This window comes from Thalassolituus hydrocarboniclasticus (assembly GCF_025345565.1).
In the GTDB taxonomy this organism is placed as follows: Bacteria; Pseudomonadota; Gammaproteobacteria; order Pseudomonadales; family Oceanobacteraceae; genus Venatoribacter; species Venatoribacter hydrocarboniclasticus.
Genome location: NZ_CP054475.1, coordinates 3,748,055 through 3,805,725, shown reverse-complemented (window position 1 = coordinate 3,805,725; position 57,671 = coordinate 3,748,055). Strand labels below are relative to the sequence as shown.

The window sequence follows — 57,671 nt, the reverse complement described above, 5'->3', positions numbered from 1 at the left end:
GGGCGACAATTTCTTTTTGCAGCGCCTGCTGGTTTTCGTCCATATGGTTCAGGCGGCTTAATGCGCCGTGTACCAGTCCGGGAATTTGCGGGGCTTTTTCAATCCAGCCCGGCAGCTGGCGTTTTAATTCTTTAAATGCGGCTTTGGGGCCAAAACGCTCGCGCATCCAGCGTTCTAAATAGGGTTTGGCGGTGCTCCATAAATCCAGCTGTGGATACAGCTGACGGCCCAGGCCTTCAATATTGAGCAGGGTTTTCTGCAGTAAAACCAGCTGCGGCTGCACTTCCATATTAAAGCGGCGCGCGGTGCTGAATAACTGAATCAGTACCTGACCAAAAGAAATCTCAGCCAGTGGTTTATCAAAAATCGGTTCGCACACGCTGCGGATGGCGGCAGAAAATTCATGCACTTTGGTGGTGGCCGGAACCCAGCCGGAGTCGATATGCAGCTGCGCTACCTGATGATAATCCTGATTAAAAAATGCCAGCAGGTTCATCGCCAGATAATTCTGATCTTCTTCGGTCAGGCTGCCGACAATGCCGCAGTCGATGGCAATGTATTGTGGTGCCTGCGGGTTATTACGCGAGACGAAAATATTGCCCGGGTGCATGTCAGCATGAAAGAAGCTGTCGCGGAATACCTGGGTGAAAAAGATTTCCACACCACGTTCGGCCAGCAGTTTCATATTGGTGTTCTGTGCCTGCAGAGCGTCGATATCCGCTACCGGAATACCGTAAATACGTTCGCTGACCATGACTTTGCTGCGCGTGTATTCCCAGAATACTTCCGGCATATACAGCAGTTCGGAGTTGGCAAAGTTACGTTTCAGCTGGGTGGCATTGGAGGCTTCGATCTGTAAATTCAGTTCGCCATAAATGGTGTGGCGATAATCGTCGACCACTTCCAGCGGCTTTAAGCGGCGGCCGTCTTCGGAATATTTCACCAGCAGGCGGGCCATGGTTTCCAGCAGCTGCAGGTCGCGCTCGATGGTGTGCTCGATACCCGGACGTACCACCTTAACCACCACTTCCCGACCGGCTTCACCATTGGCATCGAACAGACGCGCGGCGTGTACCTGAGCAATAGAAGCGGAAGCCAGTGGCTCGGCGGAAAACTCGGCAAATAATGCGCTGATTTTCTGCCCCAGCTGGTCTTCGATTAACGCCATGGCTTTATCGCTGGCGAAGGGCGGAACGTCGTCCTGCAGACGTTTTAATTCTTTAACAATATCGTCGGGAATCAGATCCGGGCGTGTGGATAAAATCTGGCCGAATTTAATAAAAATCGGGCCTAAGGCTTCCAGCGCCAGACGCAGACGTTCGCCACGGTTAAGGCGCGACGGCACCGGATTTAACCGCCACGGCGCGAGCCACAGGGCAATGCGCAACGACAGCGGCAGCTGCTCGGTTGGCACCAGACTGTCGAGCCGGTAGCGGGTGAAGACAAACAGAATTTTCCACAGGCGCCAGAGGTTTGCCACGTCGATATTATTCCTTGGGCAGAGAAGGGTTGTTCGTAGAATCGTTCTGCTGCATACGCGCTGCTAAACGCAGGGTGCGTGCTTCTAAACGATCGGTCGCCAGACGCAGCTGGTCAACCTCGTCGGCAAACTGTGCCGCCAGCGGTTCCGGTGTCAGCAGTTGCGCTTCATCTTCGAGATATTCTTTAACGGCATTGCGGTAAGCCGGTGCGCTGCTTTTGCCCCAGTTCAGTAAGCCGCGCAGACCTTTGCCCAACTGATGGGCGAGCAGGCCGCCGGTCAGTGGTGTGATCAGGGCTTCCCAGTCGATATCGAGGTTTTGCGCAACGCGGGTCAGCGATAAGGCAAACTCGCTGTCGCCGTCCATATCAATGGCACTGCTGATCAGGGCGTGGGCTTTATCACTGGCGCGGGCGAGGGCAAAGAAATCGGCGGCAGAACCGCTGAGCGTTGCATCGGCACTTTTTAGACCATCGGCGCTACTAAGACCATCAGCGCTACTCAGGCTACCGTTATTGCCAGTGGCGGGCACAAGGCTGAGCACAATGCCGTTATCGACGATGCGGATCAGCACCGGGTTTATGGCGTCGATGCGCACACACAGCAAGCGGCCCTGCTGGCGACGCAGCGAGTTTAATGCCGCCGGGTCGTAACGCAGCACATGATTAATGGCTGCTTCAAAGGGCACGCAGGCAGCCTGCAGTAACTCGGCCGGCAGCTTATTCAGCATCAGGGTTTGATTCCGCGGTGCAGAGCCACCACGCCACTGGTCATGTTGTGGAAGCTGCAACGTACCAGGCCGGCGTTTTCCATCATGCTTTTCAGGGTTTCCTGATCGGGGTGCATGCGGATGGATTCAGCCAGGTACTTGTAGCTTTCGGAATCGTTGGTCACCAGCTTGCCCATAAACGGCAGGGCGGTGAAGGAATACAGGTCGTAGGCTTTGCTCATCAGCGGGTTGGTCGGCTTGGAGAATTCCAGCACCAGCAGACGGCCGCCCGGCTTCAGCACGCGGGTCATGGAACGCAGTGCGGCGTCTTTATCGGTAACGTTACGCAGACCGAAGGCGATGGTGATGACATCGAAGCTGTTGTCTGCGAACGGCAGACATTCGGCATTGGCCTGAACGTATTCGATATTGCCAACGTAGCCCTGATCGGTCAGACGGTCGCGGCCGACGTTGAGCATAGAAGAGTTGATATCGGCCAGCACCACTTTGCCCTGCGGGCCAACGATCTTGGCAAATTTCTTGGTCAGGTCGCCGGTTCCGCCAGCCAGATCGAGCACCTGATCGCCCGGGCGTACGCCCGACATATCAATAGTGATGCGTTTCCACAGGCGGTGTACGCCGAACGACATCAGGTCGTTCATCAGGTCGTACTTGGCAGCCACGGAGTGAAATACATCGGCAACCATGGCCTGTTTCTGCTCGGTAGCGACGGTTTTGTAGCCAAAATGCGTGGTTTTTTCCTCGGACATGCGAATCTTCTCCCGCTGACGACCTGTAGATGGGCGGCCATTTTAACGGTGCAAGTCGTGAAAGTCTTGCGCTGTGTCGGCTTTTGGCCGCCGCCGGGGGCTGTGCCTGAGTTAAACTTAAAGAGTTAACCCGGAGATACCCGTGACAGAAAATAAGCGCTTTACAGCAATATGCCAGAGGGTCGTGCTGGTGCTCAGCTGGCTGATGATAGCGGCCAGCAGTCTGGCGGCAGATGGTCGGCCACAATTACGCATAGCGGTGCCGGATGATGGCTACCCGCCCTATGTCGTCCGGCAGGATGATCAGCTGCATGGCATCCTTATTGACCCAATGCACAAGGCCGCACAGCGTGCCGGTATTGAGCTGGAGTTTGTGTATATGCCAGAGCTGCGCTCTCTGCATATGCTTGAGTCCGGGCAGATTGATGGCCGTATGGAATCCCCTTACTGGACCGAGCAACCGGAGAACTATCTGTGGACTGATCTGGTGGTGTGGCTGGAAGATGTGCTGGTATACCGCAATGACCAGCCGTTTGATCTGGAGCAGGAAGATGGCCTGCTGGGCGGCGAAATTATCACTCATCTGGGTTATGCCTATCCGGCCCTGCAACCGGCTTTTGCTAACGGCAGCCTGATCCGGCTGGATAAACCCACCGAGCAGGACATGCTCAATACTCTGCTGATCAGCCAGGCCGAAACGGCACGGGCGCTGATTATCGGGCGTGATGTGGCACAGTGGTATGTGGCAAAACAGCCACAATTACAGGCCTTGCCACTGACCTTCTCCAAACGCGTATATGGTTGTGCGCCGATGGGTTTTCAGTTTGCCCGTAACGAGCGGGTTAAAGCGCTGTTGCAGCGGCTGAATAAAGAATTCCCACCGGGTTCGCGTAAGCGTTGCCAGCCTATTGCTCCTGTCACCCTCGCGCCTGCAGCCGGGCACTGATTCTTTATCCTGAAGACAGCCTGTCGTATTTTCACCTGTGCAAACCCTGTGTAGCAGTGCAAGCTTGCGGCTTTGATAATGACAATAACAACGCATGAATGATTCATGCAGCGAGGTATCTATGTTTATTCTGTTAAATAAAGTGGTCACGGTACTGTTCTGGATTCTGGCGATTATGGCCGGTGTGCAGGGCTGGGATGGCCTGCTCGGCTGGCTGCCAACCATCGCTGTGGTCGTTGCCGGTATTCACGTACTGGAAGTGGCGTATTTCTGGATGGCACTGAAGCACAAGAGCAGCAACCCGGTTGCCGATGCGGTGCAGGTATTTATTTTTGGTATTTTCCATATGCGCCGTTTTATTCAGACAGAAGCTGCCTGATTAAACGCCGGATTTAACGGCCTTCTGGCCGCCATAAAAAAGCCTGAACACCTGTGTGGCGTTCAGGCTTTTTTTATGGAACCGCTCCGTTCGCTTGCTGCACTGCACGCGGCATGTCGCTGGGTTATGGCAGTATGTCTGCACTCAATCCGCTTTCTTCTGCCGCTATTAATTCATCGCTGAAAAACTGCTGAATGCGTGCGGCAATCATCGGGTCGCGGAGTATTTTCCGGTGCCCTAATGCAGGCGGCAGGAATACTTCGGCAGCGGTCAGATGTTTTCGGATGGCATGCACCGAAGTGCTGGGAATTTCAATATCGTCCTGGGCATGAATTAATAATGTTGCCGGATTACTCTGGCTGAGCAGATGGCCGCTATGGAGTTCGCAGGCCGGACGTCCGACTTCTTCTTCAATGCAGCGGATAAAATATGCCGTGCTGGACGAGGGCAGTCCCATAAAGCGGGCAAAGCCTTCCAATACATCCAGCAGGCTGGCGGGTGAAGACATCAGTACGCAGCGTTCCATCTTTACGCCCTGAGCAGCGGCAATAGCCAGCGCCGCGCCGCCCATTGAATGACCCAGTGCGCCATAAAAAGGGCCGAAAGCAATATCCGCTTCGACGATGGCATTGGCAAATTCCACAGGATTACTCTTATCCCCGCCTGATTGTCCATGGCGTGGCGCATCAATCGCGAATACATCAAATCCCTGTGCCACCAGAGCATTGGCAATAACCGCCATGTGCGTCGCCCGGCTTTCCCAACCGTGCATTAATAAAATGCGTGGGCCGCTGTTCGCCCAGCGCAGAGCACTGAGGTGCCCGGCAAAGCTCAGGCGCTGGGCCTGTTTTTCCGTGGCCAGCTCCCAGTCTTTCAGCGGCAGTAATCTGGGGGTTAAAAACATCCGGGCATGGCGGCGGGCAACGGTTGCCGGCAGCAGGCGGCCGAGGACAGAATTCTGCATACGCAGCAGTGTAATAGGGTTCATGATTTACTCCTTAAAATGCACTCTGCCAGCCAATTAAAAAACGACTGGACGATGAGAACTGACCGAACGGCCCGGTGAGGTCGCCAAAAAAATAATCGGCACCGCTCCACAAAGACCAGCGATCGTTCAGCTGATAACTGACTTTGCTGCGCAGCTGACCGTCGTTGTAATCGCGGTTAAGCAGGGCAAAAAAACTCAGCTCCAGCGTGTCGTTGAGTAAGTTTTTTTTCAGCAGCAGCGTATGGCGGGTGCTGATTTCGCGGCGGATAATTTGCGGCCGGTAAGCCAGAATGCGGCTCTGGTAAAACTGGTAACTGACAAACACATCTGCCGGGGCCTGGTAATCCAGTGCGGTTACCGTCGCCAGTTCCGGGCTTTGGCTAATGCCGTTATTTTGCAGATCGTCGCGCAGAAAAAATGTCCGGCTGGTATGTCCGGCTTCCAGACGCAACACCACACTGCTGAATGCTGTGCTGGCGCTCAGGCCGAGCAGGTGGCTGCGGCGGTACACGGCTTCCACATCGACCTGAAGATTACTGCCGCCCGTATTTAATGTGCGGTAAATAACGGGAATGTCGTGGTAAAAATTAAAATAGCTGGCGCTGATATCCCAACCGGCCAGAAAGGCACTCCAGCGTAAGCCATACTCCCAGTCACTGCCCTCCGGCCTGCGGGTTGGCAGGCGGTTAACCGTTATGCCAGCGATCGGCTTCGGCGCCAGTTCGGGGCTGGTAATGGCAAACGCCGTACCCGGTTCTGCCAGCTCACTGAAGGTTAAGTCGGGAATAATTAACCACTGCAAAGACTGCTCATTGGGCAGAGGAATATGCGCATTAAACATCCAGGTGGCGATGCGTGAATCCTCGGCATCGGGCAGGTTAAATTCGCGCATATCCTGCGGGTTAATAATATCCAGCACCCGCAGGCCGTCGGCCTGACCCCAGACAACCTGTTGTTTACCACTGCGCAGAGACACGCCGTAGAAATACTGGTCAGCATAGGCTTCGGCAATATCAAAGCGCACGTTATCCCATTGTGTCAGTGGCCCGCTGCTATGCAGGCTGCCCGCCGGATAATTATCTGTCCGGCTGGTTGGCTGCTCTGCGTACAGGGTGTCAGAAAAATCAGCACGCAGACGTGGCTGCAGATTAAACGACGTATCGGCCGTGCGGTATTGCCATTCACTTTGCAGCTGAACTTCTGCCTTGCTCAGTGCGGCCGGAGCATCACTCCAGGCCAGTTCTGAACTTAGCTCTGAACTGAATTCGCTGTGCGCCGCACTGCTCAGCAATATCAGGGTGAAAGCACCGGCGCTTAGCCGATATTGCTGTAGGAGTTGCTGTCGGAGTTGTTGCCGGAGTTGTTGCCGGAGTTGTTGCCGGATATTCATCTACAACCCCCGGCGCAGAGTATTCTGGGTAAACAGGTGGTCGGCCACATCCTGCTGGTAATCGACGGCAGAAAAAATAAACAGCGAGCGGTGGCCGCTGATATGGTTTTCGGCCAGCAGCTGATGCCGGGTCCAGATGCCATCAACCATACGGATATCCGTTACCTGCACGGTTTTCAGCGGCACCTGTTTAATATCCAGATAGTCGCTTTTAACCACGATCCAGTTTTGCGGATCAATATAAAAGGTTACCTCGCCATACCCCAGTTCCCGGGCAATAGCCGCCGTTTTTGGGGTGCCTTTGACCACCAGTTTTCCGTCATCGTCTGGCAGGCGTTGCAGCTGATAGTCGGCAATACTGATATGACCGTTCTGCTTAATATCTTCATAGGTAAAATCGGTACCCATAAAATAATCGCCCCGGTCGGATGCAGAAATCCGGCGCACCTTGCGCAGTGCCGGCAGGTACAGCCACTGATCATCTTCCTGATCGGCGGCGGCATAATCGAAGGTCAGAAAACCGGTGTCTTTAACATTGGCCGGTGATTTATAAAAAAATACGGTCTTTTTATCGTCACCAAAATACTTGCGGTAAGACATGGTTTCGCGGCGCCGTTCTTTGCCACGACTGTCGGTCAGCAACATGCTCAGCTGGCTGCTGACATGCTGGCCGTCATCCACCGCATTTACCCGCTGTGCGATATTGTCGGCCGTGAGTGTTGCCAGTAATTCCGTATTAACAGCTTCTTCTGCCTGCAGCGGCTGGCTGTTCGCTGCTCCGTACAAGAGTGCCCCGTACAAGGCTGCCGTGCCCAGACCAGTGGTGAATAACAGTGTCAGTACCGTACTGCCAGCCACGTGTTTTTCTGCCGCTATCGCACTGGCTTCGGCCGCCTTTTTGTCACCGAAAATAAAGGTCGGCTGCAGTAATGCAATCAGTGCCGGTAACAGCGTCATGGCAGCGATAAAACTCATACTCACCGATAACACGACAATGGTGCCGAAGTGCGTCAGCGGTACAACCTGCGAGCTGATCAGTACGCCAAAACCAAAGGCAATCGCCAGATAATTAAATAACAGTGCCCGGCCTGTAGAACGGAATAATTCGGTAAATAATCCGCTGCCTTTTAATCCGTCGGCCACCAGAGTTTTCAGGCGTTCGAGGGTATGAATAGCAAAGTCGATCCCCAGACCAATGGCTACCGAAGCAAACATGGAGGTGCCGATGCCCAGATCAATCCCCAGCAATGCCATTGCCGCATAAACCGTAAGAATGGAACAGATTACCGGCAGGGTTGCGAACAGACCGGCCGCCCAGGAACGGAATAATAACGCCGAGACCAGAAAGACACAGAGCAGCGAAATCACCACACTGTAAAAATGGCTGACGCCCAGATCTTTAATCCAGTGGTAATTAACATTAACGCGACCACTGAGGCTGGCAGTAACCGGCTCATCCATAACGGCATTGTTAAAGTGCTGATCGATATATTGCTGCAGGGCTTCAACCACTGGTTTGGTGGCAATAAAATCGGCACTGTCGAGATTCAGACGGATATTGGCCAAACGGTAGTCATAATCAATTTCTTCAGAAAAATCGGCAGGATCAGAGCTGGCCGAATAGAGCAGAAAATACTGCGCAATCAGGTCGGCATCCTGTGGCAGACGGTAGGCATCGTTCTGGCCTTCGTTCAGGGATTTATTCATCTGCTTTAAATAATCCACCACCGATGATGAACCATTTACATGTGGCAGGGTTTCAGCGTAGGCCTGCAGGGCTTCCATGGCATTCAGCACCTGCGGTGAAAAAATCCCTTCGTTACGGCTGCTGGTAATGACAATGTCCAGCGTATTGGTGCCTTCCAGATGCTGATTAATGACTTCGTCAGCCTGATAAATCGCTTCGCTGGAATGAAAGGTATTAATGCGGTTTTCGTTTACCTGAATCTGGGTGGCCAGCAGGGCGCCGCTGATGCTGAGAAAAGCAAATAATGACAGTGTGGCGCGCGGATGGCGTACACAGCTTCCACCGACAAATGTCATCAGGCGGGCAAAAGTATCCTGCTGGCTGTTTTGCTCAAGGCGAATCCAGCGCTGGCTGACTCTGGGTTTCAGTAAGGTGATGCAGGCCGGTAAAACAAACAGCGAATAAAACCAGGCAACCAGCACGCCGAAGGCGGTGAATAAGCCAAAATATTCAAAGGGTGGCATATAAGATGACGCGTACAGGCCAAGAAATCCGGCAATAGTGGTCAGCGACGTCAGCGTTACCGGGCGCGCCATAACGGCAACGGCTTCACGGATGCAGGCCTGCAGCGACCAGTCCGGGTGTCGTGCCTGCATTTCGTAATAGTGGCTGAAAATATGAATCGAATCGGCGACCGCCATACCAATTAAAATAACCGGCATAGCATTGGTGATAACAAAAAAAGGCACACCGCAGTAAGCCATAAAACCGAGGGTCATCAGTACCGAGGCGGCAATCACCAGATTACCCAGCAAAGCCGGTAATAAACGACGAAAAGCCACCATCAGCATAATGGTAATAATTAATCCGGCGAGCGGATTCAGGCGGCTGGCATCGTGATCGATATAGTGGCCGAGATAGCCCAGCACAGCGCCTTCACCGGCCACATGCAGTTCGACATCTGCCGGCACTTGGGTTTGCCGCAGCAACTGATTGATGGCGTCGTAAGCGGCTTCGGCCTGGTTGTCGTCGTACAGCTCCAGCACGATCATACTCATCGCGCCGTCGTCAGCAACCAGCATGCCGTGATACAGCGGAAAGTCTTCTATTGCCTGGCGTACAGCCGCACCATTGCCTGTTGAGCGTAAATCGTAGAACGGCGCAACATTCATCCCGTCAGCCGAGGCAGTGATATTATTTTCGCTGGCCAGACTGATGGTACGTGCCGTATTAATCATCGGCAGGGCATTTAACTGATCTGTCAGCTGCCCGATCAGATCGAGAGTCTGTTTGCGGTAAATGCCTTCTGCCGAGCGGTCGTATATGGCAACGATCAGCGGATCGCTTAAACCAAAAATTTCCCGCACCTTGTTTTTATACACCAGCGCCGGATTGTCGGCTTCGAGAAAAGCATCGGCGCGGGTGTCTTTGTGCAGCTTTCCCAGACCGGTAATCAGTAATGCCATTAACAGCAAACCGGCGAACAGGGTCATTTTCGGGTAATTAACCCCCGCCTGGATGCCGGCTTGTATGGTGCTGTGCAGCCAGTGCTTTTGCCTGTTGGTATTCATACTTTGCCCTCAAATAAATGCATATGCATCTATATGTAAATGTATATGCATGTAAATGGCAAATTTTTTTTAGCTGCGCAGGGCAAGAATAGCGTCGGCAACCTGCAGCAACTGCGCAGAAAGCTCTTCTCCAAGGTGTTGGGAAATACCGCTCTGTGCCTGCTTCCAGCGAACTTTTGCCTTATTAAACAAGGCCTTACCTTCGTCGGTCAGGGACACCAGAGTCACCCGGCCATCATCGGGGCTGGGGTTGGTTTGCACATAGCCGCTGCGGATCAGCGGTTTCAGATTGCGTGTCAGAGTGGTTTGCTGCAGCACCAGAACTTCCTGCAGTTCTTTCTGCGATGGGCTTTTCAGCATCGACAGCACACGCAGAACAGAGAACTGCGCAATGGTAATACCCAGATCGCGCAGGCTGTTGTCGTAGTAGCTGGTCAGAACCCGGTCGGCCTGGCGCAGCTTGAGGTTAAAGCAGGGAGTAATATTCATAAGAGTATCCGGCTGCAGAACAATGCAATCATAGCTCAGGCGACGGCGGGCTGTCAGCGCTGTTTGGATGCAAACACTTTCCGTCATGAAATAGTTGCATCCGTGCGCTTTGTCATAACGCGAAGCGCAGGCAGTGAATACCGAATCCGGATCGTTTGATTCTGCTTTTTGCAGATATAAAAAACGCAGCCAATGGCTGCGTTTTTTATTTCAGCGTGCGCTTATTACACGGCTTGTACGGTTGCTGTTGCTTCTTCAGCTTCCGGATATAAATCCGCTTCAGCCTGTTCCAGCATGGCGAATTCTTCTTCGGCGGTTTTGGCCACCAGATGGTTTTTGCTGTAACCAAAATAATAGGCCGCACCAATCACAAAGAGGATCAGCGTGTAGAAGAAGGCGCGTGGGTCGAAGGCATACACACCGGTTAATGCAATCAGCGACAACAGCAGGGCGATACCGGAAGTAAATACACCACCCGGTGTTTTATACGGACGCACCAGCTCAGGCTGTTTAACGCGCAGCATAATATGGCTCAGTGCCATCAGAGCGTAAGACACGGTTGCACCAACCACGGCCATGGCCAGCATCAGGTCGCCTTCACCGCTCAGGGACGCAGCAAAACCTAGTACGCCAGGAACGATCAGGGCACGCGCCGGGACTTTACGTTCTGTGGTTACCGACAGGCTTTGTGGCAAATAGCCGGCACGCGACAGGGCAAATACCAGACGGCTGTAACCGTAAATAATGGAGAAGAATGATGCAATTAAACCGACCAGACCCAGTACGTTAACCACGGTTGCCAGTTGGGTGTTACCGGTTGCATTCAGGGCATCAACCAGAGGTACGGCACTTGCGCCCATCGCCTGCGCACCAGCCGCGCCCGGAATTAACAGCACAACCAGCAGGGCGGTAAACAGCAGGAAAACCATCGCACCGATAATGCCTTTAGGTACATCTTTGGCCGGGTCTTTGGATTCTTCGGCGGCCAGTGGTACACCTTCTACCGCCAGGAATAACCACATAGCAAAAGGCAGTGCAGCCCAAACACCGTACCAGCCCAGCGGCAGCATGGCAGAAGTGCCTTCGCTGGCAGCAATATCAAGCAGGTTGGCGCTGTCAAAATTACCGATTAAAGCAACAGCGGTGGCAATAATGGCCAGCACGGCCAGACCGGAAATCACCATCATTACTTTTAATGCTTCGCCAACACCGGCCAAGTGAATACCGATAAAAACTAAATAAAAGGCGGCATACACCCAGGGGCCGTTAAAGCCGAGTAAAGCTTCAACCGCCGAACCGATAAAGATCACAATCGCCGCCGGCGCCAGGGCGTATTCAATTAATACCGCAAGGCCGGTTAAATAACCGCCGGCCGGGCCCATTGCCTGACGGGCAAAACTGTAACCGCCACCGGCGGCCGGAATAGCCGCCGACATTTCAGCCAGTGACAGCACCAGGGTAAAATACATCACCGCCATTAACAGTGCGGCGATGGCAAAACCACCCCAGCCTGCCTGAGCGATACCAAAGTTCCAGCCGGCAAAATCACCGGAAATTACATAAGAAACACCGAGGCCGGCGAGAAGAATCCAGCCGGCGGTGCCTTTTTTCAGTTGCCGTTTGGCAAGGTAGTCCTGATGGGATGTGGACATGGTATTACCTCATACGTTGAATAAATGGTGTTTTTTCAAACAGAAAAAATACAATCAGCCGAGCAGAAAGTTTTTCGTCTCTGCCGCGGGGGAAGAGGCGGGTTTTATTGTTGTATGCTCATCCGGAAAATCGGGCTGATGATCAATGGTCGCCGCTTGTGCGGTACTTTCTGACAGGCTGTCTGCGGGGCCGGTCAGCGAGCCGCTGCGGTCTTTAAGTTGTACGCCGGATAGCTGCAGCCGGCGTGATTCGCGCAGTAAATAACCGGCCTTATGGGCCGCTTCGCTGAAGTTCAGACCTTCTGGCCGAACGTTGGAAATACAATTGCGGCGGGCATCGGTCAGGCCGCGCACCGGTGCCCAGGTGAGATATAAACCGAGGCTGTCGGGAGAACTTAACCCCGGCCGTTCGCCAATTAATACCAGTACGGTTTTAGCATTTAATAATTCGCCGACATCATCACCGATTGCGACCCGACCCTGTTCTACCAGGGTGATGGGGGCAAATTTCCACGCTTGCTTATCGTCCTGCAGCTCTTCGCATAAGGCCTGAATAAAAGGCACGGCGTTATGGGCAATAGCGGTGGCGGATAAACCGTCGGCAATGACCAGCGCCAGATCAAAAGGTTGTTCCGGCGTTTGCTGTTCCTGCTGCAGTAATACCCGTGATGCTTCATCCAGACGGCGGCCTAAATCGGGGCGCTGTAAGTAGGTCATGCGGTCAACGGCTTCGCTGTGCAGCTTTAACGGTGGCTCGTCGCTTAACAGCGGATACTGTTCGGCCAGGGTTTCCAGCTGCTGTGTCAGTTCAGAAAAATCGAGTGGCGTATGTACCGCATCACGCGCCTGAGCGTGGGCTAACTGAAATTCCAGCATTTCTTTGGTTGGCAGACTGATGCCGCTGCGTCCGAGGCCAATGCGCGCTGCGGTAAACTGGCGCAGGCGACGCCATGGGTTATCAACAACGCCGTTCCAGTCATCGTTATGGATATCTGGCTGATCAACCATTGGACACCTCCGATGCTGAATTACCGGCCGGTAATGTTTTTAATGACGCTGCAAACGCCGGTGGTAATGCATCGTTTAAGCAGGCACCGGCGGCGTTGCTCATAATCTGCATTTTTTCCAGCCAGGCTTCGAATTCCGGTGATGGCCCAAGGCCCAGAACACGGCGTGCGTATAACGCGTCGTGGAATGAGGTGGTCTGATAATTGAGCATAATGTCGTCGGAGCCGGGAATGCCCATCACAAACGAACAACCGGCTGCGCCCAGTAAGGTCAGCAGGTTATCCATATCGTTCTGATCGGCTTCGGCGTGGTTGGTGTAGCAAACGTCACAGCCCATTGGCAGGCCGAGTAATTTGGCGCAGAAATGATCTTCCAGACCGGCGCGGATAATTTCTTTACCGTCGAATAAATATTCCGGGCCAATAAAACCCACCACGGTATTCACTAGCAGCGGATTAAATTTGCGCGCTACGGCATAGGCGCGGGTCTCACAGGTTTGCTGATCCAGCCCGTGGTGAGCATTGGCTGATAATGCGCTGCCCTGACCGGTTTCAAAATACATCACGTTATTGCCCACGGTACCGCGCTGTAATGACAGTGCGGCCTGCTCGGCTTCGGCCAGTGTGGCTAAATTAAAACCAAAGCTGGAGTTGGTGGCCTCGGTGCCGCCAATCGACTGAAATACCAGATCGACCGGTGCGCCCTGTTCGATGCATTCCAGCGTATTGGTGACATGGGTCAGCACACAGGACTGGGTTGGAATTTCGTATTTTCTGATGACCTCGTCCATTAATTTCATCAGCCGGGTGGCCTGAGCAACGTTATCGGTGGCAGGGTTAATACCAATCACCGCATCGCCGCTGCCATACAGCAGGCCATCGAGAATACTGGCGGCAATACCATTCATATCGTCGGTCGGATGGTTCGGCTGCAGACGCGTCGCCAGGCGTTTGGGTAAACCAATGGTGCTGCGGAAAGCGGTAATAACACGGCATTTTTGCGCGACCAGAATTAAATCCTGATTGCGCATAATTTTACTCACCGCTGCCGCCATTTCCGGCGTGATACCGTTGCGGATACTGGCCAGCATGTCGCTGCTGGCCAGATCGGAAAGCAGCCAGTTACGGAAATCACCCACGGTAAAATGACTGATGGGTGCAAATGCCAGCGCATCGTGTTCGTCGATAATTAAACGGGTGACTTCATCCTGTTCGTAAGGAATTAATACCTCGTTAAGAAAATTCTTCAGTGGCACCTCGGCCAGCGCCATCTGTGCTACGGCACGTTCTTCGGCGGAACGGGCAATCACCCCGGCCAGACGGTCGCCGGAGCGGGCAGGGGTTGCTCTGGCCATCAGGTCGGCCAGATTACGGAATTCGTAGGTCTTGCTACCCAGAGAGTAGCGATACGCTTTATGCATAGCGGTTTCCTGAAACAATGACGTGTTGCGGCCGGCAATAAGATGGGCGCGACCGGAACAGATATTGCTGTCGCAGATACAGCTGACAGCCTCATCCTTTATCAACAGCTCAGCGAATAGCGTTCCGGCGGCCTATCGAATTTTGGCAAATGTGGTTTTTGTTATTTAAATCAGCGGATTAATGATGGTAAAAACAGCGAAATCAGAGACCCTGAGCACAGGATATTTGTGAAACACTCAGCTTTATTGCCTGCCGTTGCAGATGGCGCGCACACTAATGCAGCGGTTGCAGAAAAATCCGCCCCCGATTGGTGCATAACCGAAGCAACCGATGCGGACGAGCACGCCCACAACCTGCGTGACTGGCAACAGGAATACGATCAGCTCAGCGACGGCGCTTTTTATGGCCGCATCGACGAACTGGCGCTGGAGCATTTGCAGGTATTCCGTGAACACACCAGTCAGGCGCTGCGCCAGCAGTGCAATGTCTGGCCGGATTCTGTCTGGCTGGGATTTGCCGCCGGCGAACAGGACTGCCGTATTAACGGCCAGGAAGTGGCCAGCAACGAATTAATGTGCCGGCCGGGAAACACCGGTTTTGAATTAGTGACACCGCAAAGCTTCGATATTTACGGCATCGTGGTCAGCCAGCAGGCGCTGACACAGTGTGCTGAGGCGCAGGGCATTAACCTTGATGCGCGTTTATGGCAATCACCACGGCGCGGCTGGCAGGAACAAAAACTCAACGCCCTGCGTTATGTGTTACAGCGCTTACTGGCACCCAAACACAGCGGTCTTGCCGGGCCGTTACAGCAGGACATGCTGTTAATGGCCGTACTCGAAGTGCTGCAACAACCAGATAACAACAGCAATACGCTGCCGGCCTATGCACGGCGTAAAGCGGTGGTTGACCGGGTAAAAGATTTTCTCGCCGCCAACCCCAATGCACCGGTTACCATGACCGAACTGTGCGAATTAACCCATGTAAGCCGCCGCACCCTGCAATACAGTTTTGAAAGTATTCTGGGCATCAGCCCGTTACGTTATTTACGCGTATCACGCTTAAATTCTGTACGTCGTGCACTGTCACAACCCGATGCCATTCTCGATGTTGAACAGGACGACGTAACCGTGCAGCGCATTGCCAGCCACTGGGGCTTCTGGCATGCCGGCCAGTTTGCCCATGATTACAAACAACTGTTTGGTGAAAACCCGTCGGAGACATTAAAGCGCGGGTTTATGGGGAGGGGATAGGTTTAATCAGGAGGCCGACTCTTGAATCGCGCGTAAAAAAATTCTGCACTAGTTTTTCAAAATAAGAAGGTTGGTACGAAGCAGAACTTCGCTATTTCTTGCTGGAAAACGAGTTTTATAGCTTTGTTGACGGGATCATGCTGTACGGCATTCAGTTTTAGGGTAAGCAAAAATGAGCGAATTCTGATAGCGGATAAAATTCGTCCGCATAGCGGTGTTTGATTTTATATTCGGCATTGCGTTTGAGTTTTTGCGTCCGAATGTATGCGCCTGAATGTGTGAGTCTGGGCCCGCCGTAGCGGGGTAAGTCCCGGACGTTTTGCCGAACAGATGGGTAAAGCCTGATGGCAAAACCCTGTCAGGCATGATGGTTGCGCCGGAACTCCGTTGGCGTACAACCACTGAAGCGGCGAAAGGCTGTGTTAAAGGTCGATTTTGAATTAAAACCCACATCAAAACAGATGCGTGATACCGGCGTATCGCTGTCGCGCAGCGCCTGCTGTGCGGCCTCAATCCGGTAGCGGTTGAGCCAGTCGTAAAAATTACTGCCGGAGCACTGGTTAATCGCCGCCGATGCCTGATGGCTGGTCATGCCACGCATGGCGGCCAGCTTGCCCAGTGACAGTTCATTATCGCGGAAGGCGCCATTGGCCAGCGCCTGCTGCAGCTCGGCGAAGAGTTCCTGCTGGGCGTTGTTGGCGGTAGCTGCGCTGGTATCGGCTGGTGTGACGTTGCTGCTGTCCGGGTCTGCGCTGCCCGGGGCTGAGTTGTCTGGTTTGGGTGACGTTGCCAGCGGCTGGCGCGGCGGATGGCTTTGCGGCAGCTGAACGTGGCTGAGCATCAGATACAGCAGGTAAGCACTGGTCGGGGCGAGGGCAAAGGCCACCGACAGGTTCCAGCCAAAGCCAGTGCTGAGCAGAATACGGCCCAGCAGTGAGAGGGCAATAATCAGCTGTACGGTCTGCAGTTTATTAATCCAGCTGCCGAGTCTGGCTTTACGTCCCTGGTAGCCCAGGGTGCGCTGCCGCCACCAGTACAGCAGGCTGAGACCGGCGATAATGGCGAGGTAGTCGTTGCCGTAGGGCGCCAGTGGTTGCCACAGGCTTTCGTCGATCCGTACTTTCAGCATCCAGTCGATGCGTTCGGCGGCGGGCAGGCTCCAGTATGAAATATCCATTAAGGCGACGATAAAGGCCGGAGATAAATGCAGCAGCATCTGCCTGCGCGGGTGAAAAATATTGTCGCCCTGCAGTGCGCGCTGATAGCCATACAGTGTGAGTGGCAGCAGAACAACCAGCGGGTCGACCAGCTTCAGAAAGAACGGCCAGCGCAGAAACATATCGGTGGCGTGATAGAGAAATTCCAGCGATTGCAGCATCACCAGCGTTGCCAGCCCCAAAAGCCAGGCGATGGTCAGGCGGGTATGGGCATGATTGACCATCCAGCTCAGGGTAGCCAGCAGCAGTACGCTGCTGAGGCACAGTCCGATCAGCGCTGCTGCACCTGCTTCGTAGTTCATCAATACCTCTCAGAGAGATCAACTAAAGTTCGGATAGATCGAACCGTACGTCTAAGTTGTTGTTTTTAATGTTATTTTTCTTCGGTGTCGGATCTATCGATACGGACGATCCTGGTGCCGTTCCGGCGTCTAATACTATTTCCTGTCACATAATCATAACAAGTGAGGAAGCCCAGATGTATTTAGGCACCGTCCTGAAGAAGCCCGGCCTGTACGCGCTGAGCGCGTTAAGCTGCGCCTTATTAACAGGCTGCAATGACGACAAGAGCAATGCAAGCCATTCCTACGATGCACAGATTACTTACACCGCCCATGGTGTGCCGCATATTGAAGCCAAAGACTATCCCAGTCTGGGTTACGGTATCGGTTATGCGCAGGCCAGAGAAAACCTCTGCACCCTGTCCGAGCAGCTGCTGAAACTGAAATCACAGAAATCCGAATACTTTGGTGCCGGTAGCGGCAACGCGAATCTGTTGTCGGATCTGGGCTACAAGGCCATGGATTATCCGGCTGAAGCCGCCCAGCTGTACAGTGGTTTGTCAGCAACGACCAAAGGGCTGCTGCAGGGCTATGCCGCCGGTTTTAACCGCTCGCTGAGTGAGCGTGCCGGTCCGCAGGAATATCCGTCGCCGTGTCGCGGTGCTGACTGGGTAACCAGCATTACAGCGCAGGATTTGCTGGCCTATCAGCTGGATCTGGCCGGGCTGGCGAGCGCGCGTAACTTCCTCGCCGCGATGGCTGCGGCACAGCCGCCTGTGGCGACCGTTGCTGCAGTCGACAGCGCACAACTGGATGCCGGCCATGTTTTTACCTCTGAAGGCATCGGCAGCAATGGCTGGGCGCTGGGCAGCGATCGTGTTGATGGTGCCAGCTCTGCACTGTTAGGAAACCCTCACTTCCCGTGGGATGGCGAGCTGCGTTTCTACCAGCAGCATCTGACCATTCCCGGTGAGCTGGATGTGAACGGCGTGGGCATGGTGGGTCTGCCAGCGGTAGTGATCGGCTATAACCAGAATCTGGGCTGGACGCACACCGTGTCGCAGTCGAAGCGTTTTACCCTGTATCAGCTGCAGCTCGATCCGGCTGATCCGCTGCGCTACAAGTTTGATGGTGAATACCGCGAGCTCAGCAGCAAAACCGTTACGGTAAAAGTGAAGCAGGGTGACGGCTCGCTGGTGGATGTACCGCACACGCTGTACTTCAGCCACTTCGGGCCGATGGTGAACCTGGCGTCACTGTCTCCGGCGCTGGGCTGGAGCACCAGCAGTGCGATTACCTTCCGCGATGCCAACGCCGGTAACACCCGTATGCTGGAACAGTGGCTGGCGATGAATAAAGCCAAAACCCGTGATGAATTCTTCCAGGCCTTTGCCGACCATCAGGGCATCCCGTGGGTAAATACCCTGATGATTGCCGATGACGGTACGGCTTCTTATATCGATGGTACCCAGGTGCCGCAGCTCAGCCCGCAGGCTGAAGCATACTGGGGTGTGGCTTCCAAGAGCCCGCAGTTAGCACCGATCTGGCAGGACGGCGCCGGCAGTGTGCTGTTGCCGGGTAATACCTCACTGTACGAGTGGGTCGATACGGGGGATGCCGGTGCGCCGGGGCTGGTGCCGTTCAGCAAGGCGCCACAGGTGACGCGCAGCGACTATGTATACAACGCCAACAGCAGCCACTGGCTGACCAATCTGGACGAGCCTCTGGTTGGCTACAGTCTGATGTACGGCCCGGAGCAGATTGTGCGCAGCCCGCGCACCCGTTACAACGCCCAGCTGATCAGCGATATGTCGGGAACCGGTCTGGCCGGTGCTGATAACCGCTTTACCCTGGGTGAACTGGAAACCGTGCTGACCCATAACGGCTCGCTGTTTGGCGGTGATTTCCGCAATGAACTGGTAACCCGCTGCACCAACTACAACAGCATTCAGGTAAGCGGCTCGGCCTTTGATCTGACACCGGCCTGTACCGCGCTGGCCAACTGGGATGGTGAGTACAACCTGAACAGCACCGGCGCGCAGGTGATGCGTGAATTCCTCGCAGCCTTCCGCGTTTCCGGTCACCGTGATTTGTCTGACAGCCTGTTCGCGGTCCCTTTCAGTGCCCAGCAGCCGGCGACTACTCCATCGGGTCTGGTGGCGATTGACGCCGGTGATGTGGATAACGACCCGGTACTGCAGGCACTGGCCGCAGCGGCAAAACGCCTGACCGATGCTGGCATCGCACTGGATGCCACTCTGGGTTCGCTGCAGTACGTGATTAAAGCAGAGGGCAAAGATCCGATTGCGATTACCGGCGCTAACTCTTATGAAGGCGTATTTAATATGGCGGAAAGCAAAGTGCCATCCCGCTCTACCTCTGAGCTGGCAACCAACCTGGTGGGCAGCAAACGCAATGACTCGCCACTGGTGTCACTGGATGAAGACGGCAATGGTGCGACCGAGCGTTACCGCATTAACTACGGCTCCAGCTTTGTGATGGCGCTGCAATACGGTGATAACGGCCCTGAGGCAGAAATGTTCCTGAGCTACGGTCAGTCACATGATCCGGAGTCGGAATTCTTCACCGACCAGACGCAGAACTACAGCAACCTGCAGTGGCGTCCGATGCTGTTTAAAGCGGCGGATATTAAAGCGCAGGCGGTGGAGACGCTGCAGTTAAAAGGTAAGTAATTACCGGCTTGTCAGACATAAAAAGCCCGCGTGATACGCGGGCTTTTTTGTTTTTATGCGGGATAAATGTTGTGGCGTGGCTTACTGTGTCGGGCTGGTTTTTAATCATCGCGGCTGAAGGCCGCTCCCACAGCTATCCGGTTAAACCGGATTACACCCGCTGCTCTGCATCACCCGCCGTGCGGTCAGCCTGACCGCTGTTAAACGGCAACGCAGCCTGCAATGTGGGATAAAACCCCAGCACATTATCCTGTGGCTTAAGCCCGGCCCGTGCGAGTGTTTTCAGCGGCTGAAACTGCAGGTCGGCAATACGTACTTCGGTATTGTGTTTGGCGCAGGCTGTTAAAAATTTCAGCAAGGCGGCCAGACCGCCGGCATCAATAACAGGTACGGCATCCATATACAGAATCACAGCTTTTTTATCGCGGCTGTGGGTCGCCAGTTCAGAGAAAATCCGGTCAGCGGCGGCAAAAAACAGCGGCCCGTTTATTTTATAAACTGCCCAGCCTGCAGGCAGAGGTTCGCTGATTAATTTGCTGTTGTCGCTGATATCGCTGACTTTGGTCATCTCAGAAATATCGCGCATAAATAACAGCGAGGCGAGCACGATACCAACGCCAATGGCTATCACCATATCGAACAGTACCGTCAGGCTCAGGCAGGTGGCCAGCACCATAATGTCGCCTTTGGGCGCGGTGCGGAAAAAGTGCACGACTTTATCGGCCTCGCTGATATTCCACGCCACCAGTAATAACAGCGCGGCCATCGAGGCCATGGGCAAATGCGCCAGTACCGGCGCCAGTACCAGCAAACCGGCCATCACCACCAGAGCATGAATCATGGCTGCGATGGGCGTTTGCGCACCGGCGCGGAAATTGGCGGCCGAGCGGGCAATGGCGGCGGTGGCGGTAATACCACCAAAAAATGGCACCACAATATTGCCGATGCCCTGACCTAATAATTCGCTGTTAGCGCTGTGGCGGGTGTTGGTCATACCGTCGAGCACCACGGCGCAGAGCAGGGATTCAATGGCGCCGAGCATGGCTATGGAAAAGGCGGCGGGCAGTAATAATTGCAACAGCGACCAGGACAAACCAATCGGCTGGCCGTCGGCACCGGGCTGCTCCCAGGGCCAGAAAAATTCCGGCAATATCGGTGGAATACCGGCACCAACCGAACCATCCGGTAATAAATAACTGAAACGGCTACCGATAGTGTCGACTTCGTGGCCCTGTAAACCCAGCAGCCAGGCGGTTAATACACCAACCAGCAGTGCCGGAATATGCGGCGGCAGGCTGCTGATTTTTTTCCACAGCAACAGCGTGGCAAAAGTTGTAAGGCCGACGGTCAGGCTGGCACTATCAAATCCGGGTAATGCTTGCGCAAGTGTATGTACTTTTTCGACATAGGTTTCCGGGTATTGAATCGTCAGCCCGAAAAAATCTTTTAATTGCAGGGTGGCAATTACGATGGCGATGCCGGAGGTAAAACCCAGCGTTACCGACTCGGGAATATATTCGATAAAACGTCCGAGGCGGGCAAAGGCCATGGCGATCAGAATCAGGCCGGATAGCAGGGTGGCAATCAGCAGACCGCCGAGGCCGAATTTTTCCGCAATGGGGTAAAGAATAACCACAAAGGCGGCGGTCGGGCCGGAAATACTGAAGCGTGAACCACCGGTCAGGGCAATAATAAAACCGGCAATCATGGCTGTGTATAAACCGTATTGTGGTGCTACCCCACTGGCGATCGCCAGTGCCATCGACAGCGGAATGGCGATAATACCAACGGTGATACCGGCAATAATATCTTTGCCAAAACGTTGTGCGGTGTAGGGTGATTCTTTCAGGGATTCGCGCAGGGCGTTGGCGATGCGCAGGGAAAATAAATGAGCGCGGTGCGGCATTCAGGGACTCCCGGCAGGAGATAAGAGGGCGGCACTATAACACAAAATGTGGGGTTTTTGTTGGGCGCAGGGTTGGGAAAAGGGGCAGGATGTAGTGGTCTAATCAATCCGGACACCCGCTTAGGTGATAAAATCACAACCCAAGAGGTGTCCAATGAAAAAACAACGTCGTATTTTTACTGCAGAGTTCAAGCAAGAAGCTGCCAGCATGGTGCTCGATCAGCAGCGCGCTGTTTCCGAGGTTTGTCAGGCGCTGGATATTGGCGATACCACTCTGCGACGCTGGATTGATCAGTTACAGGAAGAACGCGGCGGTGCTACGCCAAAGGGCAAAGCCCTCACGCCTGAACAGCAGAAAATTCAGGCACTTGAAGCCCGAATTAAAGAGCTGGAGGAAGACAAGGTCATTCTAAAAAAGGCTACGGCTCTCTTAATGTCAGACGCGATCAAGCCTACCCGCTGATCAACCAATTGAGAGAGCGGTATCCGGTTAAAAAGCTGTGCTCACTATTTGAGATTCACCGCTCTTGTTACTACGCCTATCGCAACAGAGTAAGCCGTATCAATAGCCAGCGGGTACGCCTTAAAGCTCACGTGGCTGAGGTCTTTAAAATCAGCCGTGGTTCACTTGGAAGCCGGGGAATTCGCGACAAGCTGAACGAAAATGGCAACCAGGTGAGTCGCTATCTGGTCGCCCGATTAATGAAAGAGCAGCGCTTAGTCAGCAAACAGCCCGGAGCACATAAATATAAACCAGCAACGGCAGAGCATCTGTCGATTCCTAATCGTCTGAACCGTAGGTTTACCGTGACAGCACCCAATCGGGTCTGGTGTGGCGACATCACTTTTATACGAGCCGGTGGACGCTGGATTTATCTGGCCGTTGTACTGGATCTGTACGCCCGCAAAGTGGTGGGCTGGGCGATCTCTGATAAAGCGCAGACAGGGCTGGTCACTAAGGCTTTGGATGATGCGTATCAGCGACGGGGAAAACCATCCGGCGTGATGTTTCATTCCGATCAGGGCGCTCAATATACAAGCCTGAAGTATCGGCAACAGCTGTGGCGTTACAGGATGCAGCAGAGTATGAGCCGTCGCGGAAACTGCTGGGATAATGCGCCGATGGAGCGTTTATTCCGAAGTCTGAAAACCGAGTGGATACCGGATAAGGGGTATCGTTCGGTGATGGAAGCAAAAATGGATGTGGGCCGGTATCTGATGCATTACTACAACGGCTACAGACCACACAGTGCTAACAATGGGCTGAGCCCATCGGCAGCCGAAGAATTACTTAAGACCGTGTCCGGAATTAGTTGACCACTACAGGACAATAGTTGGGATAATAAGGGGGGCGGTATTAAGGCTGTGTGATCAGGGCCTCTGCCGGCAGTTTTTGCGGTTGCGTAATGCGTACGCGCTTGTGGCGGTTCAGCTCGCCACTGATAATGCTGACCGCGCTTTTGCTGACGCCAAACTGTTTGGCGAGAAATTTAATCAGCTCGCTGTTGGCTTTGCCTTCGACCGGTGGTGCCTGAATCCGGACTTTCAGGGCATCGCCGTGTAAGCCGCAGAATTCGCTTTTAGAGGCTTTGGGCTGCAGATGACAGACGAGGAGTAAATCCCCGTCTGTCCATTGATAGTGCTGGCTCAAAATCCGACATACATCGGAATAAAGTTCGGAACATTCAGCATGATGGCCAGTGGGCCAACAATCAGCGCCTGTATGACCAGTAAGCTCAGCATAACGACCATGGGGGATAAATCGAGGCCACCCAGGTCCGGCATCATTTTACGCACAGGGCGAACCACGGGTTCGAGAATCTGGTTGATCAGAATCAGTGCAGGGTTATAAGAACCCGGTGCAATCCAGGAGGCGATAACGGTAATCAGCATGCCCCAGAAATAAATATTCATGCACAGAACGAACAGCCCCAAAGGCGCCCAGATCAGCAGATAATTGAGAGGGATGCCATAGCCTTTCAGCATGGTGATCAGACCATAAACAATCACCTGAACGACATAGGCCAGCACCAGAGAGGCGATATCCAATCCGCCGAAGCCCGGAATAATACGGCGTAACGGAATTAATACCGGATTGGTGGCTTTAACCAGAAACTGCGAAATCGGATTATAAAAATCGGCGCGCACCAGCTGCAGCAGAAAGCGCAGCATAATAATCAGCAGCGCAAGACCGCCAAGGGTATGAACTAACAGCAGGCCGACCTGAGAAAACGGTGACATGGTAACTCCGTGAATATTTAATGGCTGGCGAACGGTTATGGCCGCCAGCCTTTAACATATAGGCGCTCCGGCGCCTTTTCCAGTCCTGACAATGGTCTTATTTGTCAGGAAACCTCAGCACACCCTGGTACGGCGAGTCAGTCTTTACCCAGCTGCTCGCTCAGTTCGGCGGCCCGGTCGCTGGCGGCTTTTAACGCAGCATCGACAATCTCGCGCATATGGGCGGCTTCAAAAGTGGCAATAGCGCGCTCGGTAGTACCACCCGGAGAGGTCACTCGGCGGCGCAGTTCGGCCGGGCCGACATCGGATTGCAGCGCCATCTGACCAGCACCCAGTGCGGTTTGCAGCGTCAGTTTGGTGGCCGTCTGTTCGCTCAGACCAAGCTTTTTACCGGCTTCGATCATGGCTTCCATCAGCAGGAAATAATACGCCGGACCACTGCCGGAAACGGCGGTGACGGCATCGATTTCGGCTTCGGTTTTCACCCATACGGTCAGGCCAACAGCGCGCAGCAGGGAGTCAGCCTGATTGCGCTGATCAAGGCTGACGTCTTTGCTGCCGAGCAGACCGGTTGCGCCCAGTCCCAGCAGAGATGGTGTATTGGGCATACAGCGGACGATGGCGCGGCAGCTGCTCCAGCGTGCCAGGCTGTCCATATTGATACCGGCGGCAATGGAAATCAGCAGTGGCTGACGTTTGCTCAGCGTGGCCTGCAGCGGTTCCAGAACCTCTTTCATCATCTGCGGCTTGACTGCCATGATCACCACATCGGCCTTGGCGATGGCTTCGAGATTATCGGCGTGGGTGACGACGCCGAATTCTTTTTCCAGCTTGCTGCGCTGTTCGGCGCCGGGGTCGGAAACATGAATCAGGCTGGCTTTGGTTTCGCCTTGTTTGATCAGGCCGCCAATAATGCTGGAGGCCATGTTACCGCCACCGATAAATGCGATTTGAGTCATGCTGGTTCCTTCTTTTGTATAAAGTCGCAGCGCCCGGTGTGAGCGGGAGCTGCATTAATTCTGGTCGATTATGAGCAGTTTGCCGCTTCTTCCGGCATTCCGGTATCAGTTGTTGGCAGGATAGTCGCGGGCGCCAAAAATATCGGTGCCGATGCGGATTTCGCTGCTGCCGCAGGCGATGGCCAGCTCAAGGTCGCCGGACATTCCCATTGAGAGGGTGTCCATTGCCGGAAATTCTGCTGCCAGTTGCTGATACAGTGCCTGCATAGCCTCAAGCTGGGTGCGCAGGCGTTCTTCATTATCGGTCGCTTCCGGAATACACATCAGGCCGCGCAGACACAGATTGGGCAGTTCGCTGACCAGAGTGCAGAGGGCGTGCGCTTGCGCGGGCAGTACTCCGGCTTTTTGCTCTTCGGCAGAAATATTCACCTGCACCAGTACATTCAGTGCAGGAAGAGTGGCCGGCCGTTGTTCGCTCAGACGGCGGGCAATTTTGTCACGGTCAACGGTTTCCACCCACTGGAAGTGTTCGGCGACCGGCCGCGTCTTGTTGGACTGTAGCGGGCCGATAAAATGCCATTCAATATCGGTCAGATGGCTGAGGGCGGTGATTTTGTCCATGCCGTCCTGCAGGTAGTTTTCACCAAAGCTGCGCTGACCGAGGGCATAGACGGCCTCGACCATAGCTGCAGGCTTGGTTTTGCTGACTGCCAGCAGGCGTACACTCTGAGCAGGGCGGTTATTCTGTGAACAGGCCAGTTGCAGGCGCTGCAGCACATTCTGGTAATTCAGTTCAAGAGTAGACATTTCAGGGGCTTGGTTTATCTTTTTGACCTGCAACCCATTCCGGGTTGGTGAATCCTGATAATATAGAAGCTTGTCGGCTGGCGCACCCTTCGCCGGGCCTGCCAGTAAAAAATATAACGAGGAGTGGCTATGGATATTACTGAACTGCTTGCCTTCAGTGCCAAACAAGGCGCGTCGGATCTGCATTTATCGGCTGGCTTGCCGCCAATGATCCGGGTTGACGGCGATGTACGCCGCATCAACCTGCCAGCACTGGGGCATAAAGAAGTACATAGCCTGGTGTATGACATCATGAACGACAAGCAGCGTAAGGATTTCGAAGAATTCCTCGAGACTGACTTCTCGTTCGAAGTACCGGGTGTGGCGCGTTTCCGTGTAAACGCCTTTAACCATAACCGCGGTGCCGGTGCGGTATTCCGTACCATTCCTTCCAAAGTGCTGACCATGGACCAGCTGGGCATGGGTCAGGTGTTTAAAGATCTGGCGAAAGTACCGCGCGGTATTGTACTGGTTACCGGCCCCACCGGTTCCGGTAAATCGACCACGCTGGCAGCGATGATCGACTATATCAATGAAAGCAAATACGACCACATCCTGACCGTGGAAGACCCGATCGAATTCGTACACGAATCGAAAAAATCGCTGGTTAACCAGCGTGAAGTTCACCGTGACACCTTGGGCTTTAACGAAGCACTGCGCTCGGCACTGCGTGAAGACCCGGACGTGATTCTGGTGGGTGAGATGCGTGACCTTGAAACCATCCGTCTGGCGCTGACCGCGGCAGAAACCGGTCACATTGTATTCGGCACCCTGCACACCAGCTCGGCGGCCAAAACCATCGACCGTATCGTCGACGTATTCCCGGCGGAAGAAAAATCGATGGTGCGCTCCATGCTGTCAGAATCTTTGCAGGGGGTTATTTCCCAGACGCTGCTGAAGAAAAACGGTGGCGGCCGGGTAGCGGCTCACGAAATCATGGTGGGTACACCGGCGATCCGTAACCTGATCCGTGAAGATAAAATTGCGCAGATGTATTCGGCCATTCAGACCGGTTCGGCCTACGGTATGCAAACCATGGATCAGTGTTTGCAGAATCTGCTCAGCAAGGGCCTGATCAGCCGTGAAGTGGCACGTGAAAAAGCCAAAATCCCGGATAATTTCTGAGGTAACTGAACATGGCGATGGATAAGTTTTTACGCCTGATGGTGGAAAAAGGTGCCTCGGATCTGTTTATTACAGCCGGGGTTCCGCCTTCCATGAAGGTGAATGGAAAAATTATGCCGTTAAGCAAAAATCCACTCAGCGCAGAGCAAACGCGCGAAGTGGTGTTGGGCTTAATGAACAGCAAGCAACAGGACGAGTTTGAGGAGAAAAAGGAACTCAACTTCGCCATTAATGCCAGCGGTATCGGACGTTTCCGTGCCAGTGCTTTTTATCAGCGTAACGTTTCCGGTATGGTGCTGCGCCGTATTGAAACCCGTATTCCGAGTGTCGATCAGCTCGGCCTGCCGGATATTATTAAAGAAATATCCATGGCCAAGCGAGGCCTGATTCTGTTTGTCGGTGCCACCGGTGCCGGTAAATCGACTTCGCTGGCGTCGATGATTGGTCACCGTAATAAAAACAGTAAGGGCCATATTCTCAGCATCGAAGACCCGATCGAATTTATTCACCAGCACGATGGCTGCATTATTACCCAGCGTGAAGTGGGCCTGGATACCGAGAGTTTTGATACCGCCCTGAAAAACTGTCTGCGTCAGGCGCCGGATGTGATCATGATTGGTGAGGTGCGGTCTGCCGAAACCATGGAACACGCCATCACCTTCGCCGAAACCGGTCACCTGTGTCTGGCGACCCTGCACGCTAACAACGCTAACCAGGCGCTGGAACGTGTGATTCACTTTTTCCCGCCGGATCGTCATAACCAGGTGTGGATGGATTTATCCCTTAACCTGCGCGCTATTGTGGCCCAGCAGTTAATTGCCACGCCGGATGGCCGTTCACGCCGCGCGGTGGTGGAAGTGCTGCTGAATACACCACTGGCTTCGGATCTGATCCGTAAAGGTGAAGTGCACGAGCTGAAGCCATTAATGGCCAAGTCCAACGAAGCCGGTATGCAGACTTACGATCAGGCGCTGTATGCACTCTACGAGCAGGGTGAAATCACCTATGAAGACGCCATTGCTCACGCCGACTCGCCAAACGACCTGCGCCTGATGATTAAACTCGGCTCCGAAGCCGATGCTGATCATCTGGATGGTGCGACCCGCAACCTGCGTCTGCAGGACTGACGCAAACCACAGAACCATGACCGGTCATGCAGCATAATTGCTGATGACCGGTTGTTCTGACTGTCCGTTTTTCTCCTGTATGGTCCGCGCCCACAGCGACTGTGGGCTATCCTTTTTGTGGTTACGCGTCTGCAGCGTGTAATCTTTATCCTGTACTGGCGGCTGTCTGTAAGCGCTGTCAGTCTGATCAGCCAAACTGAGGTTGTGTGAGCGGGCCTTCATGACGCACAACCCTGAGGACCCTATGACCCTGCTGAAAAAGAACATCTGGTTGCTTTTCACTGTCCTGCTGATATCGGGTGTGGTGTTACTGGTCAGTCTTTCTGTTACCCGCTGGCGGGGGCTGGTGGAGCACTATGGATATAATCAATACGCGCTCACCCAGCACTGGTATGGCAGTTTCTCCGCCATACTTGAGCAGCAGGAAGGTATTATCACATTGCTGGGAGAGGATCTGCTGTTGCGCCAGCGGAAAAACGGGCAGCTTGTTCAGCCCGAGCTGAACAGCATCATGGCGCTGAACCCTGAGGTTTTTGCCGGTTTTGCACTGATCAGCCCTGCGGGTGAAGTGCTGGCATTAACGTCCAATCTGGAAAGCCCCGACCTGCCCAATCTGTTGCAGTTACCACAGACGCGGGATTCGTTCCTGTATGCCATGAAGACCGACAAAATGGTGTTGGGCCGTACTTATTTTGGTCCCCGGCTGGTGATTCCGGCGCGTAAAGCGATTTACGACGATCAGGGGCAGGTGCTGGGCGTGATGACCGGGGCGCTCAATCTGAGCAAAACCGGTGGCTTCTTTGGCCGCAGTCAGGTACTGGGACCCTTTCACAGCATTACTGTGCTGCGTACCCGCGACCAATATATTCAGTACGCCGGCAATGGCCCGATGCTGGACGATTTTTATAAACAGCCATTAAGTGATGAAGCGTATCAGGGGCTGATGGATACACTGGCTACGGCTGCCGGCAGTCTGGAAGCGGCAACAACGGCTGCTGATGGTGTGCACTATATCCGTGATACGACGGATGGCCGGGGGACTGTACGTGGTATTGCAATCTACAGCCCGCGCTATGAATTCTGGCTGATATCTGAAATAGAAGAGTCCTATTTACTGAAGCAGTTCCTGCATGTGTTTGCCGGTTATCTGATGATTATGCTGGCGTTTCAGACCGGCATGTATGTGCTGTTCCGCTTTATTGACCGCACCCAAAAAGAACAACGTTCCCTGCTTGAATTTCAGGCCCGTCATGATCCGCTGACACAGTTGCCGAACCGCAACTATCTGCTTTCTGAGTTTTCCCGCTGGCAGCAGAATAAAGACAGATTCTCTTTATTATTTGTTGATCTTGATAATTTCAAAGGCATTAACGACAGCTTCGGTCATTCAATGGGCGACAGAATATTAGTGACTCTGGCGGAAAGATTCCGCGCTCTGATCTCGCCGGATGATCTGCTTGTGCGCCATGGTGGCGATGAATTTGTACTGCTTCTCTGCGGCGAATCGCTGGAGAATGAAGAGAACGTTATTACGCAGAAACTTTACCTCGCCTGCGAAGACATAGAAGTGCAGGGGATGACGTTTTCACCGGGCGCCAGTGTTGGTATTGCCCGCTTTCCTGAACATGGGCGTAATCTTGAAGAGCTGTTGAGGTCATCAGACATTGCAATGTATGAGGCTAAAAAAAGCCGCAACCGGGTTTGCATGTTCCAGCCTGAACTTGAAGGTGATTACCTGTACCGCATGCAGATTGAACATTTATTGAGAGGCGCCTGCCGCCGTGGCGAAATCTGTATGAACTATCAGCCCCAGGTTGATGCCAGTGGAGGCTTATGGGGAGTGGAAGCACTGGTTCGCTGGCACAGCCCGGAGCTTGGCTTTGTGCCGCCGGATAAGTTTATTCCTGTTGCAGAACAGGCGGGAATGATCAACGAGTTAGGGCATTTTATTATCGATGAATCACTACGCCAGATCGCAGAAATTCAGCAACAAACCGGGCAGAGTTTCAGTTTATCAATCAATGTCTCTGTACTTCAGCTGGCAGAAGCCGAATTCAGCCGGATTCTCCTTGAGAAAATCAGTCAAAACGGTCTCGGTAATGTTCATATCGCACTGGAGATTACTGAGAACCTGCTGATAGAAGATATCGACCGGGTGTGTTCAATCCTGACGGTAATGAATGACGCCGGTGTGCGGATATCGCTGGATGACTTTGGTACCGGCTATTCATCCTTAAGCATTCTGCGTTACCTGCCGCTGGATGAAATTAAAATCGATAAAAGCTTTGTTGACCACGTGATTGACGATGAAACAGCGATGCGCATGGTTAAAAATATTATTGCTATCGGCCGTAATTACGACGTCACAATTCTTGCTGAAGGCGTTGAAACCCGGCAGCAGTTTGACTGTCTGGTTGAAAGTGGCTGCGATTTCTTTCAGGGGTATTTATTTTCCAGGCCGCTGAGTGCTGAGCACCTGTTGCAGTACATCCGGAAAACGGCTGAACGTCAGTAAACTGCTATTACCATTCTGGACGGATTTCTTCCGTCCTCATTTTCAGCACTGCCTTCTGCGCTGCAATAAGCTTTCCCCGGCGCTGAAATAAATCGCTGACAAAGCGGCCAATGGTCGTCTTTGTCCGGGCTGGCCTGTCACTTGCTGCATCTCTGCAATTAAATTCGCAGAGAGTGTTATGAAAGCACGTAAGTTACGCATCCATGCCCCGGCCATTGCTTACTTCGATAAAGTCCGCCGCTGCGGTTCATTCCGCGAGGCGGCGCGCAGTCTTAATGTGGCGTCGTCGGCGGTCAACCGCCAGATCCTTAAGCTGGAAGAAGAGCTGGGCGCGCCGCTGTTTGAGCGTCTGCCTTCCGGCCTGCGCCTGACTCCCGCCGGTGAAGTGTTTACCCGCCATGTGATTGCGGTGATGCAGGATACCGAGCGCGTCAGCTCGGAGCTGGATGCCTTACAGGGATTGCGCAGTGGTCATGTCGAAATCGCCACGGTGGAAGGGGTCACGGTGGATCTGCTGCCCGCGGTGATTGAGCGTATGCGCGCGCTCTATCCCAATGTTTCCGTGGGTGTTTCCAGTCTGGGTTCGACCGCGATTGCGGCGCAGATCAGCAGCGGTAATGCCGATCTGGGGCTGGCGTTTGCCCTGCAGCGTGACAACGATCTGCACCAGTTAGTGCGTGGTCACTTTCATCTGGGGGCAATTATGTTGCCCGATCATCCGCTGGCGCAGCACCGGCGCCTGAGTTTTGCCTCCTGTGCTGCGCACCCGCTGATTCTGGCAAAAGAAGAATTATCCATCGCACATCTGTTGCGTCCGGCGATGAACCACAGCCCGCAATGGGGACGGGCTGTGGTTGAAACCAGCTCGGTAGAGCTGGCAAAAAAACTGGCGTTGCGCGGTGTCGGTATCGCCTTTCAGACCCGTATTGGTATTGAGGATGAGCTGCGCCGCGGACAGTTGGTGCATGTACCGCTGGTGCATAACCAGCCGGTGCTGAGCGACCTGGGTTTGTATACCCGCAGCCAGCGTTCATTACCGGTAGCGGTGGATGCTTTTGCGCGCATGCTGGTGGATGAAATTGCCCGGCGCGAACAACAGGAGCAAGAGCAGGAACAGGCACAGAGCAACGGCCATACGCTTATTTTATAAGGCGTGCCGCTGCCAAAACGGCATCAGGGCGAGCGAAATTCTGTTCTTTGGTGTACGCCACGGCTGACAAATACTGGCGACAGTTTCCACAGTCCGCCCTGATGGCGGTTATCCGGAGAATGTATGTCAGCCAATTCGCACAGCCGTCGTCAGCATGCCGGGGATGTTCTTACTTCGCGTCCGGTTCAGGCAGGTACTCTCGCCCTTATCGACGTTGCACCATTACGCAGTAACGATCCTCAGGCACGCGCTGCGGTTGGGGCACAGATTCGGGCTGCCTGTGTGGATAACGGTTTTTTTGTTATCTGCAACCATGGCATCAGTGAGCACTTACAACAGCAGTTATTTACTCAGGCCGCCGATTTATTCGCCCTGCCTGACGCCGAAAAGCGCCTGCTGGATAAATCGCTGTCGGCCGCTAACCGTGGTTATGAAGCGCTGGGCAATCAGCAATTACAGCCAGGCAGTCTGCCTGATCTGAAAGAGGGTTATTACATGGGACGTGATCTGGCTGCGGATCATCCTCAGGTACTGGCCGGAAAATTCAATCACGGTCCGAATGTCTGGCCCACACAGTTGCCGCAGTTCCGGCCGTTAATGGAAAGCTATTTACAGCAGATAACCGAACTGGCGGAACTGCTGATGCGTGGCCTGGCATTGTCGTTAAATCTGCCGGAAAACCATTTTGATGATTTTTGCTACGAGCCTCTGACCACGCTGCGCCTGCTGCATTATCCGCCGCAACCGGTCGATGCCGCGGCCAATCAGCGCGGTGCTGGTGCGCACACCGATTTCGGCGGCCTGACGCTGTTACTGCAGGATGCCGTCGGCGGCTTACAGGTCTGGAGCGAAACGGATCAATGCTGGCTGGATATCGCGCCGCAGGCCGGTACTTACATCATCAATATTGGCGATATGTTCGCGCGCTGGACCAACGACCTGTACCGCTCAACCCTGCACCGGGTGATCAACCGCTCCGGGCGCGAACGTTATTCCATTCCTTTCTTTTACAGCGGTAACGCCGACCACCGGGTGGAATGTCTGCCGGGCTGCTGTGACAGCGGTGAAACTCCGCGCTATGCCGCCATCACCGTTGAACAGCACTACCGCGAAATGTATCGCCGTACTTATTCGGCACAGCCGCCTGCGTCATCGCCGTCTGAACGGCAGGCAACGACGGAGGTGCATTGATGAAGCCATCTCTGAATGTATTGCTGATTCACGGTGCCTGGGCCGGCAGCTGGGTTTGGGATGAATTACAGCCCCGGCTGCAGGCGCTGGGTTACGCCACCTGTGCGGTTGATTTGCCCGGTAACGGCCAGGATCAGACACCGCTGGAGCAGGTAAGCCTGGATCTGTATTTACAGTATTTGCAGGCCCGTATTGCCAGTGCCCGTAGTACGACCAGCAGCGATGCTCCCTGGGTGGTGATTGCCCACTCCGGCGCCGGGGTGATCGCCACTGCACTGGCAGAGGCCATGCCCGAGCGTATCGCCGGGTTGGTGTACATCGCTGGGATGATGCTGCCCTCAGGGATGGGTTTTGCCGAATTAATCCGCCGTTTGCAACACCAGCATCCGCAGGTGGCGGGTATCGGCCCTTATTTATTGTGGAATACCGAACGCACACAGAGCCGGGTACCGCCGATTGCTGCGCGTGAAATCTTTTTTCAGGACATGAACGACGAAAGCGCCATGGCGGCTGCTGTGCGTTTAAGCGCACAGCCTGAAGGCGGCCGGGCGCTGGTGGCCGAATGGAGTGCAGAACGCGCCGGACAGATTCCGCGTTTGTATATCGAAGCCACGCTTGATCGTTCGGTGGTGCTGCCGTTGCAGCGGGCGATGCAGGAATTAGTGCCCGGTGCCCATATTGAGTCACTTATTAGTGGGCATGCACCACAAGTAAGCATGCCGGACGCCGTGATATCTGCCCTTGAGCCATTTTTGCACGGCCTTGCCCCGGAGCTGGGCGCTTTTCCGCTCAAGATGTGCGGCCACGAAAAATAAATCCGCACGCGGGTACGGTTATTGCTGACAGAGAATAAAACCTGTCCGGTTGATCAGAAAATTCTGCACCGGATAAACGACTTAAAAATCAGGAGAAGACCATGTTAAAGAAACTGACCAAACCTTTATTGCAGGTTACCGCACTGGCGGCTGCTCTGGGCTGCTCGGCCATGACACTGGCGGCGGATAAAGTAACCTTCCAGCTCGACTGGTTACCCGGTGGTGATAAAGCACCGGTTTATGTTGGTATTCAGCAGGGTTTTTTTGCTGCCGAAGATCTTGAGGTAAAAATCGCCAGCGGCCGTGGCTCAACCGATGCCGTGACCAAAATGGCAACAGGCCAGTCGGATGTGGGTACCGCCGATATTGGTGCCTTAATGGCAGCCAAAGCACGCGATGGTGTACCAGTATCGGCGGTGCTGTCGTATTTCTCCCAGGCTCCCCATGCTTTTTTCACCCTTGAAGGCAGTTCGATTAAAAGTCTTAAAGATGTTGCCGGTAAAAAAATCGCAACCTCACCCTTTACCTCCTCCAATGCATTTTTACCGCTGGTATTAAAAGAAAACGGTATGGCGCCCGACAGTGTGACGCTGGTGAAATCGGACCCGGGTGCGTTAAGCCCGATGCTGATGACCGGTAATATCGAAGGCATTATCGCCTGGGTAACCAACGTTGCCTTATTTGAAAAACAAGCCGCAGAAGCCGGAAAAACGCTGCGTGTCATTCCATGGACAGAAGGTGGTCTGGATTTATACAGCTCTTCACTGCTGGCCGCCGATAAATTCCTCAGCGAACGCCCGGACGTTGCCAAACGTTTTGTTAAAGCGTTTGCCAAAGCGGTGCAGTTTACCTACGCCAACCCGGATAAAGCCGGTGCCGATATTCACGCCATGGTACCCGAGGTGGATGCTGCGGTTGCCAGTGCACAAATCCGCAGCATTAACGGCCTGGTATATAACGAAGTAACCAGCAATGACGGTTTTGGTGCCTTAACGCCAGAGCGTATGGCGTTAACCTGGAAGTGGGTTTCGCAGGCCAACGATATTGCCGCCGATGCTATGAATCCGGAAATCGCTGTTAACCGTGATTTTATGCCGGAGCAGAAGTGATATGAGTAAAGCGTCAGAACGTGCTTTTGTGCGCATGGAACAGGTTGGGCATTGTTATGATCCGGCCGCTGGCAATATGGCGGTACAGCAGATTGATCTAGAGATTCACCGCCATGAATTTGTAGCGGTGGTCGGGCCATCCGGCTGCGGTAAATCCACGTTGCTACGTATGGTGGCGGGGCTGCTGATTCCAAGTGCAGGTAAGGTCAGCGTTTTTGATCGTCAGGTGACTGAGCCGCGTGATGATGTCGGCATCGTTTTTCAGAAGCCGACGTTATTACCCTGGCTGACCGTGCGCGACAATGTGCTGTTCCCGCTGAAGCATAAATACGGGCTGGTAACGGCTGCCGATAAAAACCGCGCCGAAGAATTACTGGCGATGGCTGGTTTATCACAGTTTTCGGTACGCATGCCGGATGAATTATCCGGTGGTATGCAGCAGCGTGTCGGTATTGTCCGCGCGCTGTTATTAAACCCGGATATTTTATTAATGGACGAGCCGTTTTCTGCGCTCGATGCCATGACCCGTGAACAGATTGGCTTTGATTTGCTGAATATCTGGACGGAACATCCCAAGACCGTTCTCTTTATTACTCACTCAATTTCTGAAGCCGTATTACTGGCAGACCGTGTGCTGGTGATGAGTCAGCGGCCGGGAACTGTGCTGGATTTAATTGATATTGATATTCCAAGACCGCGCAGCGCTACCACCATTAATACTCCGCGCTTTGCTGAGCTGACTGCGCGTATCAGAAAACATATTTATGAGCCGGAAGCCCATGCTTAAATCAACATCATTACCTGTGCGTCAGTGGCTACTAAAGTATGCCTCGGCGTTGTTTTTTATCTCATTTGTATTGTTGTGGGAAGCAGTCTGCCGCTTTGGCAAAGTACCTGTGTATATCCTGCCGTCGCCGGTTTCGATTGTGAATGCTTTTTTTGATGTGGAATTCAGCCGCTGGCTGGAGCATCTGTGGGCAACACTGCGGGTAGCCCTGATGGGGTTTGTTCTGTCGATCTGTATCAGTATTCCGTTAGCCATTGCCATGGTGCGTTCTGAGGTTTTATCGCGCACCATTTACCCGGCTTTGGTCGTCATTCAGTCTACGCCGGTGGTCGCGGTCGCACCGCTGATTATTGTACTGATGGGCACCGGTGATATGTCGCGGGTGTTGATAACCTGTCTGATTACCTTCTTCCCGCTGGTGGTTTCGGCGGCGACCGGTATGCTGGAAACGCCGGAAGAACTGATTGAGCTGAGTAAATCATTACGGGCTCCGCGTTACCGTGAGACCTGGCAGATCCGTATTCCTTATGCCATCCCGCATATTTTCAGCGGCCTGAAAGTGTCCATCACGCTGGCCATTATCGGTGCTGTGGTGGCGGAGTTTGTCGCTGCTGAAAAAGGCCTTGGCTACTTTATTCAGTTCTCAACATCCTTCTTTAAAATTCCGCAGGCATTTGCCGGATTAATATTCCTTGCAGTGGTCAGTCTGGTGTTATTCAAAAGTGTGCAATGGGCACAGCAGTGGCTGTATCCGTGGAGCATTCCTAAGAACAAACACTGACTTAAAAGTAAGGTGAACCACGTTATGCAACTGAGTGAACAGGATCAGAAGTTTATGCGCCGCAGCTTTGAGCTGGCGGCGCAGGCGCGCGAACAGGGTATTCACCCCTTTGCCGCGCTGCTGGTCGACGATAAAGGCAACATTCTGCTGGAGCAGGTGAATGGCTATTTGCCAAAACTGGATATGACCGGCCATGCTGAGCGGGTATTAATGACCCGTGCCAGTCAGGAATATCGCCCGGATTTTCTTGCCAAATGCACCATGTATGTGTCGGCAGAGCCCTGCGCGATGTGTGCCGGAGCCGCTTACTGGGCAGGTCTTGGACGGGTGGTGTACAGCCTAAGCGAGCAAAGGCTGAAACAGATTACCGGTAACCATCCGGAAAATCCGACCCTCGATTTACCTTGCCGGGTGGTGTTTGAATCAGGCCAGCGTAAAGTTGAAGTGATCGGCCCGGTAATGGAAGACGAGGGCGCAGCACTGCATAAAGATTTTTGGTAAAGCGATATTGTATGAAAAGTTGCTGTGTCATGCCCGAACGGGTACATGACACAGCCTTCATAGCTTTGTTTTAATGGCTAAGTCTTAATAGCTCAGCCAATAAAACGCGCAACAATATCGCGTATTTTACGGGCTTTATCTTTGGCGAAAATACTGAGGAAAGAACGGCCATTATTCTGCTCTGCGAGCATTTCCACCAGAGCGGCACGGTTCTCGGTATGCAGGAAGGCGGCACAGGACTTCAGCAGGCCGTCATTGGCCAGCGCCAGTACATAATGCTGGCAGGCTTCGAACTGCTGGTTTTTAACGCAGTACAGCAGGATATGTTCAGGGCGGATATCCAGACGCAGTAACCACAGCAATAAAAAGGCCGCGGCCTGTTCTTCGTAGTCGTCTTCATCGGCCTCCAGCATGTCGCTGAAGGTCATCTTGCCCTGCTTAACCTGATCGCTCAGATAGCCCTGAACAATGGTGTCGCGTACCAGTTTAAAACCACGGTAATTGTTATTAAAAAACAGCCGTGCCAGACGGTCGCGTTGTGCTTCATCCAGCAGCCAGATAAAGCTGTCGACCCCGGTCATGGTGTATTCCGGGGCCTCAAGCTCCAGACCTTCACCCAGCAGATAATGTTCTGCCAGAGTGGCGGTTTGTTCATAACCGGCATTGCCGTCGAGATAATTCAGAACCTGCTGATACAGTTGCTGCAGGCAGGCTTCGCTGTCTAACAGTTCATTGGAGCGGGCTAAAATCTGAGCACGGTCAATATTGCCTTTAAATAACAATACATTGCCCCGGCAATGGTTCAGTTCCGCACTTTGCAGTTCGGGGCCGGCAAATATTTCGTAGTCGTCACCCATATCTTCAACCAGCCAGACGCCGAGCCAGGTCATATCACCGGGAACAAAATCTTCCCGCGTGTGATAGTTCGCCGCGATACGTAACGGTTTTTTGCTCAGCACTTTGCTGTCGCAATCCAGTTGGGACGAACCACTCTCGCTGGCCAGAATGCTGTGCCAGTGTTTCAGGCTGAGGCGCAGATTACGCTCCAGTGTGCGGCGGAAGTTTTGTTGCAGCTCGTTATTACTGCTGTAACTGAAGCGCGGATGGCGCAGTTCCAGCAGCCGATAAAACTGAATTTTATCGGCCTCGTTGATATAACGCAGTCCGTGTTGCAGCTCCTGCGCCAGCTTGCGGCTGCGGCTGCCGAACATCGAGGTGTCGGTATCATCAATGGCGGCATACTGATCGAGCCAGCTAACGTATTTTTCGGTGTGGTAAGCCGGCTGACACTGGCTGAGCTGGAAGGCCATTAAATAACCCTGATTAATTCCGGCCTTTTCCAGTGCTTCGTAATGATTGATTTCCTGCAATACATCTTCAAATTCCACATCGTAGCTGTCATCAGAAAATGCCTGCATCACCAGCCGGGTGACCCGTACAGGGGCCAGTGTGATCATCAGTTTCCAGATGCGCTTGGCTGGTACGCTGCAGGGCAGAGGCAGGCACTGTAGCCAGAAGCAGATTAACAGTATGCGCTGGTAATCATCGTCGTGGTCGTTGAGAAAGTAATAACCATTCTGGAGTTCGCTGAACTGATTAAACGACAATGAGCTGCGGCGGGTACAATCGTCACGCTGGGCATAGCGGTTGATCAGGTCGATCATCTGTTGCTGATTTAATACCGGTTGCTGCGCGCAGAAGTAATCGCGGAAAAGCTGTACCTGCTCAGTATTCATACCCCGGCCTTCCGCGCAGTAACGGCCGCCTTCAATATGAAAGCGTTTCAGTGGCAGGTTTGCGGCTTTTAACCATAAATTACCCTGCTGCAGGTATTCAGCCAGAACCGGAGTCTGGTCATCGGAAAAATTCTGCTGCCAGTCGTTGTGCAGAATAAAGGCCATCAGAGCAAAATGGCCGATCTCCAGATCGCTTTGTGCTGCATCGTCTGCCCAATGGGCAGGGTTGGCCAGAGTACGCTCCGAGCTGATAAGCTGTTGTGCGCGCTGCAGCAGTGCCTTGCCCAGCCGCTCATCCATATCGCAGAATTCGTCCAGCAGGCTGTGCAGCACTTTTTGTTGCAGCGCTTTTTCCTGATCTTCGGCCGGAATACGGCTGAAACGGCGGAAATATTCGGCAGTGGTTAACAGTTCATCGTCGTCGACCAGAAGCTCGCGCATACTATCGGGAAATTCATCCTGCCCCAGTACGCGGTAAAAAATATCCAGCAGACGCAGGTATTGCTGAGTGCGCTGTTCTTCACTGTCGGAGGTTAATACCTCGGCAAAGTCTTCGGCGTCTTCATCATCGCTTTGTAATTCGCGGCGTACGCTGTACAGAACGGAAAACAGGTCATCGCAGATGTCTTTGTTGCTGTCGCCAAAGATCAGCTCATCCTGTAAATCACGGTAAAATTCCGGCGCTGCTTTTTTGGCCAGTGGTGCAAGTTCGGTGACGGGCAATTGCTGCAGCGCATCCTGCTGGCTGCCATCATAAACGTAGTGCCACAGTGCTTCGCCCTGAGGCAGAGCGAGTATCAGCGGTTTAACCCTGCGCAGGCCATCACCCCTGGCATCCTCCCGCTCCATGGATTCCTGTGAACGCAGATCACTGGCGGAATAACAGAATAACGGCGTGCTGCTGTGTGCCTGAATTCTGTTCTGAAGATCCAGTGCTTCGTCTTCAAGGCTGGCATGAATAAAATGCTGCTGGGCAAATTCTGCGCAATCTTCATCATCAAAACGGTCACCATCCATCGGCAACAGCGTCAGATAAAAATCCAGCACCGGGTTGTGTGTTTCTTCATCATGTATCGATTCCATCATTTTAGGCGTGTCGAGCAGGCGCTCCTGCAGCGCCTGTTTAAACCACAGATATTCCTGCGGGTTGGCACGCAGATATTCTCCCAGTGGCTGATAGTGGGTGTCGCTGCCCCACTCCTGGCCAAACATCTGATAGCGGAACCGGTCGTTATCGCACCAGATATAGGCACTGATAACCTCGCGGCACCAGCCATAGCGATGCACAATATCGGCAAGAAATTGATGGTACTCGCCGGCGTGCTCGTCATCCCAGTAAGGGATAAAAAACTGGGCCAATAACGGCAGATTATTCAGATCGCTGCGCGCCAGTAAATACAGGGCTTCGGCGCCGAATACGTCCATATCATCGCGCCACATATCGTTCGTATCGTTATTGTCACGGGCATAGGCAACGATACTGCGGGCACAGCGTATAACCTGCTCTTGCAGTTGTGGAAACTGCAGCGCTAAGGCAAAGAATATGGGCTCAGAAATATAGACCGGATCATCTTCCGCGATTGCCTCATGGGAAGATTCGCTGTAACCATCCGGCGTCAGCCTCAGGGCGTCTCTGACATAAGTGCGCAGTGTTTCGTCACTGATATCACTCAGTTGCAGGCGACGCTGGCCATTATTCTCAAGCGCAACAAATTCGATATTAAAAACCTGCTTCCTGAAGGCACTGCCATCTTCCAGATGCTGCTGATACTGCAACAGCGCAGCAGCAAGCGACTCACTGTCGTGTGGATTAAAAGCAATAAGAGTAGATTTATCGAACTGATGCATGCGGTTCCCTGTAGTGGCAGCAGTGTCACAAGACACAGGCTGATTCTGTGCTGACTGCGCCTTCTGGTTGTAATGATAGCTTTCTCAAAAGAGCGGGAATGATAGCAGAGGATGGCACACCCAGGGCGTGTGAAGATGATAAAAAAAGTAACGGCAGGTAAGGGGGCGGATAGCTGGGGAATGAACGCCGTCGTGACGGCAGTCGTCGTGCTGCCGTAAAAGATTATCTCTGTCTTTAGCTAGAGGCCTGAGCAGCGCTCTGCTCAGGTCCTTACTTCAGGCTGTATTCTTCTGCCGCTGACAGAGGATAAGTATCCCCACTGCGGTGGATATTGCGCCCAGATAAGTCAGAGTCATGGATATATAACTTTTGATCAGCATAAATTCGGCCAGAGCTTCGGCCTCCATAAAAGCTCCGGCCAGAGAAATCATAAGATCCAGCGGTAAGAAAGCAAATATAATGACGCCGAAGCTAAGAAGGTAAGCCGCGCCCCCGCCCAACTGTTTATGAATTTGTATCGTCGCCGCTACAGCAAGGGCCAGCGGTGCAAACAGGATAAACAGAGCTATCAGTGTAGCGATGGTATTGGTTGTGCTGGTGAAAAAAGTAAGACCTTCTGACATAAATAAAAGTACCTGCTGATAATGATTTCCCAGTCTTATTTAAATGACCACTGAAAGATCGGGAATATTTTGAATGGCTGTATAACCGCCTAAGATAGAAATGGAAGAGGATGACATCTGCTATATCTGCATTATTTCAATGATTAGCTGGCATTTCCCAGTTTAAAATCCAGATTTTGTTTCACCCCCGGCCATTCATGCCTGGTAATACTGAAGATAACGGAATCTCTGATCCGGCCGTCAGGCATGACCATATGGCTGCGGAGAATGCCTTCCTGCTTTGCTCCCAAGCGAAGAATGGCATTGCGCGATGCGTGGTTAAGATAGTCTGTTATAAACTCTACCCGATGCAAATGCATAGTCTCGAATGCATGGTTTAGCATCAGTCGTTTTGCTTCGGTGTTAATGCTTGTCTTCTGATACGACTTGGCTATAAATGTAAATCCGATCTCAACCCGTTGATGGGCAAGATTCGCTCTCATAAAGCGGGTTGAACCTACAACCCGCCCGGAAGCCTTATCAATGGTTGCGAATGCCATTCCCTCACCATTGGCATATTCCAATATGGAGTTCTCAATGAATTCGTCAATGCCTTCGATATTGGGTATTCGTGTGACAAAAAGCTTCCAAAGTTCACCGTCAGAAATAGCCTCAATCAATTCATCACGATGAGATGGTAACAGAGGCTCAAGTAAAACATGATTGCCTTCAAGTGTTACTTTGTCGAATTTCATGGATAGTCCTTAGTTCATATGATCACTTTTCAGCCGTCCATACATGGCTGAGTCAGAGATAATACCGTTGACTTCCCAGCGCTGCCTTAACAAACCTTCCCGGGAAAACCCGAGCTTCTCCAGCGTCTTCGCAGATGATTGATTGTCCGGGTCTATCTCTGCTTCAACCCGGCGCAGCCCCAATACACTGAAACCGTACTGTATCAGAGCCTCGCCTGCCTCATTAATGTAACCCTTTCCCCAGGCTGCACGGCCCAAACCAAAACCGATTTCGGCACGTTTGGATTCTGCGTCATAGCTGAATAGCATGCACTTGCCGATCAGCTCACCAGTGGACTGAAGATACACCCCGAGAACAAGCGACTCCTGGCATTGCATCGAATCATTGCTCGCATTTATAAAGTCCAGAGAATCCTGAAGGGTTTTCCAGGGGGGCGTATTCCAATAGCGCATAACTTCAGGATCGGAGAAAATTTTCAGCAGGCTTTCTGCATCATTAATCGCTAAAGGTTTCAGTGTTAAGCGTTCGGTTTCAATAACCGGAAAAAATAATCCTTCGGGCATGAACACCTCCATTTCGTAGGTAACCCTGAAATATCGCACCTGTTAAAAATCAAGCGGCCAGCGAAGGCCGTGCTTTTTAAATACGGTGTGAGCAGCAGTAGCTTGCATCAGAGCAGCTAGCTATGAGAGAAAGATTTAAGCTGGATAACGAGGGTACACTTAAGATGACTTAGTTATCAATAGTTTATGTTAGGGCCTGTCGACACTAATTAAACAGGCCTGTTATCGGCTAAAAATATCTCAGGCAAGGCGCTGAGAGTGTGGCCTAACGGGTTAAGCGAGCGAGCAGCAACGCAGAATGAGGTATTTTTAGCCATAACCCTTCGGGCTGAGGCCAGTTTTCCACATAAACGTCGTCGCTCGTCATTCATTTAGCCCGCTAATATCACTCCTCTCTCCTTGTTCTGAGAAAAACTGGCTTTCAGCAGGCCGGATTTACTTAGTGTCGACAGGCCCTAGCTGAACACCCGTGCCGGGCTGGCGGGAAGAGCAGGAGAAGCTGGCGTGACGTTGTCGGAAACCCTACTGCCACTTATCCAGCGCCTGTTTGTCTTTATCCAGCGCTTCTACCCAGCGCTCACCATCGCTGGTGACTTCTTTTTTCCAGAAGGGCGCACGGTTTTTCAGGTAATCCATTATGTAATAGCAGGCATCGAAGGCGGCTTCACGGTGTGAGCTGCTGACGCCAACAAATACAATCTGATCGGAAATCGCCAGGGTGCCAACGCGGTGTATCAGGCGCACGCGGTTAACGGGCCAGCGGCTACAGGCATCTGCGACGATCTGCTGCAGCGCTTTTTCGGTCATACCCGGATAATGCTCCAGCGTCAGGCCGCTCACTTGTGAGCCCTGATTCATTTCACGTACCAGTCCGGTAAAGAACACCACGGCGCCGTCGCTGCGGTTATCGTTGCGCAGCTCGGCGTATTCATGGGCAACGTCGAAATCCGCCTGTTGCACTGCAATAGAGTGTTGGCTGTTGCTGGCGTTTTCTGCACTCATCGTCAGCCTCCGGTCACCGGCGGGAAAAATGCCACTTCATCATTGCTGTTAATCAGGGTGTCTTCGTCGTTGATCAGTGTCTGATTGATGGCGGCCAGTGCCCGCCCCTGTGCCAGCTGTTCTGCCTGCTGTGGAAAATACTGTATTAACGCAGCGCGCACGGTTGCCAGACTGGCTGGTAACGGCAGGTCGATATCACAGTGGGTACAACCGAGTTGCTCGCGCAGGGCGGCAAAAAAAAGAATATTCATAAACCGATTTTATCCTGTGCTGTCGGCCTGCCAGTGACCGGTTTTTCCGCCCTGTTTTTCCAGCACGCGAATGCCTTCGAGTACCATAGCCGGGTCAACGGCTTTACACATATCAAACAGGGTGAGCGCGGCGACGGATACGGCGGTAAGCGCTTCCATTTCCACGCCGGTCTGACCGGTGAGTTTGGCCAGACTGGTGATACGTACCCGGTTGTGCTCCGGTTGTGCTTCAAAATCGACGGCTACTTTACTCAGCATCAGCGGATGGCAGAGCGGAATCAGCTGACTGGTCTGTTTGGCTGCCTGAATGCCGGCAATACGGGCAACGGAAAACACATCGCCTTTATGATGTTCGCCGGCAAGAATTTTCTGCAGGGTGTCGGCGCTCATGCGCACATACCCTTCGGCCCGGGCCTCACGCACCGTGGCGGCTTTATTGCTGACATCCACCATGCTGGCTTCGCCGCGCTGATTAATATGGGAAAATTCAGTCATAAGCTTTCAGTCTTAAATAATCACTCACAATATTGGCGGTATTAATGTGCTTTAACCGCGGCTGCCACAGTGGGCGGTATTTTTTAACTGCGGCACAAAGTTACACGGGCGGTGGCGGCTGTCGAGCTGGGTCTGAATAATATCGTCCCAGGCGGTGCGGCAGGCATTGGTGGAGCCGGGCATGCAGAAGACGATGGTCTGGTTGGCCAGTCCGGCAATGGCGCGGCTCTGAATGGTGGAGGTGCCGATCTGGTTGTAAGAAATCTGGCGGAACAGTTCGCCAAAACCATCAACGGTTTTATCCAGCAGTGGCATTACCGCTTCGGGGGTGGAGTCGCAGCTGGTAAAACCGGTGCCGCCGGTGATCAGCACGGCCTGGGTTTTGTCGTCGGCAATCCACTGGGATACGGCGGCACGGATCTTATAGACGTTATCCACCACGATTTTTTTATCGCTTAAAAAGTGCCCAGCATCGGTCAGCTTTTCGACCAGCAGCTGGCCGGAGGTGTCGGTGTCTTCGGTGCGTGAATCGGACACGGTTAATACCGCGATATTCAGCGGAATAAAATTTTCGGTAAAGGTTTTGGCCATGATATGTCCTCAGTGACGGGCGTGTTCCGCCCATTCGTCCGGTGTGTTGGTATTGGTCAGTGCATGCGTGCCGGGAGAGGGCAGCTGCACGCTGTCAAAGGTATGAATTAATGAGCCGACGGAACGCCGTGCCGCCGGATTCTGCAGTTGTTCGTTCAGCCAGTGCAGCAGTTCCTGACTGACTGGTAAATAAAGTGGCAGGCAGATCGGTAAAGAATCCTGCTGGTAACAGGCGGCTTTATTGGCTGCACGTCCGCTGCTGATCAGTTGCTGTAAATCCTGACTGCGGATATGCGGCATATCGACCGGCAGCAATATTAATTCGTCGATCTGATCGTTCAGTGCTGCTTTAACTGCAGCCTGAATACCCGCCAGTGGCCCGGCACCGGCAACATCATCGGCCAGTATTTTATAGTGACAATCGTCAGGTGCCGATAAACCCAGCTCCGCCTGATGAGGCTGACGGCTGAGCCAGAGCGCAGCCGGCTTAAGGGCGATTAGTTGTTGCCAGTTACGCTCGCCAAGATGACGGAAACCATTCACCGGCAACAGGGCTTTATCCTGCCCCATACGCAGTGACGAACCACCGGCCAGTAATACGGCAGCAAGTTGTGGCGCGTTCATTCAGCCACCAATCATCGCAAAGTGAGATATTGCGCCGGTGCGTCCGTCCTGCAGATAATGACTTTCTTTTTTCTGGCCGAGCAGGGCACGGATATGTTGCTGTATGTCAGCACTGGCATGATGAAGCAGTGGCCGTAATTCATGGCCTTCTTCACCGAATAAACACAGGTGTAATTTGCCTTGGGCAGAAATACGCAGACGATTGCAGCTTTTACAGAAATCCTGACTGTAAGGCATGATCAGACCAATCTGTCCGCTGAAATGCGGGTGATAAAATTCCTGTGCCGGCCCGTCGTGGCTGCCGCGTAATTTTGGCTGCCAGCCATCCTGCAGTAACTGCTGTTTAATATCTTCACCACGCACATGCTGAGCGGCAAAAAATCCGGCGTTGTCGCCGGTTTGCATCAGTTCGATAAAGCGCAGGGTCACCGGTGTGGTTTTTAACCAGTTTAAAAACTGGCCAAGGCCGTTTTCATTAAAGGTTTTCAGCAGCACCGCATTCACTTTAATGCGGGTTAAGCCAAGGGCACGCGCACGTTCAATACCGTTAAGAATTTCCTGCAGTTTGTCGTGGCCGGTAATGGCCTGAAACTGCTGCGGGTCGAGGCTGTCGATGCTGACATTCAGCTGGTCGAGTCCGGCGGCTATCCAGTCATCAATCTGTTTGCTTAAACGGTAACCATTGGTGGTGAGCGCCACCTGTTCAATGCCGGCAGTGTTTTTCAGGATGCGGATAATCTGCGGCAGATCTTTGCGCAGGCTGGGCTCACCGCCGGTAATGCGGATTTTACGTGTGCCCAGAGCGGCAAAGGTCTGCGCCAGCGTGGCAATTTCATCCAGACTGAGGGGCGCGGGCGTGTCACTGCACTGGTAGCCATCGGGCAGGCAGTAATTGCAGCGGAAGTTGCAGACATCGGTTACCGACAGACGCAGATAGCTGAAGCGCCGGCCATGGGTATCCTGCAGCGTGGTGTCTGATGATTGCGGCACAATGCCGCTGGCAGACGCCGGGGCTGGCGGGATGTCGGCAACAGGCCGCAGGGGAATCAGCGGTTGTTGCGGTTTCATTGTTCACCTTTCCAAGAGTGGGAGGCCCGGGCATTTCTTTGCGGACCCTGGTGGCCGGACGCAGCGCGGGTGCACGGCGTGGCGGTCACGGCTGGCGCACCCTATTGCAGCTGTAAAACAGTCTGACAACGTAGGCACGGCAGCTCGGTGGTTTAACTTCAGTGTATGACCTTTGTACGCAAAGCAGAAGGCGAAATATGCCATTTTTACCGGCCATTTCAGGATTGGCAGGAGTGCGTTTCTGATTGTGTGTTGTAGAGCTGATGCCTGCCAGGCCCACCTCAACACTTTGTTGCGTATTTGCATCAATCCCCGATGCAAGGCCTGACAGCGCTGCGTCTCCCGTTATTGCTGATATTTTTCATTGTTCCGGCCAGTGGATCAGGCTGTTCTTACAGGCGTTGTTACGCCTCCCTGTAGCCGCTGTTAAGGTGCGCGCGAATGAGACTGGCCGGTATCTCTTTGTGGCTTTTGGCTTCACTCTGGTGTTGCCGTTATTGGCCGCAAGGCTCCCCGGTACCGCCGGTCTCTGCTGTTCATACCTTCTTTTTTCCTGGTAGTTACTTATGTTGTTAAAATCTCTGCGCCAGCGGATGGCCCTGCTGTTGACGCTGCTGGCGTCGGCTTTTTTCTCGTTTTCTGTTCAGGCGGTCACCACTCTGCGTACTCAGGGGCAGTGGTATGGCTACTGGGGCTGGAACAATGCCACGTATTCCAACAGTGATATTCACTTTAAAGGTGATGATCACGATTTCACGCTGTACGGCGTTAAAGCCCGCGACCGCCAGAATCAGGTGTCGTGGGATGAGGTTTTTCATTCCTATCTGAATCCCGGCCGGATGACGATTCCACAATACAACTGGCGTGTTGGTTATTTTGTTGCGGACAACTGGTCGGTATCGCTTGGCTTTGATCATATGAAGTATGTGATGGTGCAGGATCAGACCGTCGATATCAGCGGTACAATTAATCGTCCGGGGTTTGAACGCACCGACCCGGCCCGCGGTCAGCAGAAGCTCACTGCTGATTTTCTCGATTATGAGCATACCGACGGCTTTAACATGATCTCGCTGGAAACCGAGCGTTTTCTGCCGCTGTGGTCCTGGGGTAATAAAATGGATCTGGCGGTGTTTGCCGGTGTCGGGGCCGGTATTCTGTATCCGAAAAGCAACGTTAAACTGCTTAGTGGCGAACGTAACGATGAGTGGCATGTGGCCGGTTATGCCACCACGGTTAAAGTGGGTGTTGAGGCCACTCTGTGGAAAGGCTTCTTCTTCCGCTTCCTCGGTAAGTATGGCCATGCCGATATGGACGATGTGCTGACCAGTAACAAAGGCGATAAGGCCGATCAGAGTTTTTACTTTGATGAATATATTGGCGTATTCGGTTACCGCTTCTGAGGCTGACGCTTCTTAAACAGGCTCGCTTTACGCACGCTCACACAGCAAACCGTGACCCCTCCGGGCGGCAGTGATACATTGCGCGCTGCGAAACCGGAGGGCAAAAATGATCATGCGTTTTTCTGTCAGGCAGTGTGCGGTTGCCCTGCTGTTATTCTGTTGTTTACCTCTGCAGGCGGTGCAGGCCAATCAGGTTGATGAGCACCAGTCCGGCCCGCAATCCTTCCGTGAAGCCAAGCGTATGGCCGCTAAGCTGTATGCCACTCTGCCCGGTGGCCAGCGCACCTTTTATTGTGACTGTGCTTTTTCCGGTAAACAGATCGATGCTGCGGCCTGTGGTTACCGTGCGCGTAAAAACGCCAAACGCGGTGCACGGCTGGAATGGGAGCATGTGGTTCCGGCCTGGGAGTTTGGCCATCAGTTACAGTGCTGGCAGAACGGTGGTCGCAAGAACTGCACTAAAAACGATGCACAATTCCGCCGCATGGAAGCCGACCTGCACAATCTGGTGCCTGCTGTTGGCGAGTTAAACGGCGACCGTTCCAACTTCCGTTTCGGTATGCTCGAAGGTGAGCCGCGTGTTTATGGCCGCTGTGATTTTGAAGTGGATTTCAAACTGCGCCGTGCCGAACCCAAAGACGATCGCCGCGGTGATGTGGCACGGATTTATTTTTATATGCGTGACCGCTACGGCCTGAAAATCAGCCGTCAGCAAACCCAGCTGTTTAATGCCTGGCATAAACTGGATGCGGTGGATGATGCCGAGCGTGAACGTGACCGCCGTATTACTGAGCTGCAGGGTAGTGGTAATTGCTATGTGCGTAATTGTGATAAAACGCTGAATAGTGATACCGATAAATTATAATCTTCCGGTGCCAGAGCAGTGATGATCAGCTGCTGATTTTTATGTAATTAATACGGCCTGTATTGTCATTTTTGCATGGTAGACATTCCTGAAAGTGCGCAGTAATCTGGCTGCGCTTGTGGTGCAGGGAAAGCATCAGCAGTGCCCGGATATTTTCCGCACCGGCCAATCAACTGCCATTTATCAAGGAAGACACTATGCCGCGCTTTAATTCCGCTATCGATACTGCCGCCCGTTTTGGCGACATCCCTTTTGTTGAATTTACCCAGGAACTGATTACCGGCGTGTTCGACTCGCTGGTCGAAGCGCATATTCTGCAGGTTGAAGAATATGCCGAATTTGTTCAGACCCTGACGCAGGATTTATCCAGTTATATCAACAACACCAATGACGGTGTCAGCTTCGATGAAATCAGCGATTTTGTGCTCAAATACGAATTGCCGACACTCAGCGAAGCCGAGCTGGAAACCGTACTGAACAACCTGGAAGCACCATCCACATCATCGCCTGTGAACGGCGCTCAGCCAGCCACCACCGATACCTGGTGGGGTGGCCTGATGAACGCACTGGCGCCGGCTGTTGATTCGCTGGTCGATAAAATTGCCGACCCGTCACAGCACGATGACCTGCAGGCGCTGGCTGCCTATAACAATGGTGTTACCAGTACACTGCCGAATTATCAGCAGATTCACGATGCCATTGCCTCGCTGATTTCCTCGAATAAATACAGCGTACTGCAGAATATGGCGCAGCAGGGCATGATGCGTCTGGTGGTAACCGAAGGTGAAATTGAAACCAAAATTACCTTCTCCACCTGGCAGGAACGGGAAAGCACTCTGGAAACCAAAAACAAAACCCGTGCCCGTGAAGCGAGCAGAACCAAACTGCGCAAAGGGGCTCTGGGCGCTTTCAAAAAAGCCAGACGCAAAGAGCGTCAGCGTCAGGTGACGGTGAATACCGCCAAGAGTTACCAGCGCGATACCAGCGGCACCAAGGTCGATATTTTTGGTCGTGTGCTGATCCGCTTTAAAACCGATTACGCTCCGCTGAACGGGTGAGGTGATTTGTGTCTGACTTTCAGTATGTCAGTCTTGGTTTTGCGGAGTTTGTCGGCCAGCTACTGACTGAAACTTTTGAAGCCACCATTAACGCGCAGCAATACCAGCTGCGCCGTTATGCTGAACTACAGGCGGCAATCGATCTGCCCGACGAGCAGTTTCTGCTGCAGTTCATCGATCCTCAGCTGGTGCTCACACGCGAAACACTCATTGCCGGCAGTCCGATTGCCCGGCAGATGATTGTTCCGCCTGAGCGGCAGGCGTTTATTCTGGAGCTGACCGAAGAGTTTGAAGAAGAATCGGTTATCTTTAAAAACCGTCTGACCAACTATGGCTTTGAAGCGCTGCGTGCAGTGATTGATGAGCAGCTGGTGGCTGAGCAAAAAGCCAGCCTGCAGGCGCTGCTTAATCGCATGGAGCAAGCGCGGCTGGTGGTCGACAGTGGTGAAATTAATGCCAAGCTGGAGCTCAGCAGTCTGTATCAGACCACGACCGATGCAACCGAAACAGCAGCGGGTAATGATGGTAAAACAGCGGTCAGCGGCGTTAAGCGTCTGGCAGCATCCGCTGCAGCGCTTAACACGACGCTGGACAACAGCACGCTGAGCAGCGGCGTAAAAGAGCTGGTGGATGCGGAAACTCTGGAAAAAACCCTGTTTCTCGATGGCGCCACGCTGGATAAAACCCTCGCGGCCACGGCCGACAGTCCGGTACGCATCAGTGCCAAACCCCTGCCCAGCAGCACCAGCAGTTCGGTGTATTCGCAGGTCACTATCCGTTTTAAAACCGTATGACGCCGGCACAACAGCAGCAATTGCAGTTACTGCTGGCGGAACTGGCGCGTCTGAGTCCGGTGGCTGAAGCCTGGCTCAGACGTCAGCCTGATAAAGTCATCAGTATCGAAGTTCATACTCCCGGCTTACCTCCTCTGACCGTGGAATGGCAGCACTCATCCTGAGTGATATTTGTCAGCGGTCATTCCTGTATTTTTCCTTCCGTTTCTCATGGCTGAACTATTGTTTTTTTAAATGCTGTTTGCGGCTGAGCAGTCGCTGAACACAAGCCATGGCCGATGGATTGGTCTGTCGGTCTGTATGTAACAGGAGGTGGTTATGCGTGCGTGGTGTTTTTGTGTCTTGCTTGGGCTGGCGCTGAATGCCGGCGCTGATTCTGTGGCCGGTTTTACCGCCAGTCATATCAAAATGGTGAACGTAGTGGCACCGGAATGGCCGGAGTTCACCAATAAAGACGGCACCGGTCTGTACTGGGATATTCTGCGCGCGGTGTATGAGCCGGCCGGCATCCGCGTTAAACCGGCGACGGCACCCTGGAACCGGGCGCTGAAAATGGTCACCGAGTACCGGGTTTATAACGCGATTGTCGGCGAAACCCGTGATACGGGTCAGCCGCTGATCTATCCCCGCTACGCTATTGATGTGGAATACCTGTCGGTGGTTTATCCGCTCAGGGCCGGTCTCAGCTGGAAAGGGCTTGATACATTAAAAGGCAAAACCGTGGGCTGGCTGAAAGGCTATGACGTGCTTCCTGCAGCACAGCGCAATTTCAAACTGCGTGAGTTCCGCACCACGGCAGAAGGGGTGCAATGGTTACAGCAGGGCAAGCTGGATCTGCTGATCGATGAATGGGATGCCATCCAGCTGGCACTGGAGGAAGCCGGTGTGGGCATGGATTATTTTGAAGTACAGGATATGCCCAACGGCCGTGATGTGTATGTCGCCTTTGCTGAAGGGCCGGTGTCGGAGTATCTGATCAGCGAATATAACCGCCGTATCCCCGAGCTGGTCGCCAGTGGTGAGCTGCAGGCGTTGTACGATAAATGGCAGGTAGGTGAAATCCCGGCCCAGGTAAAAGCTATTCTGGGTACTGTCAGTGCTCAATAGTCAGATAGCGTAATACAGGGAGGTGTTGCTCCCTGTGCCTGCACGGCGCATTGACGTATCATTCGGCCCCAGTTTTCTTTACCGGGGGCAATATGAGTTCACAGGTTTCTGCCGACAATATCCGTCTGACCGAATACAGCCATGGCGCCGGATGCGGCTGCAAAATATCACCTAAAGTGCTCGACAGCATTCTGGCCTCGCAGCTGACATTGCCCTCCGATGCCAACCTGCTGGTGGGTAACAGCAGCAAAGACGACGCTGCCGCTTACGATATCGGTAATGGTCAGGTGATTTTAAGCACCACCGATTTCTTTATGCCCATTGCCGATGATCCCTTCGATTTTGGCCGTATCGCCGCGACCAATGCCATCAGCGATATCTACGCCATGGGGGGCAAACCATTAATGGCGATTGCGATTCTTGGCTGGCCGGTGAATGTGCTGCCGCCTGAAGTTGCGCAGCGCGTGGTCGACGGTGGCCGTCAGGCCTGCGCCGATGCCGGCATTATGCTGGCCGGTGGTCACAGTATTGATTCGCCGGAACCGATTTTTGGTCTGGCAGTGACCGGTCTGGTACAGAAAGACAAACTGAAGCAGAACAACACCGCAACCGCAGGCTGCAAACTCTATCTGAGCAAGCCACTGGGTGTAGGCATTCTGACCACCGCGCAGAAGCAGAAAAAACTGCGCCCTGAGCATGAATTCCTTGCCCGTGATGTGATGTGCCAGATGAATAAAGTTGGCGCCGAAGTCGCACAGCTTGACGGTGTGGAAGCCATTACCGACGTGACCGGCTTTGGTTTAATGGGGCACCTGCTGGAAGTGTGCGAAGGCAGTGGTGTGAATGCGGTGTTGTACGAGCAGCATATTCCGCTGTTGCCACCGGTACGTGACTATATTGCCCAGGGTTGTCTGCCCGGCGGCACCACGCGTAATTTTGATTCCTATGGCGATAAACTGGCGCCGTTAACGGATGAGCAGAAAGCGCTGTTCTGCGATCCGCAAACCAGCGGCGGTTTATTAATTGCCGTACAGCCAGAGCAAGCCGCAGCGCTGGAACAGGTATTAACAGCCGCCGGGGTATACGCACAGTGCATTGGTGAATTAACCGCCGCCCGCAGCGATTACCGTGTCGAGGTTCAGGCATGAGCCGTCCCGATACACAGGATTTTACCCGCCTGTTTTTAACCGACACACCGATGATGGATACCCGCGCGCCTTTGGAATTTAAAAAGGGTGCATTTCCGCATACCGTCAGTCTGCCGCTGATGACCGACGCCGAACGGGCGAAAGTCGGTACCTGTTATAAACAGCAGGGCCAGGACGCCGCCATTGTGCTGGGCCATCAGCTGGTGGGCGGCAAGGTAAAACAACAGCGGCTGGAGCAATGGCTGGAATTTGCCCGTCAGCATCCGGATGGTTATCTCTATTGTTTCCGTGGCGGCCTGCGCAGTCAGATCGTACAGCAGTGGCTGAAAGAAGCCGGCTGTGATTACCCGCGTATTACCGGTGGCTACAAAGCCATGCGGCGTTTTTTAATTGATACGCTGGAGCGCATTGCGGCCGATGGCCAGTTTCGCGTACTGGCGGGTCATACCGGCTGCGCCAAAACCGATTTATTAAATGCTTTGCCGCACAGTATTGACCTTGAAGGTATTGCCCATCATCGCGGCAGCACTTTTGGCAAGCGTCCGGCCGGGCAACCATCGCAGATTGATTTTGAAAACAAACTCGCGGTGGCGTTATTGCGTCAGGATCATGCCCATCCGGGGCGGCGTATTCTGCTCGAAGACGAAAGCCTGCTGATTGGCCGCTGCGCGATTCCGGAATGTCTGCGTCTGCGTATGCTGGCCGCACCACTGATTATTGTCGAAGCCTCGCTGGAGCAGCGGGTGGAACACAGCTTCCGAAATTATATTTTGCATAAACTGCAGGAGTGGCAGCAGGCTGAAGGCGAAGAGGCAGGCTTTGCGGCGTTCCGCGATGACCTGACCAAATCACTGCAGAAAATTCAGCGTCGCCTCGGCGGTGTGCGTTATCAGCAGCTTGACGATTTATTGCAGCAGGCACTGAACGAACACGAGCAAACAGGCGATAACAGCCTGCACCGCGAGTGGATACGCATTATGCTCAGCGACTATTACGACCCGATGTATGAATACCAGCTGACGCAGAAAAAAGGCCCGGTCGAATTCCGTGGTTCAGCAGCTGAGATTAACGACTACCTGAAAAATAATGAGTAAAACCATGAAAAAGACCTTTAAGTTTGCCGCGGCAGCAGGCCTGCTGCTCGGTGCCTTTTCTGCATTCGCCGATACCTTCGTATTTACCGCCATTCCGGATGAAGATGAATCGCGCTTACAGCAACGCTTTAATAAAGTGGCCGATTATCTTTCGGCACAGACCGGCGCTGAGGTGAAGTACATTCCGGTAAAATCCTACGCCGCCGCCATTACCGCATTCCGTAACGATCAGGTGCAGCTGGCCTGGTTTGGTGGTTTATCCGGCGTGCAGGCGCGCAAGCTGGTGGCCGGTTCTGAAGCCATTGCTCAGGGCTATGAAGATCAGTTCTTTAAAACCTATTTTATTGCCAATAAAAGCGCGGGCCTGAGTGCAGAAGAAACACTTTCTGCAGCACTGAAAGGTAAAACCTTTACTTTTGGTTCCAAAGGTTCTACTTCCGGTCGTTTAATGCCGGAGTTTTATCTGCGCGAACAATTTAACGCGGCGCCAGAGGATATTTTCTCGCGCGTTGGTTTCTCCGGCGATCACAGCCGTACCATTGCTCAGGTGCAGTCCGGTGCTTATCAGGTCGGTGCGGTTAATTACACCGTCTGGGATAACGAGCTGGCGGCCGGTAATATCGACCCGGAAAAAATTCAGGTGATCTGGACCACGCCAACCTATCCGGATTATCAATGGACTATCCGTGGTGATGTGGATGCCCGCTTCGGTAAAGGCTTTAAAGAAAAAATGCGTAAAGCCCTGCTGGAAATGAAAGATAAAGACCTGCTCGCCAGCTTCCCGCGTGAATCTTTTGTACCGGCCAGTAACGACGATTACGCGCCGATTGAAAATACCGCCCGTGCGATTGGCCTGCTGGAAGACTGATAACCATGAGTGTGAATGCGGATGCCGCTATCCTGTTTCAGTTACAGCAGTTTGATCTGACGCTGGGTAAGCACCGCGTTCTGCATAACATTAACCTGACTGTTCGTCAGGGCGAAAAAATAGCCATTATCGGCCCCTCCGGTGCCGGTAAATCCAGCCTGCTGGAAGTTCTGTACCGCCAGCAGCCACAGCAGATTGCTCTCTGTCCACAGCAGGGCGGGCTGGTGGATATGCTGTCGGTGTATAACAATATTTTTATGGGCGGGCTGGAGCGCCACAGCAGTGTTTATAACCTGCTGAATTTAATCCGCTCATTTAATACCCCACGTGCCGAAATTCAGCAGCTGTGTAACGAGCTTGGGCTTGACGATAAACTCTGGCATTCGCCAGACCGGTTATCCGGTGGGCAACGTCAGCGGGTGGCCGTTGGCCGCGCGCTGTATCGTAAGCAGCCGGTATTTCTTGGCGATGAACCGGTCTCTGCCCTCGACCCGCTGCAGGCCGAGAATATTCTGCAGTTATTAATCAAGCGGCATAACACCCTGCTGGTCAGCCTGCATAACCGCCGTCTGGCACTTGCTCACTTTGACCGTGTGCTGGCGTTGCGCGCCGGTGAACTGGTTTACGATGGTCCGGCCGCAGCGTTAAGCAGTAACGATCTGGACGCTTTTTATGCGTCCTGATAACGATGCCTTAATACTGCTGAACCGTTTACCCGGCGTACGCCCGGCGCACAGCAGTGGCCGTCGTTTGCGCCGTATTTCCCTGTTATTTATTGCGATTGCTCTGGCTTGTACATTTCTGGCCGATCTGGCGCTTTATCCGACCGACCCGTGGCGTGAACTCGGACGTATTGGCTGGGGCTTTATTTCCCCCTACTGGGCTGACAGCAGCACGCTGCTCAGTGCGCTGGGCCAGACCGTTGCCTTTGCCTTGCTGGCGCTTATTATTTCAGTACCGCTGGGCTTAATTCTGGCGGTGTTTTATCACTGGCGGCCGGTGCGTATGCTGGCGGCGGCGGTACGTTCGGTACACGAAATATTCTGGGGGCTGTTATTTATGCAGCTCTATGGCCTCAGTGCCACCACCGGCTTGCTGGCGATTTTAATTCCTTACACCGGTGTGTTTGCCAAAGTATTTGCCGAAATGTTTGATCGTCAGGCGCCAGAGCCTGCGCTGGCTGTTTCACCTTTCAGCAGCCGCATCAGCCGCTATGCCTACACCTTAATTCCACAGAGTCTGGGCGAGATGCGCAGCTACTGCCGCTATCGTTTTGAGTGTGCATTACGCTCCAGCGCCATTCTTGGTTTTATTGGTTTGCCAACACTCGGCTTTCATCTGGAGACCGCTTTTAAACAGGGACAGTACAGCGAAGCAGCGGCTTTGCTCTGGGTGTTTTTTATATTAATTGCCAGCATCCGCTTCTGGTTACGTGGCTGGTTATTACCTGTTTATGCGGCATTAGCGCTCTGGTTGTTACCCCAGTCGCCCCCACTGGGCAGCAGCTATGCGTGGCAGTTTATCAGTCAGGATATCTGGCCACGGGCATTACAGCAGGGGGATCTGATTGCGGCTGCCGGCTGGTACTGGCGCGAATTCAGTCAGGTGGCCTGGCCGGCATTATTGCAGACGCTGTACCTTACCCAGATTGCACTGGTGCTGACCGGCGTTATTGCGCTGTTGTGCTACCCGCTGGCCAGTCAGGCGATCAGCGGCAGAGCCCTGCGCTGGCCGGGGCGTTTATTACTGCTGATTATGCGTTCGACGCCGGAAATGATGATCGCCTTTATCCTGCTGTTACTGCTCGGGCCTTCCGGCTTACCGGCGGTGCTGGCGCTGGCATTACATAACGGTGGTTTAATTGCGTTCCTGCTGGCCAACCACAGCGAACAGCAGCCACAGCGTGCCGATGACCCCAAAGGGATTAACCGGTATTTTTATCTGCATACGCCACGCTTGTATCCGGGGTTTCTTGCCTTTTTATTTTATCGCTGGGAAGTCATCCTGCGCGAAAGCGCGATGATGGGAATTCTCGGTATTGCCACCCTGGGCTTTTATATCGACTCTGCATTTGAAGAAATCCGTTACGATAAGGCCTTCTTCCTGATTGTGGTTGCCGCCGCACTGAATATTCTGATCGACAGCTTGTCGCGCCGTATTCGTCGTCGCACTGATACCGGTTTATCTGTATGACATTGGTTGTTTTCATCTCGGTTTAAGTGCGTATCATTAGAAAACCCGGAAACGTGTCATCGCAACCGGGCTATAGCCGAGATAATTTTCCGGCAGAAATTACAGGTGAAGCTGCTTTGCAGGAAGGAGCCTTTGAATAGTTGGTCTCAAGGATCTGAGCATGTTTGATTCAGCTGACAGTTATCAGAACATTTTTAACCAGCGTGCCGATGCTTATCACCAGGCTATGCTTAACTGGCCTGATGCCCGTGAGCAGGAGTTCAGGGCGATTTTGCAGGGGCTGGACATCCGTGCCGGAACACGCATGCTTGATATCCCTGCGGGAGGTGGCTATCTGGCGAGCTATCTGCCGGATAACGTACGGCTGCATCATCTGGAAACCAGCGAATTATTCGCCCGCTTGTTTGATCAGCATTGTCACTCAGGCAGCCGTCATCCGCTGAGCTTATGTTCTCTGGATCATTTACCTCTGCCTGATAACAGTATCGATATAGCACTTAGTCTGGCCGGTTTACACCACACCCAGGACAAGCGCCCGTTGTTTGCTGAGCTATACCGCTGCCTTTGTCCGGGAGGAACCCTGGTACTGGCCGATGCGCATGCGGATTCGGCCACGGCCC

53 protein-coding genes and 1 riboswitch (2 of these 54 running past the window's edge) are annotated in these 57,671 nt (G+C 53.3%); of the genes, 27 read left to right on the top strand and 26 right to left on the bottom strand.

Annotated elements, in window-relative coordinates; translation table 11 throughout:
- The 3 genes in view from ubiB to ubiE are tightly spaced (at most 7 nt apart) and all read right to left on the bottom strand, a layout consistent with a single transcriptional unit that may run on beyond the window.
- Window positions 1-1,480 carry the 5' portion of a ubiquinone biosynthesis regulatory protein kinase UbiB gene (gene ubiB / locus HUF19_RS17065; protein WP_260997716.1) on the bottom strand. The gene continues 173 nt to the left of window position 1, outside the view, so only the first 1,480 of its 1,653 coding nucleotides appear in the window; the start codon lies at window positions 1,478-1,480; the stop codon falls past the left edge of the window.
- 7 nt (window positions 1,481-1,487) lie between these two features.
- On the bottom strand, window positions 1,488-2,210 hold the full coding sequence (locus HUF19_RS17060) for a ubiquinone biosynthesis accessory factor UbiJ (protein WP_260997715.1): 723 nt from the start codon (window positions 2,208-2,210) through the stop codon (window positions 1,488-1,490).
- The gene (gene ubiE / locus HUF19_RS17055; protein ID WP_260997714.1) at window positions 2,210-2,959 is read right to left on the bottom strand and encodes a bifunctional demethylmenaquinone methyltransferase/2-methoxy-6-polyprenyl-1,4-benzoquinol methylase UbiE; all 750 of its coding nucleotides are present in this window, start codon (window positions 2,957-2,959) and stop codon (window positions 2,210-2,212) included. Before ubiE ends, HUF19_RS17060 begins: the two co-directional genes overlap by 1 nt.
- Window positions 2,960-3,101: 142 nt before the next feature.
- On the opposite strand from ubiE, the gene HUF19_RS17050 reads away from it, so the two are divergent.
- Together HUF19_RS17050 and HUF19_RS17045 are read left to right on the top strand one after the other, a co-directional pair.
- Window positions 3,102-3,905: a substrate-binding periplasmic protein gene (locus HUF19_RS17050; RefSeq protein ID WP_260997713.1), complete on the top strand. Its 804-nt coding sequence runs from the start codon at window positions 3,102-3,104 to the stop codon at window positions 3,903-3,905.
- Between the two features lie 121 nt (window positions 3,906-4,026).
- The gene (locus HUF19_RS17045) at window positions 4,027-4,284 is read left to right on the top strand and encodes a DUF1145 domain-containing protein (protein ID WP_260997712.1); all 258 of its coding nucleotides are present in this window, start codon (window positions 4,027-4,029) and stop codon (window positions 4,282-4,284) included.
- 124 nt (window positions 4,285-4,408) lie between these two features.
- Here HUF19_RS17045 and HUF19_RS17040 read toward each other — a convergent pair whose 3' ends face one another.
- The 7 genes from HUF19_RS17040 to HUF19_RS17010 all read right to left on the bottom strand — a co-directional run bounded on the left by HUF19_RS17040 (window position 4,409) and on the right by HUF19_RS17010 (window position 14,489).
- The gene (locus HUF19_RS17040; RefSeq protein WP_260997711.1) at window positions 4,409-5,272 is read right to left on the bottom strand and encodes an alpha/beta fold hydrolase; all 864 of its coding nucleotides are present in this window, start codon (window positions 5,270-5,272) and stop codon (window positions 4,409-4,411) included.
- Between the two features lie 10 nt (window positions 5,273-5,282).
- On the bottom strand, window positions 5,283-6,662 hold the full coding sequence (locus HUF19_RS17035) for a DUF1302 family protein (RefSeq protein WP_260997710.1): 1,380 nt from the start codon (window positions 6,660-6,662) through the stop codon (window positions 5,283-5,285).
- The gene (locus tag HUF19_RS17030; protein WP_260997709.1) at window positions 6,663-9,920 is read right to left on the bottom strand and encodes an outer membrane lipoprotein-sorting protein; all 3,258 of its coding nucleotides are present in this window, start codon (window positions 9,918-9,920) and stop codon (window positions 6,663-6,665) included.
- Window positions 9,921-9,989: 69 nt separating this feature from the next.
- Complete coding sequence (locus HUF19_RS17025) at window positions 9,990-10,409, bottom strand: MarR family winged helix-turn-helix transcriptional regulator (protein ID WP_260997708.1); 420 nt, start codon at window positions 10,407-10,409, stop codon at window positions 9,990-9,992.
- A gap of 224 nt (window positions 10,410-10,633) precedes the next feature.
- Entirely contained in the window at window positions 10,634-12,061 is a 1,428-nt protein-coding gene (gene eat / locus HUF19_RS17020) for an ethanolamine permease (protein ID WP_260997707.1), read from the bottom strand.
- A gap of 54 nt (window positions 12,062-12,115) precedes the next feature.
- On the bottom strand, window positions 12,116-13,069 hold the full coding sequence (gene eutC, locus HUF19_RS17015; RefSeq protein WP_260997706.1) for an ethanolamine ammonia-lyase subunit EutC: 954 nt from the start codon (window positions 13,067-13,069) through the stop codon (window positions 12,116-12,118).
- A complete protein-coding gene (locus HUF19_RS17010) occupies window positions 13,062-14,489 on the bottom strand; it encodes an ethanolamine ammonia-lyase subunit EutB (protein WP_260997705.1) in 1,428 nt (475 codons plus the stop codon). Before HUF19_RS17010 ends, eutC begins: the two co-directional genes overlap by 8 nt.
- Before the next feature lie 228 nt (window positions 14,490-14,717).
- Between HUF19_RS17010 and HUF19_RS17005 the strand changes: the two genes are divergently transcribed.
- On the top strand, window positions 14,718-15,743 hold the full coding sequence (locus tag HUF19_RS17005) for a helix-turn-helix domain-containing protein (protein ID WP_260997704.1): 1,026 nt from the start codon (window positions 14,718-14,720) through the stop codon (window positions 15,741-15,743).
- A gap of 358 nt (window positions 15,744-16,101) precedes the next feature.
- On the opposite strand, the gene HUF19_RS17000 is transcribed toward HUF19_RS17005, so the two are convergent.
- Complete coding sequence (locus HUF19_RS17000; RefSeq protein ID WP_260997703.1) at window positions 16,102-17,262, bottom strand: helix-turn-helix domain-containing protein; 1,161 nt, start codon at window positions 17,260-17,262, stop codon at window positions 16,102-16,104.
- A 176-nt stretch (window positions 17,263-17,438) separates the two neighbouring features.
- Here HUF19_RS17000 and HUF19_RS16995 point away from each other — a divergent pair, with 176 nt between their 5' ends.
- Window positions 17,439-19,934 carry a penicillin acylase family protein gene (locus HUF19_RS16995; protein ID WP_260997702.1) on the top strand — a complete coding sequence of 832 codons (2,496 nt, stop codon included), beginning with the start codon at window positions 17,439-17,441 and terminating at the stop codon, window positions 19,932-19,934.
- Between the two features lie 151 nt (window positions 19,935-20,085).
- Here HUF19_RS16995 and dauA read toward each other — a convergent pair whose 3' ends face one another.
- Window positions 20,086-21,840: a C4-dicarboxylic acid transporter DauA gene (gene dauA, locus HUF19_RS16990; protein WP_260997701.1), complete on the bottom strand. Its 1,755-nt coding sequence runs from the start codon at window positions 21,838-21,840 to the stop codon at window positions 20,086-20,088.
- 154 nt (window positions 21,841-21,994) lie between these two features.
- On the opposite strand from dauA, the gene HUF19_RS16985 reads away from it, so the two are divergent.
- A protein-coding gene (locus HUF19_RS16985) for an IS3 family transposase (RefSeq protein ID WP_260996778.1) occupies window positions 21,995-23,157 on the top strand; the annotation gives its coding sequence in 2 pieces (ribosomal slippage) (window positions 21,995-22,250 and window positions 22,250-23,157; 1,164 coding nt in all).
- Window positions 23,158-23,197: 40 nt separating this feature from the next.
- On the opposite strand, the gene HUF19_RS16980 is transcribed toward HUF19_RS16985, so the two are convergent.
- The 4 genes from HUF19_RS16980 to HUF19_RS16965 form a co-directional block, all read right to left on the bottom strand.
- Window positions 23,198-23,491 carry a DUF167 family protein gene (locus tag HUF19_RS16980; RefSeq protein WP_260997700.1) on the bottom strand — a complete coding sequence of 98 codons (294 nt, stop codon included), beginning with the start codon at window positions 23,489-23,491 and terminating at the stop codon, window positions 23,198-23,200.
- Window positions 23,488-24,081: a YggT family protein gene (locus HUF19_RS16975; RefSeq protein WP_260997699.1), complete on the bottom strand. Its 594-nt coding sequence runs from the start codon at window positions 24,079-24,081 to the stop codon at window positions 23,488-23,490. The genes HUF19_RS16980 and HUF19_RS16975 overlap by 4 nt, the downstream gene beginning before the upstream one ends.
- 137 nt (window positions 24,082-24,218) lie before the next feature.
- The gene (gene proC / locus HUF19_RS16970; protein ID WP_260997698.1) at window positions 24,219-25,040 is read right to left on the bottom strand and encodes a pyrroline-5-carboxylate reductase; all 822 of its coding nucleotides are present in this window, start codon (window positions 25,038-25,040) and stop codon (window positions 24,219-24,221) included.
- Between the two features lie 105 nt (window positions 25,041-25,145).
- A complete protein-coding gene (locus HUF19_RS16965) occupies window positions 25,146-25,847 on the bottom strand; it encodes a YggS family pyridoxal phosphate-dependent enzyme (RefSeq protein WP_260997697.1) in 702 nt (233 codons plus the stop codon).
- Between the two features lie 129 nt (window positions 25,848-25,976).
- Between HUF19_RS16965 and HUF19_RS16960 the strand changes: the two genes are divergently transcribed.
- From HUF19_RS16960 to HUF19_RS16915, 10 genes are all read left to right on the top strand, one after another.
- Window positions 25,977-27,011 (top strand): type IV pilus twitching motility protein PilT, encoded by a 1,035-nt coding sequence (locus HUF19_RS16960; RefSeq protein ID WP_260997696.1) that lies wholly within the window; start codon window positions 25,977-25,979, stop codon window positions 27,009-27,011.
- An 11-nt stretch (window positions 27,012-27,022) separates the two neighbouring features.
- Complete coding sequence (locus HUF19_RS16955) at window positions 27,023-28,138, top strand: PilT/PilU family type 4a pilus ATPase (RefSeq protein ID WP_145467872.1); 1,116 nt, start codon at window positions 27,023-27,025, stop codon at window positions 28,136-28,138.
- 220 nt (window positions 28,139-28,358) lie between these two features.
- Window positions 28,359-30,653, top strand: a complete 2,295-nt coding sequence (locus HUF19_RS16950; protein WP_260997695.1) for a bifunctional diguanylate cyclase/phosphodiesterase — start codon at window positions 28,359-28,361, stop codon at window positions 30,651-30,653.
- A 178-nt stretch (window positions 30,654-30,831) separates the two neighbouring features.
- The gene (locus HUF19_RS16945; protein WP_260997694.1) at window positions 30,832-31,803 is read left to right on the top strand and encodes a LysR family transcriptional regulator; all 972 of its coding nucleotides are present in this window, start codon (window positions 30,832-30,834) and stop codon (window positions 31,801-31,803) included.
- A 123-nt stretch (window positions 31,804-31,926) separates the two neighbouring features.
- Window positions 31,927-32,994 (top strand): isopenicillin N synthase family dioxygenase, encoded by a 1,068-nt coding sequence (locus tag HUF19_RS16940; protein WP_260997693.1) that lies wholly within the window; start codon window positions 31,927-31,929, stop codon window positions 32,992-32,994.
- Window positions 32,994-33,809 carry an alpha/beta fold hydrolase gene (locus HUF19_RS16935; RefSeq protein WP_260997692.1) on the top strand — a complete coding sequence of 272 codons (816 nt, stop codon included), beginning with the start codon at window positions 32,994-32,996 and terminating at the stop codon, window positions 33,807-33,809. The genes HUF19_RS16940 and HUF19_RS16935 overlap by 1 nt, the downstream gene beginning before the upstream one ends.
- Window positions 33,810-33,910: 101 nt before the next feature.
- A complete protein-coding gene (locus HUF19_RS16930) occupies window positions 33,911-34,918 on the top strand; it encodes an ABC transporter substrate-binding protein (protein WP_260997691.1) in 1,008 nt (335 codons plus the stop codon).
- 1 nt (window position 34,919) lies between these two features.
- Window positions 34,920-35,705: an ABC transporter ATP-binding protein gene (locus HUF19_RS16925; protein WP_260997690.1), complete on the top strand. Its 786-nt coding sequence runs from the start codon at window positions 34,920-34,922 to the stop codon at window positions 35,703-35,705.
- Window positions 35,698-36,486, top strand: coding sequence for an ABC transporter permease (locus HUF19_RS16920; protein ID WP_260997689.1), 789 nt, complete (start codon window positions 35,698-35,700; stop codon window positions 36,484-36,486). The genes HUF19_RS16925 and HUF19_RS16920 overlap by 8 nt, the downstream gene beginning before the upstream one ends.
- A gap of 24 nt (window positions 36,487-36,510) precedes the next feature.
- Entirely contained in the window at window positions 36,511-36,987 is a 477-nt protein-coding gene (locus tag HUF19_RS16915; protein ID WP_260997688.1) for a nucleoside deaminase, read from the top strand.
- A 92-nt stretch (window positions 36,988-37,079) separates the two neighbouring features.
- Here HUF19_RS16915 and HUF19_RS16910 read toward each other — a convergent pair whose 3' ends face one another.
- The 10 genes from HUF19_RS16910 to moaA form a co-directional block, all read right to left on the bottom strand.
- Window positions 37,080-40,571: a hypothetical protein gene (locus tag HUF19_RS16910; RefSeq protein WP_260997687.1), complete on the bottom strand. Its 3,492-nt coding sequence runs from the start codon at window positions 40,569-40,571 to the stop codon at window positions 37,080-37,082.
- A gap of 276 nt (window positions 40,572-40,847) precedes the next feature.
- The gene (locus tag HUF19_RS16905; protein WP_260997686.1) at window positions 40,848-41,195 is read right to left on the bottom strand and encodes a hypothetical protein; all 348 of its coding nucleotides are present in this window, start codon (window positions 41,193-41,195) and stop codon (window positions 40,848-40,850) included.
- 143 nt (window positions 41,196-41,338) lie between these two features.
- Window positions 41,339-41,929 (bottom strand): GNAT family N-acetyltransferase, encoded by a 591-nt coding sequence (locus HUF19_RS16900; RefSeq protein ID WP_260997685.1) that lies wholly within the window; start codon window positions 41,927-41,929, stop codon window positions 41,339-41,341.
- Between the two features lie 9 nt (window positions 41,930-41,938).
- Window positions 41,939-42,493 carry a GNAT family N-acetyltransferase gene (locus HUF19_RS16895; RefSeq protein ID WP_260997684.1) on the bottom strand — a complete coding sequence of 185 codons (555 nt, stop codon included), beginning with the start codon at window positions 42,491-42,493 and terminating at the stop codon, window positions 41,939-41,941.
- Window positions 42,494-43,015: 522 nt separating this feature from the next.
- Complete coding sequence (gene moaE / locus HUF19_RS16890) at window positions 43,016-43,495, bottom strand: molybdopterin synthase catalytic subunit MoaE (protein ID WP_260997683.1); 480 nt, start codon at window positions 43,493-43,495, stop codon at window positions 43,016-43,018.
- 2 nt (window positions 43,496-43,497) lie between these two features.
- The gene (locus HUF19_RS16885; RefSeq protein WP_260997682.1) at window positions 43,498-43,746 is read right to left on the bottom strand and encodes a MoaD/ThiS family protein; all 249 of its coding nucleotides are present in this window, start codon (window positions 43,744-43,746) and stop codon (window positions 43,498-43,500) included.
- Window positions 43,747-43,755: 9 nt separating this feature from the next.
- The gene (gene moaC, locus HUF19_RS16880) at window positions 43,756-44,241 is read right to left on the bottom strand and encodes a cyclic pyranopterin monophosphate synthase MoaC (RefSeq protein ID WP_260997681.1); all 486 of its coding nucleotides are present in this window, start codon (window positions 44,239-44,241) and stop codon (window positions 43,756-43,758) included.
- Between the two features lie 51 nt (window positions 44,242-44,292).
- A complete protein-coding gene (gene moaB / locus HUF19_RS16875; RefSeq protein ID WP_260997680.1) occupies window positions 44,293-44,832 on the bottom strand; it encodes a molybdenum cofactor biosynthesis protein B in 540 nt (179 codons plus the stop codon).
- A gap of 9 nt (window positions 44,833-44,841) precedes the next feature.
- Window positions 44,842-45,456 (bottom strand): molybdenum cofactor guanylyltransferase, encoded by a 615-nt coding sequence (gene mobA / locus HUF19_RS16870; protein ID WP_260997679.1) that lies wholly within the window; start codon window positions 45,454-45,456, stop codon window positions 44,842-44,844.
- Complete coding sequence (moaA, locus tag HUF19_RS16865; RefSeq protein WP_260997678.1) at window positions 45,457-46,524, bottom strand: GTP 3',8-cyclase MoaA; 1,068 nt, start codon at window positions 46,522-46,524, stop codon at window positions 45,457-45,459. It abuts the gene before it with no gap.
- Window positions 46,513-46,686: riboswitch (molybdenum cofactor riboswitch) on the bottom strand. (Overlaps the previous gene by 12 nt.)
- A gap of 404 nt (window positions 46,687-47,090) precedes the next feature.
- Here moaA and HUF19_RS16860 point away from each other — a divergent pair.
- The 12 genes from HUF19_RS16860 to HUF19_RS16805 all read left to right on the top strand — a co-directional run.
- Window positions 47,091-47,924 carry a hypothetical protein gene (locus HUF19_RS16860; protein ID WP_260997677.1) on the top strand — a complete coding sequence of 278 codons (834 nt, stop codon included), beginning with the start codon at window positions 47,091-47,093 and terminating at the stop codon, window positions 47,922-47,924.
- A 106-nt stretch (window positions 47,925-48,030) separates the two neighbouring features.
- Window positions 48,031-48,789, top strand: a complete 759-nt coding sequence (locus tag HUF19_RS16855) for an endonuclease (RefSeq protein ID WP_260997676.1) — start codon at window positions 48,031-48,033, stop codon at window positions 48,787-48,789.
- Window positions 48,790-48,986: 197 nt separating this feature from the next.
- Window positions 48,987-49,847, top strand: coding sequence for a hypothetical protein (locus HUF19_RS16850; protein WP_260997675.1), 861 nt, complete (start codon window positions 48,987-48,989; stop codon window positions 49,845-49,847).
- 8 nt (window positions 49,848-49,855) lie between these two features.
- Complete coding sequence (locus HUF19_RS16845) at window positions 49,856-50,641, top strand: hypothetical protein (protein ID WP_260997674.1); 786 nt, start codon at window positions 49,856-49,858, stop codon at window positions 50,639-50,641.
- A complete protein-coding gene (locus HUF19_RS16840) occupies window positions 50,638-50,805 on the top strand; it encodes a hypothetical protein (RefSeq protein ID WP_260997673.1) in 168 nt (55 codons plus the stop codon). Before HUF19_RS16845 ends, HUF19_RS16840 begins: the two co-directional genes overlap by 4 nt.
- A 154-nt stretch (window positions 50,806-50,959) precedes the next feature.
- A complete protein-coding gene (locus HUF19_RS16835) occupies window positions 50,960-51,748 on the top strand; it encodes a substrate-binding periplasmic protein (protein ID WP_260997672.1) in 789 nt (262 codons plus the stop codon).
- A gap of 92 nt (window positions 51,749-51,840) precedes the next feature.
- Entirely contained in the window at window positions 51,841-52,896 is a 1,056-nt protein-coding gene (selD, locus tag HUF19_RS16830) for a selenide, water dikinase SelD (RefSeq protein WP_260997671.1), read from the top strand.
- Complete coding sequence (gene mnmH, locus HUF19_RS16825; RefSeq protein ID WP_260997670.1) at window positions 52,893-53,990, top strand: tRNA 2-selenouridine(34) synthase MnmH; 1,098 nt, start codon at window positions 52,893-52,895, stop codon at window positions 53,988-53,990. Before selD ends, mnmH begins: the two co-directional genes overlap by 4 nt.
- Before the next feature lie 4 nt (window positions 53,991-53,994).
- Window positions 53,995-54,858 (top strand): putative selenate ABC transporter substrate-binding protein, encoded by an 864-nt coding sequence (locus HUF19_RS16820; protein WP_260997669.1) that lies wholly within the window; start codon window positions 53,995-53,997, stop codon window positions 54,856-54,858.
- Between the two features lie 5 nt (window positions 54,859-54,863).
- A complete protein-coding gene (locus tag HUF19_RS16815; RefSeq protein ID WP_260997668.1) occupies window positions 54,864-55,541 on the top strand; it encodes an ATP-binding cassette domain-containing protein in 678 nt (225 codons plus the stop codon).
- On the top strand, window positions 55,531-57,051 hold the full coding sequence (locus HUF19_RS16810) for a PhnE/PtxC family ABC transporter permease (RefSeq protein ID WP_260997667.1): 1,521 nt from the start codon (window positions 55,531-55,533) through the stop codon (window positions 57,049-57,051). The genes HUF19_RS16815 and HUF19_RS16810 overlap by 11 nt, the downstream gene beginning before the upstream one ends.
- 160 nt (window positions 57,052-57,211) lie before the next feature.
- Window positions 57,212-57,671: the 5' portion of a class I SAM-dependent methyltransferase gene (locus tag HUF19_RS16805; protein ID WP_260997666.1), read on the top strand. It continues 317 nt past the right edge of the window; only the first 460 of its 777 coding nucleotides appear in the window; it begins with the start codon at window positions 57,212-57,214; the stop codon falls past the right edge of the window.

What these genes read in the sequence shown, in the direction of transcription:
- HUF19_RS16920 (WP_260997689.1), top strand. Translation starts at nt 35,698, where the DNA reads ATGCTTAAATCAACATCATTACCTGTGCGTCAGTGGCTACTAAAGTAT.
- proC (WP_260997698.1), bottom strand. Translation starts at nt 25,040, where the DNA reads ATGACTCAAATCGCATTTATCGGTGGCGGTAACATGGCCTCCAGCATT.
- HUF19_RS16820 (WP_260997669.1), top strand. Translation starts at nt 53,995, where the DNA reads ATGAAAAAGACCTTTAAGTTTGCCGCGGCAGCAGGCCTGCTGCTCGGT.
- HUF19_RS16860 (WP_260997677.1), top strand. Translation starts at nt 47,091, where the DNA reads ATGTTGTTAAAATCTCTGCGCCAGCGGATGGCCCTGCTGTTGACGCTG.
- HUF19_RS16940 (WP_260997693.1), top strand. Translation starts at nt 31,927, where the DNA reads ATGTCAGCCAATTCGCACAGCCGTCGTCAGCATGCCGGGGATGTTCTT.
- dauA (WP_260997701.1), bottom strand. Translation starts at nt 21,840, where the DNA reads ATGCCGCACCGCGCTCATTTATTTTCCCTGCGCATCGCCAACGCCCTG.
- mobA (WP_260997679.1), bottom strand. Translation starts at nt 45,456, where the DNA reads ATGAACGCGCCACAACTTGCTGCCGTATTACTGGCCGGTGGTTCGTCA.
- HUF19_RS16960 (WP_260997696.1), top strand. Translation starts at nt 25,977, where the DNA reads ATGGATATTACTGAACTGCTTGCCTTCAGTGCCAAACAAGGCGCGTCG.
- HUF19_RS16815 (WP_260997668.1), top strand. Translation starts at nt 54,864, where the DNA reads ATGAGTGTGAATGCGGATGCCGCTATCCTGTTTCAGTTACAGCAGTTT.
- mnmH (WP_260997670.1), top strand. Translation starts at nt 52,893, where the DNA reads ATGAGCCGTCCCGATACACAGGATTTTACCCGCCTGTTTTTAACCGAC.
- HUF19_RS16850 (WP_260997675.1), top strand. Translation starts at nt 48,987, where the DNA reads ATGCCGCGCTTTAATTCCGCTATCGATACTGCCGCCCGTTTTGGCGAC.
- HUF19_RS16930 (WP_260997691.1), top strand. Translation starts at nt 33,911, where the DNA reads ATGTTAAAGAAACTGACCAAACCTTTATTGCAGGTTACCGCACTGGCG.
- moaB (WP_260997680.1), bottom strand. Translation starts at nt 44,832, where the DNA reads ATGGCCAAAACCTTTACCGAAAATTTTATTCCGCTGAATATCGCGGTA.
- HUF19_RS16915 (WP_260997688.1), top strand. Translation starts at nt 36,511, where the DNA reads ATGCAACTGAGTGAACAGGATCAGAAGTTTATGCGCCGCAGCTTTGAG.
- eat (WP_260997707.1), bottom strand. Translation starts at nt 12,061, where the DNA reads ATGTCCACATCCCATCAGGACTACCTTGCCAAACGGCAACTGAAAAAA.
- eutC (WP_260997706.1), bottom strand. Translation starts at nt 13,069, where the DNA reads ATGGTTGATCAGCCAGATATCCATAACGATGACTGGAACGGCGTTGTT.
- HUF19_RS16895 (WP_260997684.1), bottom strand. Translation starts at nt 42,493, where the DNA reads ATGCCCGAAGGATTATTTTTTCCGGTTATTGAAACCGAACGCTTAACA.
- HUF19_RS16975 (WP_260997699.1), bottom strand. Translation starts at nt 24,081, where the DNA reads ATGTCACCGTTTTCTCAGGTCGGCCTGCTGTTAGTTCATACCCTTGGC.
- HUF19_RS16935 (WP_260997692.1), top strand. Translation starts at nt 32,994, where the DNA reads ATGAAGCCATCTCTGAATGTATTGCTGATTCACGGTGCCTGGGCCGGC.
- ubiE (WP_260997714.1), bottom strand. Translation starts at nt 2,959, where the DNA reads ATGTCCGAGGAAAAAACCACGCATTTTGGCTACAAAACCGTCGCTACC.
- HUF19_RS17025 (WP_260997708.1), bottom strand. Translation starts at nt 10,409, where the DNA reads ATGAATATTACTCCCTGCTTTAACCTCAAGCTGCGCCAGGCCGACCGG.
- HUF19_RS16955 (WP_145467872.1), top strand. Translation starts at nt 27,023, where the DNA reads ATGGCGATGGATAAGTTTTTACGCCTGATGGTGGAAAAAGGTGCCTCG.
- HUF19_RS16950 (WP_260997695.1), top strand. Translation starts at nt 28,359, where the DNA reads ATGACGCACAACCCTGAGGACCCTATGACCCTGCTGAAAAAGAACATC.
- moaE (WP_260997683.1), bottom strand. Translation starts at nt 43,495, where the DNA reads ATGAGTGCAGAAAACGCCAGCAACAGCCAACACTCTATTGCAGTGCAA.
- HUF19_RS16910 (WP_260997687.1), bottom strand. Translation starts at nt 40,571, where the DNA reads ATGCATCAGTTCGATAAATCTACTCTTATTGCTTTTAATCCACACGAC.
- HUF19_RS16885 (WP_260997682.1), bottom strand. Translation starts at nt 43,746, where the DNA reads ATGAATATTCTTTTTTTTGCCGCCCTGCGCGAGCAACTCGGTTGTACC.
- moaC (WP_260997681.1), bottom strand. Translation starts at nt 44,241, where the DNA reads ATGACTGAATTTTCCCATATTAATCAGCGCGGCGAAGCCAGCATGGTG.
- HUF19_RS16810 (WP_260997667.1), top strand. Translation starts at nt 55,531, where the DNA reads ATGCGTCCTGATAACGATGCCTTAATACTGCTGAACCGTTTACCCGGC.
- HUF19_RS16995 (WP_260997702.1), top strand. Translation starts at nt 17,439, where the DNA reads ATGTATTTAGGCACCGTCCTGAAGAAGCCCGGCCTGTACGCGCTGAGC.
- HUF19_RS16965 (WP_260997697.1), bottom strand. Translation starts at nt 25,847, where the DNA reads ATGTCTACTCTTGAACTGAATTACCAGAATGTGCTGCAGCGCCTGCAA.
- HUF19_RS16900 (WP_260997685.1), bottom strand. Translation starts at nt 41,929, where the DNA reads ATGAAATTCGACAAAGTAACACTTGAAGGCAATCATGTTTTACTTGAG.
- HUF19_RS17000 (WP_260997703.1), bottom strand. Translation starts at nt 17,262, where the DNA reads ATGAACTACGAAGCAGGTGCAGCAGCGCTGATCGGACTGTGCCTCAGC.
- HUF19_RS16905 (WP_260997686.1), bottom strand. Translation starts at nt 41,195, where the DNA reads ATGTCAGAAGGTCTTACTTTTTTCACCAGCACAACCAATACCATCGCT.
- HUF19_RS17010 (WP_260997705.1), bottom strand. Translation starts at nt 14,489, where the DNA reads ATGCATAAAGCGTATCGCTACTCTCTGGGTAGCAAGACCTACGAATTC.
- HUF19_RS17030 (WP_260997709.1), bottom strand. Translation starts at nt 9,920, where the DNA reads ATGAATACCAACAGGCAAAAGCACTGGCTGCACAGCACCATACAAGCC.
- moaA (WP_260997678.1), bottom strand. Translation starts at nt 46,524, where the DNA reads ATGAAACCGCAACAACCGCTGATTCCCCTGCGGCCTGTTGCCGACATC.
- HUF19_RS16835 (WP_260997672.1), top strand. Translation starts at nt 50,960, where the DNA reads ATGCGTGCGTGGTGTTTTTGTGTCTTGCTTGGGCTGGCGCTGAATGCC.
- selD (WP_260997671.1), top strand. Translation starts at nt 51,841, where the DNA reads ATGAGTTCACAGGTTTCTGCCGACAATATCCGTCTGACCGAATACAGC.
- HUF19_RS17040 (WP_260997711.1), bottom strand. Translation starts at nt 5,272, where the DNA reads ATGAACCCTATTACACTGCTGCGTATGCAGAATTCTGTCCTCGGCCGC.
- HUF19_RS16840 (WP_260997673.1), top strand. Translation starts at nt 50,638, where the DNA reads ATGACGCCGGCACAACAGCAGCAATTGCAGTTACTGCTGGCGGAACTG.
- HUF19_RS17045 (WP_260997712.1), top strand. Translation starts at nt 4,027, where the DNA reads ATGTTTATTCTGTTAAATAAAGTGGTCACGGTACTGTTCTGGATTCTG.
- HUF19_RS16945 (WP_260997694.1), top strand. Translation starts at nt 30,832, where the DNA reads ATGAAAGCACGTAAGTTACGCATCCATGCCCCGGCCATTGCTTACTTC.
- HUF19_RS17035 (WP_260997710.1), bottom strand. Translation starts at nt 6,662, where the DNA reads ATGAATATCCGGCAACAACTCCGGCAACAACTCCGGCAACAACTCCGA.
- HUF19_RS16855 (WP_260997676.1), top strand. Translation starts at nt 48,031, where the DNA reads ATGATCATGCGTTTTTCTGTCAGGCAGTGTGCGGTTGCCCTGCTGTTA.
- HUF19_RS16925 (WP_260997690.1), top strand. Translation starts at nt 34,920, where the DNA reads ATGAGTAAAGCGTCAGAACGTGCTTTTGTGCGCATGGAACAGGTTGGG.
- HUF19_RS17060 (WP_260997715.1), bottom strand. Translation starts at nt 2,210, where the DNA reads ATGCTGAATAAGCTGCCGGCCGAGTTACTGCAGGCTGCCTGCGTGCCC.